This window comes from Enterobacteriaceae endosymbiont of Donacia cincticornis, assembly GCF_012568845.1.
Lineage (GTDB): Bacteria > Pseudomonadota > Gammaproteobacteria > Enterobacterales > Enterobacteriaceae.
This window is the reverse complement of record NZ_CP046194.1, coordinates 1-57,671: the sequence shown is the minus strand read 5'-3', so window position 1 is coordinate 57,671 and position 57,671 is coordinate 1. Positions and strand designations below refer to the sequence as shown.

The 57,671-nt window shown below is 21.6% G+C and carries 50 protein-coding genes, 6 tRNA genes, 3 rRNA genes and 1 other RNA gene (1 of these 60 running past the window's edge); 29 read left to right on the top strand and 31 right to left on the bottom strand.

Annotation, left to right across the window (positions count from 1 at the left end):
- The 3 genes in view from ileS to dapB are tightly spaced (at most 10 nt apart) and all read left to right on the top strand, a layout consistent with a single transcriptional unit that may run on beyond the window.
- Positions 1–1,235: the 3' portion of an isoleucine--tRNA ligase gene (ileS, locus tag GJT99_RS00300; protein ID WP_168893743.1), read on the top strand. 1,558 nt of this gene lie to the left of the window's left edge; only the last 1,235 of its 2,793 coding nucleotides appear in the window; its start codon lies beyond the left edge, outside the window; its stop codon occupies positions 1,233–1,235.
- Positions 1,210–1,701, top strand: a complete 492-nt coding sequence (gene lspA / locus GJT99_RS00295; RefSeq protein ID WP_168893742.1) for a signal peptidase II — start codon at positions 1,210–1,212, stop codon at positions 1,699–1,701. The genes ileS and lspA overlap by 26 nt, the downstream gene beginning before the upstream one ends.
- A gap of 10 nt (positions 1,702–1,711) precedes the next feature.
- Positions 1,712–2,488: a 4-hydroxy-tetrahydrodipicolinate reductase gene (gene dapB / locus GJT99_RS00290; RefSeq protein ID WP_168893741.1), complete on the top strand. Its 777-nt coding sequence runs from the start codon at positions 1,712–1,714 to the stop codon at positions 2,486–2,488.
- An 88-nt stretch (positions 2,489–2,576) separates the two neighbouring features.
- On the opposite strand, the gene rplY is transcribed toward dapB, so the two are convergent.
- Genes rplY through GJT99_RS00275 form a run of 3 tightly spaced genes read right to left on the bottom strand, consistent with a single transcriptional unit; the run spans position 2,577 to position 4,830 of the window.
- Entirely contained in the window at positions 2,577–2,870 is a 294-nt protein-coding gene (gene rplY / locus GJT99_RS00285) for a 50S ribosomal protein L25 (protein ID WP_168893740.1), read from the bottom strand.
- Positions 2,871–2,890: 20 nt separating this feature from the next.
- Positions 2,891–3,853, bottom strand: coding sequence for a 6-phosphofructokinase (gene pfkA / locus GJT99_RS00280; RefSeq protein ID WP_168893739.1), 963 nt, complete (start codon positions 3,851–3,853; stop codon positions 2,891–2,893).
- 32 nt (positions 3,854–3,885) lie between these two features.
- Entirely contained in the window at positions 3,886–4,830 is a 945-nt protein-coding gene (locus GJT99_RS00275) for a cation diffusion facilitator family transporter (protein WP_281352068.1), read from the bottom strand.
- A 181-nt stretch (positions 4,831–5,011) separates the two neighbouring features.
- Here GJT99_RS00275 and glyQ point away from each other — a divergent pair, with 181 nt between their 5' ends.
- Both glyQ and glyS read left to right on the top strand, forming a co-directional pair.
- Entirely contained in the window at positions 5,012–5,890 is an 879-nt protein-coding gene (gene glyQ / locus GJT99_RS00270; protein WP_168893738.1) for a glycine--tRNA ligase subunit alpha, read from the top strand.
- 29 nt (positions 5,891–5,919) lie between these two features.
- Entirely contained in the window at positions 5,920–7,995 is a 2,076-nt protein-coding gene (gene glyS, locus GJT99_RS00265; RefSeq protein WP_168893737.1) for a glycine--tRNA ligase subunit beta, read from the top strand.
- Here glyS and dapA read toward each other — a convergent pair.
- The 6 genes from dapA to leuA all read right to left on the bottom strand — a co-directional run bounded on the left by dapA (position 7,987) and on the right by leuA (position 14,335).
- Positions 7,987–8,865 (bottom strand): 4-hydroxy-tetrahydrodipicolinate synthase, encoded by an 879-nt coding sequence (gene dapA / locus GJT99_RS00260; protein WP_168894080.1) that lies wholly within the window; start codon positions 8,863–8,865, stop codon positions 7,987–7,989. The genes glyS and dapA overlap by 9 nt on opposite strands.
- Positions 8,866–8,966: 101 nt before the next feature.
- Positions 8,967–9,647, bottom strand: coding sequence for an adenylate kinase family protein (locus GJT99_RS00255; RefSeq protein WP_168893736.1), 681 nt, complete (start codon positions 9,645–9,647; stop codon positions 8,967–8,969).
- 17 nt (positions 9,648–9,664) lie between these two features.
- Positions 9,665–10,264, bottom strand: coding sequence for a 3-isopropylmalate dehydratase small subunit (gene leuD, locus GJT99_RS00250; RefSeq protein ID WP_168893735.1), 600 nt, complete (start codon positions 10,262–10,264; stop codon positions 9,665–9,667).
- Positions 10,265–10,273: 9 nt separating this feature from the next.
- On the bottom strand, positions 10,274–11,671 hold the full coding sequence (gene leuC / locus GJT99_RS00245; protein WP_168893734.1) for a 3-isopropylmalate dehydratase large subunit: 1,398 nt from the start codon (positions 11,669–11,671) through the stop codon (positions 10,274–10,276).
- A gap of 16 nt (positions 11,672–11,687) precedes the next feature.
- Positions 11,688–12,776: a 3-isopropylmalate dehydrogenase gene (leuB, locus tag GJT99_RS00240; protein ID WP_168893733.1), complete on the bottom strand. Its 1,089-nt coding sequence runs from the start codon at positions 12,774–12,776 to the stop codon at positions 11,688–11,690.
- A gap of 2 nt (positions 12,777–12,778) precedes the next feature.
- Positions 12,779–14,335, bottom strand: coding sequence for a 2-isopropylmalate synthase (gene leuA, locus GJT99_RS00235; protein WP_168893732.1), 1,557 nt, complete (start codon positions 14,333–14,335; stop codon positions 12,779–12,781).
- Between the two features lie 244 nt (positions 14,336–14,579).
- Here leuA and ribD point away from each other — a divergent pair, with 244 nt between their 5' ends.
- Genes ribD through nusB form a run of 3 tightly spaced genes read left to right on the top strand, consistent with a single transcriptional unit; the run spans position 14,580 to position 16,634 of the window.
- The gene (ribD, locus tag GJT99_RS00230; RefSeq protein WP_168893731.1) at positions 14,580–15,692 is read left to right on the top strand and encodes a bifunctional diaminohydroxyphosphoribosylaminopyrimidine deaminase/5-amino-6-(5-phosphoribosylamino)uracil reductase RibD; all 1,113 of its coding nucleotides are present in this window, start codon (positions 14,580–14,582) and stop codon (positions 15,690–15,692) included.
- Positions 15,693–15,716: 24 nt separating this feature from the next.
- The gene (gene ribH / locus GJT99_RS00225; protein WP_168893730.1) at positions 15,717–16,214 is read left to right on the top strand and encodes a 6,7-dimethyl-8-ribityllumazine synthase; all 498 of its coding nucleotides are present in this window, start codon (positions 15,717–15,719) and stop codon (positions 16,212–16,214) included.
- Positions 16,215–16,634 (top strand): transcription antitermination factor NusB, encoded by a 420-nt coding sequence (gene nusB / locus GJT99_RS00220; protein WP_168893729.1) that lies wholly within the window; start codon positions 16,215–16,217, stop codon positions 16,632–16,634. It begins immediately after the preceding gene.
- 77 nt (positions 16,635–16,711) lie between these two features.
- Here the strand turns inward: nusB and GJT99_RS00215 are convergent, their stop codons facing one another.
- The 3 genes from GJT99_RS00215 to tadA are packed head-to-tail and all read right to left on the bottom strand — an operon-like array spanning position 16,712 to position 19,036.
- Entirely contained in the window at positions 16,712–17,278 is a 567-nt protein-coding gene (locus tag GJT99_RS00215; protein ID WP_168893728.1) for a DJ-1/PfpI family protein, read from the bottom strand.
- 29 nt (positions 17,279–17,307) lie between these two features.
- Complete coding sequence (glyA, locus tag GJT99_RS00210; RefSeq protein ID WP_246208906.1) at positions 17,308–18,558, bottom strand: serine hydroxymethyltransferase; 1,251 nt, start codon at positions 18,556–18,558, stop codon at positions 17,308–17,310.
- Between the two features lies 1 nt (position 18,559).
- Positions 18,560–19,036, bottom strand: coding sequence for a tRNA adenosine(34) deaminase TadA (tadA, locus tag GJT99_RS00205; protein WP_168893727.1), 477 nt, complete (start codon positions 19,034–19,036; stop codon positions 18,560–18,562).
- Between the two features lie 231 nt (positions 19,037–19,267).
- Between tadA and hisS the strand changes: the two genes are divergently transcribed.
- The 7 genes from hisS to dapD all read left to right on the top strand — a co-directional run bounded on the left by hisS (position 19,268) and on the right by dapD (position 29,110).
- On the top strand, positions 19,268–20,560 hold the full coding sequence (hisS, locus tag GJT99_RS00200) for a histidine--tRNA ligase (protein ID WP_168893726.1): 1,293 nt from the start codon (positions 19,268–19,270) through the stop codon (positions 20,558–20,560).
- A 272-nt stretch (positions 20,561–20,832) separates the two neighbouring features.
- Positions 20,833–22,182, top strand: coding sequence for a ribosome biogenesis GTPase Der (gene der, locus GJT99_RS00195; protein WP_168893725.1), 1,350 nt, complete (start codon positions 20,833–20,835; stop codon positions 22,180–22,182).
- Between the two features lie 52 nt (positions 22,183–22,234).
- The gene (gene dusA / locus GJT99_RS00190; RefSeq protein WP_168893724.1) at positions 22,235–23,215 is read left to right on the top strand and encodes a tRNA dihydrouridine(20/20a) synthase DusA; all 981 of its coding nucleotides are present in this window, start codon (positions 22,235–22,237) and stop codon (positions 23,213–23,215) included.
- A gap of 57 nt (positions 23,216–23,272) precedes the next feature.
- Complete coding sequence (gene dnaB / locus GJT99_RS00185; RefSeq protein ID WP_168893723.1) at positions 23,273–24,658, top strand: replicative DNA helicase; 1,386 nt, start codon at positions 23,273–23,275, stop codon at positions 24,656–24,658.
- Between the two features lie 75 nt (positions 24,659–24,733).
- A complete protein-coding gene (gene cysS, locus GJT99_RS00180) occupies positions 24,734–26,143 on the top strand; it encodes a cysteine--tRNA ligase (RefSeq protein WP_168893722.1) in 1,410 nt (469 codons plus the stop codon).
- The gene (gene ligA, locus GJT99_RS00175) at positions 26,125–28,197 is read left to right on the top strand and encodes an NAD-dependent DNA ligase LigA (RefSeq protein WP_168893721.1); all 2,073 of its coding nucleotides are present in this window, start codon (positions 26,125–26,127) and stop codon (positions 28,195–28,197) included. The genes cysS and ligA overlap by 19 nt, the downstream gene beginning before the upstream one ends.
- A gap of 85 nt (positions 28,198–28,282) precedes the next feature.
- A complete protein-coding gene (gene dapD / locus GJT99_RS00170) occupies positions 28,283–29,110 on the top strand; it encodes a 2,3,4,5-tetrahydropyridine-2,6-dicarboxylate N-succinyltransferase (protein WP_168893720.1) in 828 nt (275 codons plus the stop codon).
- Positions 29,111–29,209: 99 nt separating this feature from the next.
- Here the strand turns inward: dapD and GJT99_RS00165 are convergent.
- The 5 genes from GJT99_RS00165 to recA all read right to left on the bottom strand — a co-directional run bounded on the left by GJT99_RS00165 (position 29,210) and on the right by recA (position 33,396).
- Positions 29,210–29,282: transfer RNA gene (locus GJT99_RS00165), tRNA-Arg, on the bottom strand.
- Positions 29,283–29,288: 6 nt separating this feature from the next.
- Positions 29,289–29,375 (bottom strand) — tRNA-Ser (locus tag GJT99_RS00160).
- 72 nt (positions 29,376–29,447) lie between these two features.
- Positions 29,448–29,639 carry a carbon storage regulator CsrA gene (gene csrA, locus GJT99_RS00155; RefSeq protein ID WP_168893719.1) on the bottom strand — a complete coding sequence of 64 codons (192 nt, stop codon included), beginning with the start codon at positions 29,637–29,639 and terminating at the stop codon, positions 29,448–29,450.
- A 58-nt stretch (positions 29,640–29,697) separates the two neighbouring features.
- Positions 29,698–32,337, bottom strand: a complete 2,640-nt coding sequence (gene alaS, locus GJT99_RS00150) for an alanine--tRNA ligase (protein WP_168893718.1) — start codon at positions 32,335–32,337, stop codon at positions 29,698–29,700.
- 60 nt (positions 32,338–32,397) lie between these two features.
- Positions 32,398–33,396 (bottom strand): recombinase RecA, encoded by a 999-nt coding sequence (recA, locus tag GJT99_RS00145; protein WP_168893717.1) that lies wholly within the window; start codon positions 33,394–33,396, stop codon positions 32,398–32,400.
- 106 nt (positions 33,397–33,502) lie between these two features.
- On the opposite strand from recA, the gene GJT99_RS00140 reads away from it, so the two are divergent.
- A complete protein-coding gene (locus GJT99_RS00140) occupies positions 33,503–33,754 on the top strand; it encodes a sulfurtransferase TusA family protein (RefSeq protein WP_168893716.1) in 252 nt (83 codons plus the stop codon).
- A gap of 11 nt (positions 33,755–33,765) precedes the next feature.
- On the opposite strand, the gene rsmD is transcribed toward GJT99_RS00140, so the two are convergent.
- On the bottom strand, positions 33,766–34,347 hold the full coding sequence (rsmD, locus tag GJT99_RS00135) for a 16S rRNA (guanine(966)-N(2))-methyltransferase RsmD (protein WP_168893715.1): 582 nt from the start codon (positions 34,345–34,347) through the stop codon (positions 33,766–33,768).
- A gap of 123 nt (positions 34,348–34,470) precedes the next feature.
- Here rsmD and ftsY point away from each other — a divergent pair, with 123 nt between their 5' ends.
- The 6 genes from ftsY to metG all read left to right on the top strand — a co-directional run bounded on the left by ftsY (position 34,471) and on the right by metG (position 41,161).
- Complete coding sequence (ftsY, locus tag GJT99_RS00130; protein WP_168893714.1) at positions 34,471–35,430, top strand: signal recognition particle-docking protein FtsY; 960 nt, start codon at positions 34,471–34,473, stop codon at positions 35,428–35,430.
- A gap of 54 nt (positions 35,431–35,484) precedes the next feature.
- Complete coding sequence (rpoH, locus tag GJT99_RS00125; protein WP_168893713.1) at positions 35,485–36,366, top strand: RNA polymerase sigma factor RpoH; 882 nt, start codon at positions 35,485–35,487, stop codon at positions 36,364–36,366.
- Positions 36,367–36,442: 76 nt separating this feature from the next.
- The gene (gene ssb, locus GJT99_RS00120; RefSeq protein ID WP_168893712.1) at positions 36,443–36,961 is read left to right on the top strand and encodes a single-stranded DNA-binding protein; all 519 of its coding nucleotides are present in this window, start codon (positions 36,443–36,445) and stop codon (positions 36,959–36,961) included.
- A gap of 41 nt (positions 36,962–37,002) precedes the next feature.
- Positions 37,003–38,943 carry an exoribonuclease II gene (locus tag GJT99_RS00115; RefSeq protein ID WP_168893711.1) on the top strand — a complete coding sequence of 647 codons (1,941 nt, stop codon included), beginning with the start codon at positions 37,003–37,005 and terminating at the stop codon, positions 38,941–38,943.
- Positions 38,944–38,974: 31 nt separating this feature from the next.
- Positions 38,975–39,496 (top strand): metal-dependent hydrolase, encoded by a 522-nt coding sequence (locus GJT99_RS00110; RefSeq protein WP_168893710.1) that lies wholly within the window; start codon positions 38,975–38,977, stop codon positions 39,494–39,496.
- 42 nt (positions 39,497–39,538) lie between these two features.
- Positions 39,539–41,161, top strand: a complete 1,623-nt coding sequence (gene metG, locus GJT99_RS00105) for a methionine--tRNA ligase (protein WP_168893709.1) — start codon at positions 39,539–39,541, stop codon at positions 41,159–41,161.
- 36 nt (positions 41,162–41,197) lie between these two features.
- On the opposite strand, the gene alr is transcribed toward metG, so the two are convergent.
- Positions 41,198–42,277 (bottom strand): alanine racemase, encoded by a 1,080-nt coding sequence (gene alr / locus GJT99_RS00100; protein ID WP_168893708.1) that lies wholly within the window; start codon positions 42,275–42,277, stop codon positions 41,198–41,200.
- Between the two features lie 220 nt (positions 42,278–42,497).
- Between alr and hspQ the strand changes: the two genes are divergently transcribed.
- Complete coding sequence (hspQ, locus tag GJT99_RS00095; RefSeq protein ID WP_168893707.1) at positions 42,498–42,818, top strand: heat shock protein HspQ; 321 nt, start codon at positions 42,498–42,500, stop codon at positions 42,816–42,818.
- A 69-nt stretch (positions 42,819–42,887) separates the two neighbouring features.
- On the opposite strand, the gene gltX is transcribed toward hspQ, so the two are convergent.
- The gene (gene gltX, locus GJT99_RS00090; RefSeq protein ID WP_168893706.1) at positions 42,888–44,297 is read right to left on the bottom strand and encodes a glutamate--tRNA ligase; all 1,410 of its coding nucleotides are present in this window, start codon (positions 44,295–44,297) and stop codon (positions 42,888–42,890) included.
- Positions 44,298–44,432: 135 nt separating this feature from the next.
- On the opposite strand from gltX, the gene GJT99_RS00085 reads away from it, so the two are divergent.
- Positions 44,433–44,505, top strand: a tRNA-Val gene (locus tag GJT99_RS00085).
- A 40-nt stretch (positions 44,506–44,545) separates the two neighbouring features.
- A tRNA-Lys gene (locus tag GJT99_RS00080) sits at positions 44,546–44,618 on the top strand.
- Between the two features lie 621 nt (positions 44,619–45,239).
- On the opposite strand, the gene GJT99_RS00075 is transcribed toward GJT99_RS00080, so the two are convergent.
- Positions 45,240–45,313: transfer RNA gene (locus GJT99_RS00075), tRNA-Arg, on the bottom strand.
- Between the two features lie 93 nt (positions 45,314–45,406).
- On the opposite strand from GJT99_RS00075, the gene folD reads away from it, so the two are divergent.
- Positions 45,407–46,255: a bifunctional methylenetetrahydrofolate dehydrogenase/methenyltetrahydrofolate cyclohydrolase FolD gene (folD, locus tag GJT99_RS00070; RefSeq protein WP_168893705.1), complete on the top strand. Its 849-nt coding sequence runs from the start codon at positions 45,407–45,409 to the stop codon at positions 46,253–46,255.
- 23 nt (positions 46,256–46,278) lie between these two features.
- On the opposite strand, the gene rnpB is transcribed toward folD, so the two are convergent.
- Positions 46,279–46,630: RNase P RNA component class A (rnpB, locus tag GJT99_RS00065), an RNA gene on the bottom strand.
- A gap of 33 nt (positions 46,631–46,663) precedes the next feature.
- On the bottom strand, positions 46,664–47,530 hold the full coding sequence (gene rsmI / locus GJT99_RS00060) for a 16S rRNA (cytidine(1402)-2'-O)-methyltransferase (protein WP_168893704.1): 867 nt from the start codon (positions 47,528–47,530) through the stop codon (positions 46,664–46,666).
- A gap of 89 nt (positions 47,531–47,619) precedes the next feature.
- Between rsmI and GJT99_RS00055 the strand changes: the two genes are divergently transcribed.
- Both GJT99_RS00055 and GJT99_RS00050 read left to right on the top strand, forming a co-directional pair.
- Positions 47,620–47,704 (top strand) — tRNA-Ser (locus GJT99_RS00055).
- 17 nt (positions 47,705–47,721) lie between these two features.
- Positions 47,722–48,024, top strand: coding sequence for a TusE/DsrC/DsvC family sulfur relay protein (locus GJT99_RS00050; RefSeq protein WP_343033253.1), 303 nt, complete (start codon positions 47,722–47,724; stop codon positions 48,022–48,024).
- A gap of 89 nt (positions 48,025–48,113) precedes the next feature.
- Here the strand turns inward: GJT99_RS00050 and mreD are convergent, their stop codons facing one another.
- The 3 genes from mreD to GJT99_RS00035 are packed head-to-tail and all read right to left on the bottom strand — an operon-like array spanning position 48,114 to position 50,484.
- Entirely contained in the window at positions 48,114–48,587 is a 474-nt protein-coding gene (gene mreD, locus GJT99_RS00045) for a rod shape-determining protein MreD (RefSeq protein WP_168893702.1), read from the bottom strand.
- Positions 48,588–48,593: 6 nt separating this feature from the next.
- Positions 48,594–49,412 carry a rod shape-determining protein MreC gene (gene mreC / locus GJT99_RS00040; protein ID WP_168893701.1) on the bottom strand — a complete coding sequence of 273 codons (819 nt, stop codon included), beginning with the start codon at positions 49,410–49,412 and terminating at the stop codon, positions 48,594–48,596.
- A gap of 25 nt (positions 49,413–49,437) precedes the next feature.
- On the bottom strand, positions 49,438–50,484 hold the full coding sequence (locus GJT99_RS00035; protein ID WP_168893700.1) for a rod shape-determining protein: 1,047 nt from the start codon (positions 50,482–50,484) through the stop codon (positions 49,438–49,440).
- Positions 50,485–50,679: 195 nt separating this feature from the next.
- On the opposite strand from GJT99_RS00035, the gene aroQ reads away from it, so the two are divergent.
- Entirely contained in the window at positions 50,680–51,135 is a 456-nt protein-coding gene (gene aroQ, locus GJT99_RS00030) for a type II 3-dehydroquinate dehydratase (protein WP_168893699.1), read from the top strand.
- Positions 51,136–51,142: 7 nt separating this feature from the next.
- Here the strand turns inward: aroQ and murB are convergent, their stop codons facing one another.
- The 5 genes from murB to greA all read right to left on the bottom strand — a co-directional run bounded on the left by murB (position 51,143) and on the right by greA (position 57,671).
- Positions 51,143–52,183, bottom strand: coding sequence for a UDP-N-acetylmuramate dehydrogenase (gene murB, locus GJT99_RS00025; protein WP_168893698.1), 1,041 nt, complete (start codon positions 52,181–52,183; stop codon positions 51,143–51,145).
- A 31-nt stretch (positions 52,184–52,214) separates the two neighbouring features.
- Positions 52,215–52,330, bottom strand: a 5S ribosomal RNA gene (gene rrf / locus GJT99_RS00020).
- 50 nt (positions 52,331–52,380) lie between these two features.
- Positions 52,381–55,315 (bottom strand): 23S ribosomal RNA (locus tag GJT99_RS00015).
- A 147-nt stretch (positions 55,316–55,462) separates the two neighbouring features.
- Positions 55,463–57,041, bottom strand: a 16S ribosomal RNA gene (locus tag GJT99_RS00010).
- The 16S, 23S and 5S rRNA genes sit together here, the layout of an rRNA operon.
- 150 nt (positions 57,042–57,191) lie before the next feature.
- Positions 57,192–57,671, bottom strand: coding sequence for a transcription elongation factor GreA (gene greA, locus GJT99_RS00005; RefSeq protein WP_168893697.1), 480 nt, complete (start codon positions 57,669–57,671; stop codon positions 57,192–57,194).

The window sequence follows — 57,671 nt, the reverse complement described above, 5'->3', positions numbered from 1 at the left end:
TAGGCAATGATTATATTTATTATGAAAAAGTTACAGATACATTAGATGTATGGTTTGATTCAGGCTCAACTTATAATTCGATTATAAATCAAATTAAAGAATTTAAAAATAATATTATTGATATGTACTTAGAAGGAACAGATCAATATAGAGGATGGTTTATATCATCATTAATTATTTCTTTAATTATACATCATCGTCCTCCTTATAAAACAGTTATTAGTCATGGATTTACCGTAGATAGTAAAGGTAAAAAAATGTCTAAATCATTAGGTAATATTATAAAACCTCAAGATATAATAACTAATTTAGGTAGTGATATTCTGAGATTATGGGTCGCATCTACAGATTATTCTGATGAAATTAATATATCTAATGATATTTTAAAAAGAATTACAGAAATTTATAGACGTATTCGTAATACAGTTAGATTTTTATTATCTAATTTATATGATTTTAATCCTGATAAAAATATGATTAAACCTATTAAAATGATAATTTTAGATAAATGGATTATTAATAAAACAAAAATTGTGCAAAATAAAATTATTAAATATTATAAAATATATAACATACAAAATGTTGTTAAAGAAGTAATACAATTTTGTTCTATAGATTTAGGTTCTTTATATTTTGATATTATTAAAGATAGACAATATACATTTAAAAAATGTAGTATCGAAAGATTAAGCTGTCAAACAGCTTTATATATGATTCTTGAATCTTTAGTAAGATGGATAACTCCAATATTATCTTTTACAGCTCATGAAATTTGGAATTATATTCCAGGATTAAGAAATAAATATATTTTTATAGAAGAATGGTATTCTAATTTATTTTATTTTTCATCAAAAGATATTATGAATGATCAATATTGGAATAATATTTTCATTTTTAAAAATGAAATTAATAAAATTATAGAATATGCAAGAAATAAAAAAATTATTAAAACTTCTCTAGAAGTAGATATAATTGTATTTGTAACAAAAAATATTTATAATAAATTATTACTATTAGGTTCAGAATTGCGTTTTTTATTATTAGTTTCTAATATTACTATTTTTTTAGAAAAAACAAAAATTAAAAATAGATTAGTACAAAAATTTAAAATTACAAAATCAAAATATATAAAATGTCAACGTTGTTGGTATTATTCAAAATATATAACAAATGATATTTGTGAGCGTTGTCAATTAAACATAAAAGGAAATGGAGAAAAACGTTTATTTATTTAAAATTTTGATTAAAAAAATAAAATATTTATTAAATTTTTATATTATATTACTTATAATAATAGATTTTTTAAGTAAAACTTTAATTATTAAAAATATAAAATTATATGAATGTTTTTATATAAATAATTATATAAATTTTATTTATATACGTAATTATGGTATCATTTTAGAATTTTTAAAAAATAAGAAAATTATTATTTATTTTTTTACAGTTATAATTATTTTAATTTTATTTTATATAAAACATTTATTAAAAAATAAAAATATTTATTTATCATATAATTTAATAATTAGTGGAATATTAGGTAATTTAATTGATAGAATTTATCACGGTTTTGTAATAGATTTTATAAATCTACATATTTTTAATTATCAATTTCCAATTTTTAACTTTGCAGATATTTTAATTTTTATTGGTTTTATTTTTATATTAAAAAATAATATTTTTTTTATATATAATTTATAGGTTAATTATTATGAATAAAGATCAGATTCGTTTAGCGATAGCTGGGATTAATGGCCGTATGGGGAAAAGTATTTTACAACTATTAAATATTAAAGTAAAAAAAAATATTTTATTAACTGGAGCTATAGAAACAAAATTATCTTTGATAAAAAGAAAAAAAATTTTTTATAAATCTAAATTTTTAAACATAAAATCTAATTTGATAGATATCATAAATTATTTTGATATTTTAATAGATTTTACAAATCCTAAATCTACTATAAAACATCTTAATATATGTAAATTATACAATAAAAAAATCGTAATTGGTACTACAGGTTTTAATACGGAACAAAAATTAACAATAAAAAAAATTTCAAAAAATATAGCTATTATTTTAGCTTCTAATTTTAGTTTAGGTATTAATATTTTACTAAAAATTTTAGAAAACATTACAAAAATTATTTGTAAAAATAAATTACAAAATAAAACAGATATTGATATAATAGAAAAACATCATAAAAATAAAATAGATTCTCCTTCTGGTACAGCTTTATCATTAAAAGAAACTATAATGAAAATTTATAAAAAATATAATTTTATGAAAGATATTAAATGTCATTCTATTAGAGCTGCCGATTTATATGGAGAACATAACGTTTTATTTTCTTTTATTGGAGAACAAATTGAATTAATTCATAAAGCTTCTAATAGAAGATCATTTGCAGAAGGAGCAATTAAAGCTGCTATTTGGCTATATACAAAAAAAACAGGGATGTATACCATGAATGATGTATTAGAAATATAAAAAATAAAATTTTTTATAAAAAAATAAATAATTATTTGTTTCCAATATAAGAATATTTTTATATATAAAACTTTTAAAATTAAATAAACTATATAATAAAAAAATCTATATGATATAATTTATTCATTTTAAAGGGATGATATTGAATTTCTATAATTTTTACTTTAAATAAAATATTTTTTTTGTTTATAAGAGTTAATAAAATTTTTTTTTTATAAAAATTTTGTAAATTAATATGAATTAAATCATCATTATTTATAATGATAGGTAACGTTTGTATTTTTTTACCATAAATAATCGCTGGAATTTTATTATTTATTCTTAAACGTCTACTAAAATTTTTTCCTGTGTTTATTCTTTTCATAAATTGTATTTTATACATATAATATATCTCAAATTCAATTAATATAATTTTTTAGCAGTATCAAATAAATCTTTTTTAAAAATTTTTTTCATATTTAAAATAGCATTTGTTATATCATGATGTACCATCTTATCATTTTGAATACCTATACATTTACCACTATATCCTTTATATAATAATTCAACTGAATAAGCACCCATTCTAGATCCTAAAATACGATCGTATGCTACGGGAGATCCTCCTCTTTGAAGATAACCTAAAACTGTAGTTCTAGTTTCACGTTTAATTTTTTTTTGAATAAAAATTGCTAATTTATTAATATCACAAATAAATTCTGTAATCAATACTATTGCATGTTTTTTACCTTTATCTATACCTAATTTTATTTCTTTAACTAGATCTTCTTGATTATATTTTATTTCAGGTAAAACAATAAATTCACATCCTCCTGCTATAGCTGCAGCTAAAGTTAAATCTCCACAATATCTTCCCATAATTTCTATAATAGAAATTCTTTGATGAGAAGTAGAAGTATCCCTTAATTTGTCTATTGCTTCTACTATGGTTTCTAAAGCTGTAAAATAACCAATACTATAATCAGTACCAACAACATCATTATCTATTGTTCCTGGTATTCCTATACAAGGAAAACCCATTTCTGTTAATAATTTTGCTCCAATATATGTACCATCTCCACCTATTACAATTAATGCATTAATACCATGTTTTTTCATATTATTTATAGAAATAGAACGTATTTTTTTATTTTTAAATTGAGGGAAACGTGCTGATCCTAAAAAAGTTCCTCCTTTATTAATAATATCAGATACACTATACCTATTTAGTTTAATAATATTATTATTATATAATCCTACATAACCATTATAAATACCAAATACTTCAATATTATAACTAATAGCAGTTCTAACAACACCTCTGATAGCTGCATTCATTCCTGGTGAATCTCCACCACTTGTAAGAACACCAATTTTTTGAATCATAAAATACCTCAAAATATATATTTTTTTAATAATTAATTTTTAAAAAAACCCTTATATTTTTCAGATACAATAGAATATGGATCTTGATGTATAATTATATCTGAATAAGGAAATTTTTTATTTAAAGCTTTCTCTATTTTTTTTGCAATTGAATGTGATTCTAATAAAGGTAAATCATCTTCTAATACTAAATGAAGTTGTATAAAACGAGTAGGACCTGATTGTCTTGTTTTTAATTGATGCGCTCCTTTAACTTTAGGCCAAGATGTTATTAAGTCTATTATAATTTTTTTTTCTTTATCTGGTAAAGATCTATCTAATAAAGATTGTATTGCTTTATATCCTACTTTAAAAGAATTATAAAAAATAAATATACTTATAATTAATGCTATAAAAGAATCTGCTTGTTTTATATTAAAAATATTTAATATTAAAGCTAATAAAATTGCAGTATTAATTAAAATATCTGATTCATAATGTATCATATCAGCATGTGTTGCTTGACTATTTGTTTCTGCTATAACTTTTTTTTGAAAAAAAACTAATATTAAAGTTAAAAAAAATGAAATAATAATAACTAATATTCCTATTATTGGATAATATATTTTTGTAGGATGAGATATATAATATAAACTATTTAAAAATAACAATGTTGCTGTTCCGCAAATAAAAATACTTTGAGCTAAAGCAGATAATGATTCAGCTTTCCCATGTCCAAAAGTATGTTCTGAATCTGCTGGTTGTAAAGAATAATATATAATTAATAAATTAATTGTTGAAGATGTAATATCAATTAATGAATCTATAGATGCTGCTAACATACTTATAGATTTAGTTTTCCACCAAGCTAATAATTTTATTATTAATAATATAAGAGATAATAAAATAGCTAAATTTGTAGCTTTAGTAATTAATTTACTATATTCATTTTTTTCTTTTTTTAAAAAAATTTTTTTATATATATTATTTATATTCACAATTAGTTCCTATTATTCTCTTTTATAAAATAAAATAATTTTATTTTATATTGTATTAATAATAAATTATTTTAACATTATTTTTTTATAGAAAAAAATATGTTAAATTTTAATTTGTATTTTTTTATATAAAATAATATATAATAATTATGTTAAAATAAAAATTTAATAAATTTTAAATATGAAAATATTTAGTGAAAAAACTTTTCAAGGAATGATTTTAATTTTACAGAATTATTGGGCAAAACAAGGTTGTAGTATTATTCAACCAATTGATATTGAAGTAGGAGCTGCGACATGTCATCCAATGACATGTTTATATGCGATTGGTAATAAACCAGTAAAAATAGCTTATGTACAATTATCCAGAAGACCTTCTGATGGAAGGTATGCTAATAATTCTAATAGATTACAACAATATTATCAATTTCAAGTAATAATGAAACCTCCACCTCATAATTTTCAATTTTTATATTTCCAATCTTTGGAAGAATTAAAATTAGATTTAAAAAATAATGATATTCGTTTTATAGATGATAATTGGGAAAATCCTACTTTAGGAGCTTATGGTATTGGTTGGGAAATATGGTTAAATGGAATAGAAATTACTCAATTTACATATTTTCAGCAAATGGGAGGGATAGATTGTGATCCAATTACAGGAGAGATTACTTATGGTTTAGAAAGGTTAGCTATGCATATACAAAATATAGATAATATATTTCATATAATATGGAATAAAAATAAAAATAAACATATTACTTATGGTGATTATTTTTATAAAAATGAACTTGAACAATCCATTTATAATTTTGAACATACGGATATTAATTTTATTAATTTATGTTTTCAACAATATGAAAAAGAAATTAATATTTTATTAAAATTAAAAGAACCATTGATTTTTCCTGCATATGAAAAGCTTTTAAAAGCTTTACATTGTTTTAATTTATTAGAAGCACGTAAATTTTTATCTCATACAGAAAGACAAAGATATGTGTTAAAATTACGGAGTATAACTAAATTAATTGTGATGAAATATCATAATTTTATAAATTAAAATTCTTAATAATTAGGTAATATAGTTATATGGATAGTAATATTTTATTATTAGAAATAGGTATAGAAGAAATACCTGCTAATTGTTTATTAAAATTGTCTAAAATAATTTTAATAAATTTTAAAAATGAATTAAAAAAAAATTATTTTACATATAAAATAATAAAATGTTTTTTTACTTTTAGACGTATTGCAATACAAATACATTTACTAAATGTAATACAAAATAATTTTCAATGTATGATTAAAGGGCCTTTCGTAAAAAAAACAAAAGAAATTTTTATTAATCAACAAGTTAAATCTTGGATGAAAAAATATAATATTAAAGAAAATGATCATTTAATATATAAAAATAATTATATTTTTTTTAAAAAAAAAATTAAAAGATTACATATTAAAAATTTATTATCTGATATGTTAATTAATTCTTTAAAAAGAATAGTTTCTTTTTCTAATTTTATGTATTGGGAAAAAAATATATTTAAATTCATTAGACCTATAAGAAATATAGTATTTGTTCTTGGAAAAAAAAATATTAAAAAAAAATTATTAAATATTCACTCTAATAATATTATTCAAGGACATAGATTTATGTGTGAAAAAAAAATTATCTTAAAAAATGCAAAAGAATATGAAAATTTATTATTTAAAGAAGGTAAAATTATTGTCGATTTTATAAAACGTAAAAATATTATTATTAATAATATAAAAAATATTACTGATAATTTAAATGCTTTTGTAAAAATAAATAACTTTTTTTTAGAAGAATTAACTTCTATGGTTGAGTGGCCTGTACTTTTGATTGGAAAATTTCATAAAAAATTTTTAGTATTACCATCTAAAATATTAGAGTATGTAATGATAAAATATCAGAAATATATTCCTTTATATGATAAAAAAAATAATTTATTACCTTCTTTTATTATCTTAACAAATATAAAAACAAAAAATAGTAAAATTATTATTCATAGTAATGAAAAAGTACTTACTTCAAAATTTGAAGATATTCAATTCTTTTTAAAAAATGATTTAAAAATAAAATTTGAAAATTTTTTAGAAAAATTAAAAAATATTATTTTTCAAAAAAAATTAGGTAATTTATTTGAAAAAACTATACGTATTGAAATGATATCAAAATATATAACTAAAAAAATTAAAAATGTTAATTATTTAAATTGTGTTAGGGCAAGTAGATTATCTAAATGTGATTTAGCAACACAAATGGTTTATGAATTTCCAGAATTACAAGGTCTTGTTGGTATGTATTATGCAAAATATAATAAAGAACAAAAAGATGTTATTACAGCTTTGAAAGAACAATATCAATATAAAAAAAATAATTTAATACCTAAAAATATTATTTCTTGTATTTTATTTATTTCAGATAAAATAGATACTTTAGTAGGAATATTTAGTATTTTTTTAATTCCTAAAGGTGATAAAGATCCTTATGCTTTAAAAAATATTACTTTATGTATGATACGTATTATTATAAAAAATAAATTACACATTAATTTAACTAAATTAATTATTTTTAGTTTATCTTTATATAAATTAGAAAATAATTCTTATAAAGAAGAAATTATAACCAATATAATTTCTTTTATATATGGTAGATGTAAAAATTGGTATATTTCTTTAGGTTATAAAAAAAATATTATTATTTCTATTTTAGATAAAAATATTAATAATTTAATAAAATTAGATCTTAAAATAAAAGCATTAGATATGTTTTTAAAAATTGAAAAAAAACAAAGTAAACTTTTAATTTTAACTGATAAAAGAATTAATAAAATCTTATTAAAAAATAATTTATATATAAATACTAATGATGATATTAATTTTTCTTTATTAAAATATAAAGAAGAATTTATCTTATTTAATCATATACGTAAATTATCTAAAATTATTAATTATCAAATAAAAAATAATGAATTTTATAAAATATTATTAATATTATCAGAATTATTCTACCCTATAAATATGTTTTTTAACAAAATAACAATTAATCATAAAAATAATAATATTAAAAAAAATAGAATTTTAATTTTAAGTAAAATAAAAAAATTTTTATCTAAAATAACTAATTTAAATAAATTATATTAATTTCAATTTTTTTAATGTTATTTCTAAAATTTTCTGATTATGTTTTTTAAGTGGTGTCATAGGAAGACGCATCTTATCACTGCTAATTAACCCTATTTTTTTTGCTACCCATTTTACTGGTATAGGGTTAGATTCAATGAATAATTGATTATGTAATTTATTTAAGTGTTGATTTATTTTTTTTGCTTTAATAATTTTATTATTCTTCATATAATGACAAAATTTTTTCATTTCTACAGCAGCAATATTAGCTGTAACAGATATAACTCCATCTCCACCTAATAACATAAACTCAAAAGAAGTTTTATCATCTCCACTAATTAAAAAAAAATTTTTATGAATCAAATTTCTGATTTTATTTACACGAGATAAGTCACCAGTAGCTTCTTTAATACCTACTATATTATTAATTTTAGATAACCTATATATAGTTTCTGGCAATAAATCACATCCAGTACGTGATGGAACATTATATAATATTTGAGGTAATTCTGTACTATTTGCAATTTCTTTAAAATGTTGATATAAACCTTCTTGATTAGGACGATTATAATATGGAGTAACATTTAAACATCCGATAATTCCTGAATTCTCAAGAGTAGATATTATTGATATACTTTTTGATGTTGAATTAAATCCAGTACCTGCTATAATAGGTATTCTTTTTTTCGCAAAATCTAATGCATACATTATTGTATTAATACGTTCATTATAAGTACATGTAGAAGATTCACCAGTGGTTCCCATAATAACAATAGCTTTTGTACCACTATTAATATGGTAATTAATAAGTTTTTTTAAATTTTTTTTACAAATATTACCTTTAATATCCATTGGAGTTATAAGTGCTACAATACTTCCAGTAAACATTAGATTATAATCCATACTATTTATGATCCAATCATAATATCAAATTTAAAATAAATAAACAAATCATTATAAATATAACTATTTAAATAAATAAATAATATTTATTTAAAATTAAAATTTTTTATTTGAAAAGATTGTAAAATATTATTTATTTGTTTTTGTACATCTATAATAGATAATGTATTATCGATTTTTTTATATAAAATTTTTTTTTTAAAAAATTCTTTTTTATAATATTTAATTAATGGTTTAGTTTGTTCAGAGTATTCTTTTAATCGATTATTAATTGTTATTATATTATCGTCTGTTCTAGTTATTAATTTTTCTCCAGTAATATCATCTCTATCCTTTATTTTTGGAGGATTGAAAGTAGTATGATAAGTTCTTCCAGAAGGTAAATGTATTTTTCTTCCTATAATTCTTTGAATTATTTTAGTATTAGGAATATATAATTCTAAAACTATATTTATATTTATTTTTTCTTTTTTTAAAATATGAGCTTGTAAAATATTTCTAGGGAATCCATCTAGTAAAAACCCTTTATTACAATTTAAATTAGATATTTTTTTTTTAAAAATTTTAAAAGTTATATCATCAGGAATCATAATTCCTTTATGAATAAATTTATTTAATTTATTAGTTAATAATAAATTTTTATTATTTAATAAAAAATTTCTTATTATATTACCCATAGAAATATTAACTAAATTATATTTTTCAGATATAAATCTTGCACAAGTACCTTTACCTCCTCCTGGAGGTCCTAATAAAATTATACGCATTAAATAAATTTCTCATTTTAAAAAAACTTAAAATATTTTTTTTCAAACATATAAATTTTTTTAGAATATTTCATAGTTAAATCTATTTGATCTAAATTATTTGTAATGAAATTAATTATATCTTTTTTTATTTTAAAAGTAAAAGATTGATTATTTATAGTGATTTTTTTATAAATTAAATTTATATAACAAATAATTCCAGGAAATTTTTGAATTATAGAAAATAATTTTTCAACAATATTTTTTTTTAATGTAATTAATAATAATTTATTATTAATTGCATTATTATAAAATATATCTGCATAGCTAGAAGAAATAATAGTATGAAAACCAAAATCTAATAATGCCCATAATGCATGTTCACGTGAAGAGCCACAACCAAAATTTTCTCTAGTTAATAAAATTTGAGAATTTTTAAATTCTTTTTTATTTAAAATAAAATTGGGATTAATAATTTCATTTTCTTCATCTAAATATCTCCAGTTATGAAATAAATTTTTACCAAACCCTTTTTTACTATTTTTTTGTAAAAATTGTTTTGGTATAATAGCATCTGTATCAATATTTGCAATATCTAAAGGTGCTATAATACCACTATATTGAAATTTTTTTTTCATAATTATTCTTTATAAAGTATTAATGTTAATAAAATAACCATAAATAGCTGTTATTGCTGCCATAATAGGACTTACTAAATGAGTTCTACTATTACGTCCTTGTCTTCCTTCAAAATTTCTATTACTAGTAGAAGCACACCTTTCATAAGGTTCTAATTTATCAGGATTCATAGCTAAACACATAGAACAACCCGGATATCTCCATTCAAAACCAGCATTTTTAAAAATTTTATCCAACCCTTCTTTTTCTGCTTGTTCTTTTACCATATTAGAACCAGGTACAACTATTGCTATAACATGAGGAGCAATTTTTTTACCTATAATAATATTTGCAGCAGATCTTAAATCTTCAATTCTAGAATTTGTACAAGAACCAATAAAAACTTTATCAATTTTTATATTAATTAATTTTTTACCTTCATGTAAATTCATGTATTTTAATGATTTTATAGCTAGTTTTTTCTTATTTATATCTTTATAAGAATTAATTAAAGGGATACATTCATTTATACCTATAATTTGTTCTGGATTAGTTCCCCAAGAAATTTGTGGTGTTAATTTTGAAATATTGATATTAATAATTTTATCAAATTTAGCATTATAATCACTATATAATGTTTTCCAATATTTTTTTGCTTGTTGCCATAATTTTTTTTTAGGAGTAAATTTTTTATTTTTTAAATATTGGAAAGTAATATTATCTGGTGCAATTAATCCTGCTCTAGCTCCCATTTCAATAGACATATTACAAATTGTCATTCTAGATTCCATACTTAATTTTTTTATAACATCTCCATTATATTCGATAATATATCCGTTACCTCCACTAATTCCAACTTTTTTTATAATTAATAATATTATATCTTTTGCTGTAATATTTTTAGATATATGACCAGTAATATTTATTAACATATTTTTAGTACGATCTTGTTTTAAAGTTTGAGTAGCTAATACATGCTCTACTTCAGAAGTACCTATTCCAAAAGCTAATGATCCAAAAGCTCCGTGTGTAGAAGTATGTGAATCACCACATACAATAGTCATTCCTGGTAAGGTCAAACCTTGTTCTGGACCTATAACATGTACTATTCCTTGTAAAGGGTGATAAAGATCATATAATTTTATATTAAAATCATTACAATTTTTAATAAGAGTTTCCATTTGTTTTTTAGCTATATATCCACATGCATTAATATTTTTAATTTTTGTAGATACATTATGATCCATTGTCGCAAATGTTTTATCTGATCTATAAACTTTTCTATTTTTGTTTCTTAAACTTTCAAATGCTTGAGGAGAAGTTACTTCATGAATAAAATGTCTATCAATATATAATAAATTAGTATTATTTTTTATATTACAAATAATATGTTTATTATATATTTTTTCATATAATGTTTTTCCCATATAAATTCCTATTAATTTATACAATAGATTCCATAATTAATGTTCCCATATCATTAGTTGTAATTATTTTTTCTTTTGAACTATTCACAGATATATCTTTTGTTCTATAACCTAAATTTAAAACTTTTTGAATAGCATTTTTAATTTTTAAAGATATATTTTCTTCTTTTAAAGAATATTCAATTAACATTGCTAATGATAAAATTTGTGCTATTGGATTAGCTATATTTTTACCTGCAATATCTGGAGCAGATCCTCCAGCAGGTTCATACAAACCAAAATAATTTTGATTAAAACTAGCTGAAGGTAAATTACCTATGGATCCAGTAATAATTGCACATTGATCAGATATTATATCTCCAAATAAATTAGGACATAATATAACATCAAATTGTGAAGGATTTTTAATTAATTGCATTACAGCATTATCAATATACATATGTTTTAATTTAACTGATTTATATTTTTTAGATATTTTTATTAAAATTTCTCTCCATAAGATGGAAGTTTGTAAAACATTTGCTTTATCAATAGAACATATTTTTTTATTTCTTTTTAGTGCTATATTAAAAGCAATGTGTGCAATTCTTTCTATTTCAAATCTTGAATAAATTTCAGTATCAAATGCATATTCGTTTATTCCTTTCCCTTTTCTACCATTTAACCCAAAATATATACCCCCGATTAATTCTCTAACACAAATAATATCAAATCCCTTATTTAAAATCCTATCTTTTAAGGGACTTAAAATATTTAAATTTTTATAAAAAAAAGAAGGACGTAAATTAACAAATAAATTAAAATATTTTCTTAATTTTAATAAAGAACCTTTTTCAGGTCTTTTATTTAAAGGTAAATGATCCCATTCAGGTCCTCCAACCGATCCTAATAATATAGCATTAGATTTTTCACAACCATCCAATGTTTTTTTTGGTAAAGGATCATTATATTTATTAATTGCGATTCCTCCTATATCATAGGTATCGATAATTATTTTTTTCTTTATATATTTTTGAATACATTCTAATATTTTTATTGCTTGTATCATTATTTCAGGTCCAATGCCATCCCCTGGTAATACAGAAATTTTAAATATATTTGACATAACTACCTCTCTTTTTTATATTTATTATTTTGTAAAATATTTTTTTGTACTTGATTAGATCTCCATATGTTATTAAGACAATTAATAATTGCTATGACTGAAGCTTTAATAATATCTTTAGAAAAACCTACCCCATTAAATATTTTTTTTTTATATTTTATTTTAATATTAACTTTTCCTGTTGATTTTTTAGTATGACTATTAGCTATTAACATATAGTTTATTAATTTTATATTATAATTTGTTATTTTAATCATAGTTTTATATATTGCATTAACAGCTCCTAATCCTGTTGCTGATTCTAACTTATCTAAATTACCACATTTTAATTTTATTGTAGCAATAGATAAATTAGAATTTGATTCTATATTAAAATATTTTAATAAAAAATATTCTGTATTATTATCTTGTTCATTATTAAATGCTAATGATTCTAAATCATAATTAAATATTTGACCTTTTTTATCAGCTAATTTAATAAAATTATTATATAATAAATTAATATCATAAGTATTTTCTTTATATCCCATTAAATTCATATGATATTTTATTGCAGCTCTTCCTGATTTAGAAGTAAGATTAAATTCTGTTTGATTTAAACCGATGTTTTTAGGATTTAATATTTCATAAGTATTTCTATTTTTTATCATTCCATCTTGGTGGATACCAGAAGAATGAGAAAATGCATTACTTCCTACAATCGCTTTATTTATTGATATAGGAATATTACATATTTTACTTACTAATTTACTTGTATAATAAATATTATTAATATTTATATCAGTATAAAAATTTATACTTTTTTTTCTTGTATATAATGCCATAATAACTTCTTCTAAAGCACAATTACCGGCTCTTTCTCCTATACCGTTAATTGTTCCTTCTATTTGTCTTGCTCCCGCATTTATTGCTGTAATAGCATTACCTACTGCCATACCTAAATCATTATGTGTATGTACTGAAAGAATACATTTATCTATATTATCTATTTTTTTTTTTAAATTAGAAATTATATCATAATATTCTTGAGGAAATATATAACCTACTGTATCTGGAATATTAATTGTTGTAGCTCCTGCATTTATTGCAGTTTGTACAACATAACATAAGTCATTAATAGGTGTACGACTACTATCTTCACAAGAAAATTCAATATCATCAGTATATTTACGTGCATATTTAATCATAAATGATATTTTTTCTACTACCTTATTTAAAGTAGTTTTTAATTTTGTAGTTATATGTATGGGTGAAGTTGCTAAAAAAATATGGATTCTAAAATTCCCTGTTTTTTTAAGTGAATTATATACCATATCTATATCTTTTTTTTTACATCTTGCTAAACCACATAATTTACTATTTTTTATAATTTTTGATAGTTCTTTAGAAGTTTTATAATCCATAGGAGATGAAATAGGAAATCCTACTTCAATAATATCAATACCCATTTTTTCTAATGCTAATGCTATTTCTATCTTTTTTTTAGTATTTAAATTAAATTGTAAAGATTGTTCACCATCACGTAATGTAGTATCTAAAAGAATAATTTTTTTTTTCATATAAATATCATCTCTTTCAATAAAGATTTTTAATATAAAAATATATTTTATATAAATAAAATAATATATTCTAAGTATAGAAAAAATATTTATTTTATTATATTTATTTTAAATAAATAATTAATTTTTATAATTATTTATTTAATTTTATATTTTTAATATTTATAATATTAATTCAATATAGTGAATATTATATAAATTAAAATGATTAAAATACTTTATTAGATAATAAATTAAGGTTATTATGTATTTAATAGATAAATTTTATATGATGCATGCAATTAAATTAGCTAAATTAGGTATTTATACTACAACTCCTAATCCTAATGTAGGATGTATTATTGTTAATAATAAGAAAATTATTGGTCAGGGATATCATTTAAAAACAGGTGAACCTCATGCAGAAATTACTGCATTAAAAATGGCAGGGAAAAATGCTGAAGGATCGACAATGTATGTCACATTAGAACCTTGTAATTATAAAAATTTAACACCATCATGTTGTGATGCATTAGTTAATGCTAAAATTAAACGCCTTGTAGTTGCAACAAAAGATCCTAATCCAAAAGTAAATGGTAAAGGATTAAAATTTTTAAATAGTAAAGGTATTAAAATTACAAAAAATATTTTATCAAAAGAAGCTAAGTTTATAAATTCAGGTTTTTTTAAAAGAATGTATACAGGTATACCTTGGATACAATTAAAATTAGCGATATCATTAGATGGTAAAATTGCATTATTAAATGGAGATAGTAAATGGATATCATCTAAAATTTCTAGAAAAGATGTTAATATTTTAAGAGCTAAAAGTACGGCAATTTTAAGTACAAGTAAAACTGTAATTAAAGATGATTCTACTTTATTAGTAAAATGGAACAAATTAAGTTATAATATAAAAAAAATTTATCCTAAAAAATTATTAAGACAACCTATCAGAATTATTTTAGATAGATTAAATAAAATTAAACCTACTGATAAAATAATTTTATTTCCAGGAAAAATATTATTAATTAAATTAAAATATACTTTTGATAATTGGCCAAATTATGTAGAACAAATTATAGTACCAGAAATTAATGGATATTTTGATTTAGAATATTTATTTAAAATATTGGGTAGTAGAAAAATAAATTCTCTTCTTATAGAAGCAGGGAGTACATTATCAGGATTTTTAATTACTTATAATTTAATAGATGAATTAATTATTTATCTTACTCCTAAATTATTAGGTAACGTAGCATTAAATTTATGTAATATTAATTCATTTATGAATATTATTAATGTTCCTCATTTTTATTTTAAATATATAAAAAAAATAGGACCAGATTTAAAATTAATATTAAAACCTATTAAATAGTTTTTAAAGGATATAAATTATATTATGCAAATTATTGATGAAAATGTGATAGCACCTAATGCATTTATTGCTATTGTTATATCAAGATTTAATACATTTATAAATAAACATTTGTTATATGCAACTATTGATACTTTACAAAGAATAGGTATGGTACAAGAAAAAAATATAACTATTTGTTGGGTACCAGGAAGCTACGAAATAGCATCAGTAATACAATTATTAATAAAAAAAAATGTGTATGATGGTATAATAGCTATTGGCAGTATTATAAAAGGAGAAACATCTCATTTTAAATATTTATCTCAAGAAGTTTGTTCACAAATATCTAATTTATCAGTAAAAAATAATATTCCTATTTCTTTTAGTATTTTAACAACTGATAATATTGAACAAGCTATTGAAAGGTCTGGTGTTAAAGTTATGAATAAAGGTACAGAAGCAGCCATAACTTTATTAGAAATGATTAATATATTTAAATCAATAAAATTATTACATACAAAAAATAAAAAGGGAAGTTAAGTGAAATTTACTTATAGATATCAATCTAGAAAATATGCTTTACAAGCTATTTATTCTTGGCAATTATCTAATAATAATTTTAATGATATTCAATATTATTTTTTAAATGAATCAATAAAAAATATAAAATATATAGATATTGATTATTTTAATGATTTAATAAATGGAGTAATAATTAATAGTAAATATTTAGATAATACAATGGAACCATTTTTATCTCGAAAATTGTTTGAATTAGGACAAATCGAAAAAGCAATATTACGTATTTCAATATATGAATTAATAAATCGTTTAGACGTACCATATAAAGTTGTAATAAATGAAAGTATTCATTTAGCCAAAAGTTTTGGGGGAGTAGAAAATAGTTATAAATTTATAAATGGTGTTTTAGATAAAATGGCAAACAAAATAAGAATTTAATTGAAAAATCTTAAATAAGAAATTATTTATAGATATATTTTTATATAAAAACTATTTTACAGTAATTCAACAGTCCATTATAATTCTTGTTCAATTTTCAAAGATATTTTTTCACCTAAAAGAATTTTAATTAATTTTAAATTAAATTTGATTGCATATTTAACACTTTGTGCTGTTAACAATTTATATTTATTATCCCAAAAAACTGGATATTTTTTCCATTGCTGATATGGAATTAAATATTTTAATCCTAAATATCCAGTCATTTTTGCATTTGGAAAAATATTATTTGAACATATAACCATTGATGGAGATGCACATATTGCTCCTATTATTTTATTATTTTTTTTAAAAATTTTTAAATATTTTAATAAAATTTTATTTTTTTGAAAATGTTCCGATGCTTTTAATCCCCCAGGAAGAATAACTGCAGATTGATTATTAATATTAATATTTTTTAAATTATTTATAAAAATATTACTAATTATTTTAGAACCATGTGCACATTTAATTTCACGTCTATTATTTGTACTTACTAATGTAGTATTTATATTACTTCTATTTAAAATATCTACAGATGATATAGTTTCTATATCTTCAACTCCATCTGTAATAAATATTAATACAGAAATAATCTTTGTCATTATATTTACCTTCTATTCAAAAAATAATTTTATTTATTAATATATATAGGAAAATTATTACATAATCTTATTATATCATTTTTTATATTTTTTATATATGTATTCTTATTATTTAATATATTTACAATATATTTTGTTAATATTTTTATTTCACTTTCTTTAAAACCCCTTTTTGTAATAGCTGGGGTACCTATTCTTATACCAGATGTAATTGAAGGAGGATTTTTATCATAAGGAATACTATTTTTATTAACGATAATATTATAATTTTCTAATAAAATTTGAGCTTCTAAACCTGTTATATTTTTATTAGTTAAATTAAGAATAAACATATGATTATCAGTATTATCAGAAACAATTTGATAATTATATTTTTTAAATATTTTTACCATTAATTTTGAATTTATTAAAATTTGTTTTTGATATATATTAAAATCCTTATTTAATGCTTCTTTAAAAGCTAGAGCTTTAGCAGCAATAATATGCATTAATGGACCTCCTTGACTACCAGGAAATACTGCTTTATCAATTTTATGAAATAAATTTTTGTTTTCTTTCGTTGCTAATATAATACCTCCTCTAGGTCCAGATAAAGTTTTATGTGTAGTACTAGTTATTATATGTGCATAAGGTAATGGATTAGGATATAATCCAGCAATAATTAAACCTGCAATATGTGAAATATCTACAAAAAAATATGCATTTACTACATCAGCAATATATCTCATTTTAGCCCAATTACATATTCTAGAATAAGAAGAAAATCCTCCAATAATCATTTTTGGTTTATATTTTATTGCTAATTTTAGTAAATTATTATAATCAATTATTCCATTATTCTTTATTTTATAAGATATATTTTGATAAAATTTTCCTGAAAAATTGATTTTAGATCCATGAGTTAAATGTCCTCCATGTGAATTTTCTAAACCCATAATTATATCTCCAGGTTTTAATAAAGCCATATATACAGCAAAATTAGCTTGTGAACCTGAATGTGGCTGTACATTTACATAATCTGCATTAAATAATTTTTTAGCTCTTTTAATAGCAAGATTTTCAATTTGATCTATATATTTACAACCACCATAATATCTATTAGAAGGATATCCTTCTGCATATTTGTTTGTTAATACTGATCCTTGAATTTTCATAACATCACGTGATGTATAATTTTCAGAAGCTATTAAATTAATATTATTTTCTTGTCTTTTATATTCTTTTTTAATAATATTAAATAATTTTGTATCAAAATTTGATATTTTGTCTAATTTTTTCAAATTAATAAACCTTTTTAAGAAAATTATTTTTTTTTCTTTTTAAGAAAAAAAAATTTTTTATTATATTTCTACATTTTTCTTCTAAAATACCAGAATTAATTTTTAATGAATAATTAATATTATATGTGTTTAATAAATCTATAAATAATTTTGTATTAAACTTTTTATTATAAGTACTAAAAACTAATCGAGAAATTCTACTAGTAATTATAGCACCAAAACACATCAAACATGGTTCTAATGTTACATACATAGTTGTATCTAATAGTCTATAATTTTTTAAATATTTTGCAGCTTTTCTTAAAGCTATAATTTCTGCATGTCCTGTAGGATCATTATTTTTTATTGAACTATTAATTCCATAAGAAATAATCCTATTTTTTTTTATAATAATAGCTCCTACTGGTACTTCTTTAAAAGATTCTGCTAATTTAGCAAAATTTAAAGCACATTTCATCCAATAAATATGATTTTTCATCTTAATATACATTATTTTGTTTAATTATATTAAATATAATCTTAATTATTATTAATTTTAATAAATATCATCATACTTATACTTTATAAGTTATATTAAATATTTTATAATTAAATATAAAATTATGAATTTTTTAAATTTTATTAATATTTAGAATAATTAATTTTTTTTATTATTATAATAAAATTTAAATTTTACTGAAGCTAATATTTATAATAAGAGATATTTATAGTGATAAAATTAATAACTGCTGTTCATGGTATGCATGATTATTTATTTCCAAATACCATATTATGGAAGAATATTGAAAAAATAATTCAAGATATTTTAAATAATTATGGTTATCAAGAAATAAAATTACCAATTTTAGAAAAAAGTGAATTATTTAAAAAAACTATTGGAGAACATACAGATGTTATAGAAAAAGAAATGTATACTTTATCTGATAAAAATAATAATTCTTTAACTTTACGTCCAGAAGGAACTGCAGGATTTATTAGAGCTATAGTAGAACATAATATATATTATAACAATAGAAGATTTTGGTATAATGGTCCTATGTTCCGTTATGAAAGACCTCAAAAAGGTAGATATAGACAATTTCATCAAATTGGTATTGAAATTGTTGGATTAACATCTCCTTATATTGATGCTGAAGTTGTTATCATTACAAATAATATATGGAAAAAATTAAATATTACAAATAATATTTTTTTAGAAATTAATTCTATTGGATCATTAATAGATAGAAAAAAATATATAAAACAATTAATATTATTTTGGGAAAAAAATTATTTTTCTTTAGATCTAAATGATAGAAAAAAAATATATACAAATCCTTTAAGAATATTAGACAATTATAAATACAAAAATATTAAATTATTAAATTATGCACCTAAATTACAGAATTTCTTAAATAAAGAAAGTATGAATAAATTTAATAAATTTTGTGATATTTTAAATTTTATGAATATTAAATTTACTATTAATAATTATTTAGTAAGAGGATTAGATTATTATAATGATATCGTTTTTGAATGGAAAAGTTATGATATAGGTAGTAAAAATATTTCTAAAACTATTTGCGGTGGAGGAAGATATGACAAATTAATTAATTACATGAGTAATGGTAAAAATAAAAGTGGTTTTGGTTGTGCTATAGGAATAGAACGTTTATTATTATTAGTACAGATTAATAAATCATTAAAATTAAATATGGATTATTTAATTGATATTTTTTTAATACCTATGGATTCTAATAATAGTTTAAAAAAAATTTTAATAATTGGAGAATTAATTAGAAAACAATTTCCTAAACTTAGAATAATTATTAGTTATCTTTTTCAAAAAATTAAAAAACAAATTATTCAAGCAAATAAATATAAATCACGTTTTATATTAATAATAGGTCCAAAAGAAATAAAAAATAATTTAATTATTTTAAAAGATTTGTGTTTTAGAAAACAAATAATTATGTCAGAAAATCAATTAATATGTAATTTAAAAAAATATTTTATAATGTAATTAAATTATTTTAAATAAGTAAAATTTTATAAATATTCTTGTTATTTTTTATTTTAGAAAAAATTAATTTTATTAAAAATAAAACTATAATTTTTTAAAATTACTTAAATCTATATTAAAATATATATTTTATATAAAAAATATGTTATAAAATTTAATAAAATAATGTTGAAATTTTATAGTTTATTAATCTAAATAAATATATCTATTATATAATAATATATATATTTATATAAAATTAAAATTACATATATATAATCCATATAAAAAATATGATAACATATCAATATCCTATTATCACTATACTAGGTGATAATAATGTAGGTAAATCTTCTTTATATAATATCTTAATAAAAAAATATGATTCTTTAGTAAATAAAATACCAAATTTTACAATAGATAAAAAATATGGTAAAGCTAATATTAAAAATATTCAATATATTTGTGTAGATACAATTAGTTATAATAAAATTCAAGAAAATAATTTTTTATTAAAAAAAGAAATTGTATCATTAATTAAAGAGTCAAATTTAATCTTATTATTAATAAGAGGAAATAAATTAAATATTTTAGATTATCTAATAATAGATTATATTAGAAAATATAATAAAAAAGTAATTATTATATTAAACACAACTAAAAAAATATTTTTAGATAACGAATTTTATTCTTTAGGTTTCGAATTTTATCAAATAAATATTAAAAACTATAATAATATAATAAAATTAAAAAAAATATTATATAAACACATAAAAAAAATATCTGATAATGATCAAAATAACACTAATTTTTTATATAAAAAAATTTATGTAAAAAATAAAAATAATATAAAAATAGCTATTATAGGTATGCCTAATGTAGGTAAATCAACTTTAGTTAATAAATTTATTAATGAAAAAAGAATGATTGTTAATGATACACCTGGAACTACTAGAGAAAGTATTTATATACCGTTAAATATTTTTAATTCTTTAAAAAAGAATATAGTTTTAATTGATACTGCTGGTATAAAAAAAAAAACTAAAATTAAAAATAAAGTAGAAAAATTTTCAATTTTAGAATCTTATAAAACTATTTATAAATCAGATATTGTTTTATATATAATAAATGGAGAAAAAAAGTTTTTTTGTAAAAAAGATATACAATTAATAAGATATATCATATCAAAAAAAAAAAACATGATTTTTATTATTAATAAAGCAGATCTTTTAACAAAAAAGAATATTTCTTTTTTAAAAAAAGAGATAAAAATAAAATTTAACTTTTTTCCTGTAATTGCTATTTCAGCTAAATTTATCTTAAATTTAAATAGTATTTTAAAGTTAGTTTGTAAAATTTATAATATGTCTATAAAAAAATATCGTACTTCTCAACTTATGAAAATATTAAATTTAGCAACTAATTTAGTTTTACCTCCATTATATAATGGGAAAAGAATAAAATTAAAATATATACACCAAGTACAAAACAATCCTTTATTATTTAAAATATATGGTAATCAATTAAAAAAATTAAATCTTAATTATAAACGTTATTTATTAAAATTTATTTATAATAAACTTCAATGTTTTGGTAATATTATAAATATAAAATTTCAAGAAAATAAAAATCCATATAATTAAATAATTTTAAAATTTTTAATTATTAAAAATATAAATTATTATTTATTTACAAATGAAAAAAAAAATTCCATATTTCACATTTGAAATAGCTCCTATGTTAGGTAAAACTAATAAATTTTGTAGATATTTTTATCGTAAATTAACTAAAAAGTCACTTTTATATACTGAAATGATTCATTCTAATTTAATTAAAAATAATAAAAATATTTTATTAGAAAATAAAAATGTTGATAATATTACATTACAATTAGCAGGAAATAAACCAAAATTATTATCTTTATGTGCTAAAAAAGCAGAAAAAATAGGATATAAGGAAATTAATCTAAATTTAGGATGTCCTTCTTTAAGGTCACAAAAAGGGAATTTTGGAGCATATTTAATGAATCATCCTTTAATAGTATCAGATTGTATTAAATCTATGAGTGATAGTGTTTCTATACCTGTAACCGTAAAAATGCGTATAGGTCTTAATAATAATGATAATTATTTTTTTTTACATAAATTTATTAATTTACTTATAGAAAGTGGTTGTAAAAGATTTATTATCCATGCTAGAAAAGCATTATTAAATAAGAATTTTAATGTTAAAAAAAATTTAATAATTCCTAAATTAAATTATAAAATTATTTATCAAATAAAAAAAAATTTTCCAAATACAAAAATATCAATTAATGGAGGTATTAAAACTATATTAGATATAAAACAACATTTAAAATACGTTGATGGAGTTATGATAGGAAGAGAAGTTTTTAAAAATCCTAAAATATTAATAGATATAGATTCATATATTTATAATTGCAAATCTATTCTACCAAATCCTGTAATAATATTAAAATCTATGTTTTCATATATAGAAAAGGAATTAAAAAAGGGTTATTCGTTAATAACTATTATTACTCCTTTACTAAATATTTTTTATGGTATTAATGGATCAAATAAATTTAAAAAATTTATTCTTGATAAAAAAAATTATATAAATATTAATAATATAGAAATATTAAATAAAGCTTTATCTTACATAAAAATAGAATAATATATTTATTATTTAAGTCAATTAAAAATTATATTTATATATGGTAAAAATAATTGAATGAAACAATTTAAAAAAGATTCTCAAATTGAAAAAATAAAAATTCCTCCTCATTCTTTAGAAGCAGAACAATCAATATTAGGAGGATTAATGTTAGATAATAATCGATGGGATAATATTACAGAAAAAATAATAGTAGATGACTTTTTTATTTTATCACATAAAATAATTTTTAATGAAATGAATTATTTAATAGAATTAGGAAAACCTATTGATTTAATAACACTTTCAGAATCTTTAGAAGATAAAAATAAATTAAGTCAAGTAGGAGGATTTGCATATCTTGCTGAATTATCAAAAAATATTCCTAGTGTATCTAATATATCTGCATATGCAGAGATTGTCCATGAACGTGCTATTATTAGAGAAATGATATCTGTTGCTAACGAAATAGCAGAAGCAGGATATTATCCTAATGGGAGAAATAGTGAATATTTATTAAATTTAGCAGAATCACGTGTATTTCAAATAGCAGAAAAACGTTTAAATAAAAATACTAAACCAAAAAATTTAGAAGAAATATTAGAAGTTACCATTTCAAAAATTGAATCATTTTATAAAATGCCTAAAGATGGTATTACAGGTATAGATACTGGATATCATGAATTAAATAAAAAAACTGCTGGATTACAAAAATCTGACCTTATAATAATCGCAGCTCGTCCTGCAATGGGTAAAACTACATTAGCAATGAATATTTGTGAATATACAGCTATATCACAAGATAAACCTGTGTTAATATTTAGTTTGGAAATGCCTTGTGAACAAATTATGATTCGTATGTTAGCATCTCTTTCTCGTGTTTATCAGAGTAAAATTAGGACAGGACAGTTAAATGATAATGATTGGAAAAAAATATCAGTTACTATGGAAATTTTATTAAAAAGAAAAAATATATATATTGATGATTCTTCAGAATTAACTCCTACAGAAATTAGATCACGTGCTAGAAAAATATTTAGAGAACATAATGGATTATGTTTAATTATGATAGATTATTTACAATTAATTAGAGTACCATCTTTATCTTTTAATAGAACTTTAGAAATTTCTGAAATTTCTCGTTCTTTAAAAGCTTTAGCTAAAGAATTACATGTACCTGTACTTGCTTTATCTCAATTGAATAGATCTTTAGAACAAAGATCTGATAAACGTCCAATGAATTCTGATTTAAGAGAATCAGGTTCAATAGAGCAAGATGCTGATCTTATTATGTTTATCTATAGAGATGAAGTTTATAATGAAAATACTAATTTACATGGTGTTGCTGAAATTATTATAGGTAAACAAAGAAATGGTCCTATTGGAACTATAAAACTTATTTTTAATAATCAAATTACACGTTTTGATAATTATTCTAATTATTATAGTAATGAAAATATTTAAATTTTTAAAAAATTTTTATTAATTTTTATCTAAAATATATTTATTATGAATAATTATTTATTATGAGAATAATCAATGTTAAAAATTTTTAATACATTAAGTAAAAAAAAAGAATTTTTTTTTCCAATTAATAAAAAACAAGTAAAAATTTATGTATGTGGTATAACAACATATGATTTATGTCATATTGGACATGGAAGAACTTTTATTATATTTGATGTTATTATCAGATATTTAAAGTTTTTGGGTTATAAAATAAAATATATAAGAAATATTACTGATATTGATGATAAAATTATTAATATAGCAAGAAAAAAAAAACAAAATATAAAACATTTTACACAAAATATAATTGATAATATTACTAAAGATTTTAATAATTTAAATATTTTACCTCCTAATTTTGAACCTAAAGTTACTGATCATATAAAAGATATTATTAAAATAATAGAAAAATTATTAATCAATAATACTGCTTATATTGCTAAAAGTGGTGATATTATGTTTTCTATAAAAAAATATTTTAATTATGGAATATTATCTAAACAAAAAATAAACTTATTAAAATCTACTTTAAGAATTAAAAATATTAATTTTAAAAAAAATTATAAAGATTTTATTTTATGGAAATTAACTTCTATATCGGAAATAGGTTGGATCTCTCCTTGGGGATATGGTCGTCCTGGATGGCATATAGAATGTTCTACTTTAAGTCGTAAATATTTAGGAAAATGTTTTGATATACATGGTGGAGGTAACGATTTAATCTTTCCTCATCATGAAAATGAATTAGCACAATCTTCATGTATAGATAAAAATTTTTATGTTAATTATTGGATACATATAGGAATGATTATTATCGATAATAAAAAAATGTCAAAATCTCTAAAAAATACTTTAAAAATAAAAGATATTTTATTAAAATATAATAAGGAGGTTGTAAGATATTTTTTAACAGCTACTCATTATCGTAGTCCTATTATATATAATGAAAGTAAATTGCAAAAAGCACAACTAATTTTAAAAAAATTATATATTTCTTTATTTTATCAAAATTATTCTTTTAGTATAGTAAAAAATTTAAAAAATAATTTTTTTTTATTAGAACAGCAATTTTATAATGCTATGAATGATGATTTTAATACTCCTAAAGCATACAGTATTTTATTTCAAATTTCACGAAAAATAAATATTGCTTATCAACAAAAAAAATATTTAATTACTAATTACTTAATTTTAAAATTAAAAAAATTAGGTAATATTTTAGGAATTCTATTTTATAATCCTAAAAAATATTTACAAAACAATAAAAATTTACATGATTTTTATAATAAAAATGAAATTAAACAATTAATAAAAATGCGTAATATTGCACGCCATAACAAATTATGGGAAAAAGCAGATTTAATTAGAAAAAAATTAGAAAATAAAAATATTCTTTTAGAAGATACTATTAATGGGACAATATGGAAGAAAAAAATTTAAAATTTTATATTAATAAAATAATAGATATTTTATATAAAATTTCTAAAATTTTTTTTTATAAAAAAAAAATAATAAATTTACGTAAAATAATTAATAATTATAATTATAAATATTATATTTTAAATAATTCTAATATTTTAGATTATCAATATGATAAATTAATTAATAAATTAAAAAAATTAGAAAATTTATATCCTTATTTAAGAGATAAATATTCACCTACTCAAATAGTAGGTGCTAAACCATTGTTAGTATATAAAAAAATAAAACATAAAATGTTAATGCTATCATTAAATAATGTTTTTAATGAAAATGATTTATTGAAAAAATTTTATTATCCTATAAAAAAAATTATTAATAAATTTGAATTTTGTTGTGAATTAAAATTTGATGGAATAGCAGTTAATTTATTATATAAAAATGGAATATTATTTAGTGCTTCAACTAGAGGAGATGGTTCAATAGGAGAAAATATTACTAAAAATATATTACAAATTAAAGATATTCCTCATATTTTAAAAGGAGATATATTTCCTAAATATTTAGAAATTAGAGGAGAAATTTTTATTTCAAAAAAAAATTTTCAGATTTTAAATCAAAAAAAAATTATTAAATCTAAAATATTTAGTAATACAAGAAGTGCTACTTATGGGATTATAAAATTAAATAAAAATTATAATAAAAAATGTTTAAATTTACTAAATTTTTTTAGTTATGGTATTGGTTTTACAAATAAAAAAATTTTTTTTAATCAAAAAGAAATATTAAATAGTTTAAAATCTTATGGTATTCCTATATCAAAACATACTAAAGTATTTTCTTCTTATCATAAAATAATTAATTATTATAAATATTTTAAAAAAAATAGAAATTTATTACCTTATGATATTGATGGTATTGTTATAAAAGTAAATAATATTCAACAACAGAATATTATTGGGTATAATAATCATGCTCCTAAATGGTCTATTGCATATAAATTTCCTTCACAAGAAAAAGTAACATTACTAAAAAAAATAATTTTTCAAATAGGACGTACAGGAATTTTTGTTCCAATAGCTAAATTTAGTACTGTTAATATTACCGGAGTTAATATTAATTTTGCAACATTATATAATATTAATGAAATTAAAAAATTAGATTTAAGAATAGGAGATACAATTGTTGTTCAAAGATGTGGAGATGTTATTCCTAAAGTTATTCATGTAATTAAAAAAAAAAGATTTTTAAAAAAAGTAAAAAAGATTTTGATACCTAAAATTTGTCCTAGTTGTCATTCTATACTTAAAATGAAAGAAAATTATTTATATTGTCCAGCAGGTTTATTTTGTAAATCTCAATTAAGAGCATATTTAAAACATTTTATTTCCAGAGATGCTATAAATATTAACTTTATAGGAAATAAATTAATTGATAAGCTTGTAGAAAAAAATTTAATAAAAAATGTTATAGATTTATTAAATCTTAATATGAATATTTTATCTAAAATAGATTATTTAGGTATTAAATCTATTCAAAAAATTCTTAAATTTTTTAAAAAAAAACAAAATGTAATGTTTAATAAATTTTTATTTTCTTTAGGTATCCCAGGAGTTGGAAAAATAACATCGTATAATATATCATTATCTTTTAAAACATTACATAAATTTTTAAATACTAATATAATTAAATTATATAATATAAAAGGAATAGGAAAAAAAAATTCAATAAATATTTTAAATTTTATTAAAAATAAAAATAATATTTATATAATTACTAAATTAGTAGAAAAAATAAATATTATTTATCCTACAAATATTGTAGAAAAAAATTTTTTTTATAAAAAAAAGATTTCTATTACTGGGACATTTTTTTTAATTAAAAGATCATATCTTTTAGATAAATTAATTTTTTTAGGTGCTAAAATCATTAAAAATATTAATAAAAAAACCAATTTTTTGATTTTAGGGAAACATCCTGGTTCTAAATTATCAAAAGCAAATAGATTAAATATAAAAATTATTGATGAAAAAAAAATAATTTTTTTATTAGAAAAAAATAAGAATAATTTTTAAAAATAATTTAAATTTGTTAATTATAAAAATAAATGATATTATTGTTAATAATATTTTAAATAAAATTTTGTAATAATTAAATTATATGAAAAATTTAAAAAATATTATAGAAGATTATTTTATTAAATATAAAAAAAATGATAATTTTTTATATGAAAAAGAAGTTATTAATAATATTAACACAGTAATTAAATTTTTAGATAAAGGTATAATTAGAGTAGCTGAAAATATTAAGGGAAAATGGATAATTAATGAATGGATAAAAAAAGCAATATTATTATATTTTAAAGTTAGTAAAAATTTTTTATTTAAGGGATCATATAATAATTTTTATGATAAAATACCTCTAAAATTTAATTATAGTAGTCAAAAAAATATTTTTGAAAACATAAAATGTAGAGTTATACCACCTACTGTTGTGAGATATGGTTCTTTCATTTCTAAAAATACAATTCTAATGCCATCTTTTATTAATATAGGTGCTTTTATTGGTGAAAAAACTATGATAGATACTTGGTCTACAGTAGGATCTTGTGCACAAATAGGAAATAATGTTCATATTTCTGGAGGTGTAGGTATAGGTGGTGTTTTAGAACCTATACAATCTAAACCTACCATAATAGAAGATAATTGTTTTATAGGTGCTCGTTCTGAAATAGTAGAAGGAGTTCTTATAAAAGAAGGATCAGTAATTTCAATGGGAGTATATATCGGACAAAGTACTAAAATCTATGATAGAGAAAATGGATTAATTCACTATGGTATAGTTCCTAGTTATTCAGTTGTTGTACCAGGTACCTTACCATCTGAAAACGGTAAATATAATTTGTATTGTGCAATAATAGTCAAAAAAGTAGATAAAAAAACTTTAAGTAAAGTTGAAATAAATAATATTTTACGTAATTCTATATAAAGAATAAATATTTAAATTTTAAATATATTTAGGTTATTATGTAACTTATTTTAAAAAAAAAGATAGAACAACTACAATTCTAATTATACAAAATTTAACTGCATCCGGGAGGATTTGAACCCCCGACAACTCGGTTCGTAGCCGAGTACTCTATCCACTGAGCTACGGATGCTTTTCCCGGTGAGAGAGAGATTCGAACCCTCGATGTAGCATACTACATACACCCTTAGCAGGGGTGCGCCTTCAACCACTCGGCCATCTCACCATTATATTTAAATGTAATTATATCTACTAAAAAAAAATTGTCAAATTATTTTTTATAAAAAAAATAATAAAATTATTTTATTAAATTTGTTTGCTGATTTTTTTCTGCTTGTATACGTTGATATATTTCTTCACGATGAACAGCAATTTCTCTAGGAGCATTAACACCTATTCGAACTTGATTTCCTTTTATTCCTAATACTGTTACCATAACTTCATCACCAATCATAAGTGTTTCGCCTATTCGGCGAGTAAGAATTAACATTCTTTTCTCCTTAAAAGAAATACAATATAAAATATATATTATAATTTTATTTAAATTATTAATTTAATTTATTTACTTTATCTAAAATAAATGTTCTTATCTTAGATAAGATAAAATAATATTGATCTATAGTAAGATCGATACTACCTTTGACTATATTAGCACATCCATTTATATTACAAACATTTTTATCTAAATTTCTTTTCATAACATCTAAAATATTTATTTTATTATTAATATTTTTTGTAGTTTTAATTATAAAAAATATTTTTTTTCCCCATTTAGTAGATAAAATTATTATAACTTTATTTAATTTTTTTAATATTTTTTTTAAAATAACATTAAAAAATATTGGATTAATATCATATATTTTACTAATAATTATATTAATATCTTTTAATAAAATTTTATTTTTAAATAAAATACTTTCTTCTTTTAAAAGAAAATATTGTTGTAATTCTTTAAAATTTTGTTTTAATAAAGAAAACTTTTTTTTATATAATAAAATATTTTGTATTAAATAATCTTCATTTGTATTAAATAAACTAGAAATATATTTAATATTTTTATTTTGTTTTTGTATATATTTTAATGCTATATTATGTGTAATTGCATGTATACGTTTTATACCATTAGCAATATTTAAAAACTTAGTAATAATAAATAAACTAATTTTACCAGTATTTTCTACATGTGTACCACCACATAATTCTTGTGAAATTTTTTTAATATTTACAATTCTTACAAAAGAAGAATATTTATTTTCAAATAATGCTATTATATTTTTTTTATTTTTTATTTCTTTTTTTTCTTCTGTATCTATTTTAATAGGTATATTTTCAAATATATAACCATTAATTTTTTTTTCAATATATGAAATATCATCTAATTTTAGAGAATTATTTAATATAAAATCAAATCTTAAATATTTATCAGTTATTAATGATCCTTTTTGTTTTACATATGTACCAAATTTTTTACGTAAAACAGCATGTAATAAATGTGTTGCAGAATGATTTTTACTAATCATCATACGATGTAATATATCAATGTTAGCATGTAAATAATCATTTTTTTGTAATGAACCTAAAATCATTTTTCCTATATGAATAATTATATTTCCTTGTTTTTTTGTATCATATACTTGAAAAATATTTTTTTTATCTTTTTCTAAGTATCCAATATCTCCTTTTTGGCCACCTGATTCTCCATAAAAAGTTGTAATATCTAGTATTATTTCTCCTTGTTCTTCTAAATTAATTTTATTTTTAGAAGTTTTATCTATGTAAATATCTAAAACTTTACTATAAGTTGTAAAATTTTTATATCCATTAAATTTAGAAATATTATTTTTATAATAAAAATTATTTTTATTATTAAAAAGATTTTTTTTTTTTGATTTTTGACGTTGAATTTCCATATAATTAACAAATTCTTCTTTATTTATACTAATTTTTTTGTTTATGCATATATTTTGAATTAAATCTAGAGATAATCCAAAAGTATCATATAAATAAAATATTTGTTTTCCTGTTAAATAATTATTACCTGATTTTTTAAGTTCTTTATTTAATAATATAATTCCTGAATATATAATTTGATTAAATTTTTCTTCTTCATTTTTAATGATATTAGTAATTAGATTAATTTTTTTATTTAAGAAATTTTTTTCATTATTATTTATATATTTAATATAAACTTTTACTAATTGATAAAAAAAAGGTTTTTTTTCTCCTAAAATTCTTCCATGGTTTACAGCTCTTCTAATGATTTTTCTTAAAATATATCCCCTTTTTTCATTACTAGGAATAATACCTTCTGCAATTAAGTAAATAGTTGATCTAATATGATCTGCTATAACTTTTAAAGAATTATGTTCTAGATTTTTTATTTTAATTAAATTAGCTATCTCTTGAATAATATTTTTAAAAAAATATATTTTATAATTTGAATCGACTCCTTCTAAAATACTAGTAATACGTTCTAATCCCATACCAGTATCTACTGATTTCATTATTAAAGGAATTAATTCTCCATTTAATGTTTTATTAAATTGTATAAAAACAATATTCCATATTTCAATAAAACGATTTCCTAAATTATTTTTAATATCTCCTTTTAAATGATCACCTAAATCATAAAAAATTTCAGTAGATGGTCCACAAGGACCAGTTTCAGACATTTGCCAAAAATTATCAGAATTATATTTTTGATTTTTTTTATCTTCTATTAAAATTAAATTTTTTTTAGGTATACCAATAATTTTATTCCAAATATTATATGTTTCAATATCTTTATAATATACAGTGATAAATATTTTTTTTTTTTTTAAATTAAACCATTTAGAATCAGTTAATAACTCCCATGCATAAAAAATAGCTTTTTTTTTAAAATAATCTCCAAAACTAAAATTACCTAACATTTCAAAAAATGTATGATGTCTATTTGTAAAACCTACATTTTGAAAATCATTATGTTTGCCTCCAATACGTATACATTTTTGTATTGTAACAATTTTTGAATAAGGAGATTTTTTATATCCTAAAAAATATTCTTTAAATTGATTCATACCTGCATTTGTAAATAATAATGATGAATCATTGTAAGGTATTAATGAACTTTCTTTAATTATTTTATGTTTTTTTTTATTAAAAAATTCTAAAAATATTTTACGAATTTCTTCAATTTTATTTTCCATATTATAAATTAACCTTAAATATTTTTAAAACATTATTTAAATAACTTATATATACTTATATTATTTTTTTCTAAAAAAAATTTTTCTTAATTTTTCTTCTATTTCTTTTGATTTTTTTTTATTATTTTTAAGAAAATTTATAGCATTCATTTTTCCTTGACCAATTTTTTCATTATGGTAACTATACCATGAACCACATTTTTCAATTATTTTTTCTTTTACACCTAAATCTAATAATTCACCATAAATATTAATTCCTTCACCGTAAATAATCTGAAATTCAGCTTTTTTAAAAGGTACAGCAACTTTATTTTTAACAACTTTAACTCTAGTTTCACTACCAATTATATCATCTCCAATTTTAACATTACCAATTTTACGGATATCTAACCTAACAGAAGCATAAAATTTTAAAGCATTTCCTCCAGTTGTCACTTCGGGATTACCAAATAAAACACCAATTTTCATTCTTATTTGATTAATAAAAATTAATAATGTATTTGTTTGTTTTAAATTACTTGCTAATTTTCTCATAGCTTGACTCATCATTCTTGCTGCTAAACCTATATGTGAATCTCCTATTTCTCCTTCTATTTCAGCTTTTGGGGTTAAAGCAGCAACTGAATCTACTATAATAACATCTATAACACCTGACTTAGCTAATGAATCACATAATTCTAATGCTTGTTCTCCTGTATCTGGTTGAGAACATAATAATTTATCGATATCAACATTTAATTTTTTAGCATAAAAAGGATCTAATGCATGTTCTGCATCAATAAAAGCACAAATTTTTTGTAATTTTTGAGCTTCTGCAATAATTTGTAATGTTAAAGTAGTTTTACCAGAAGATTCAGGTCCATATATTTCTACTATTCTACCAATTGGTAAACCTCCAATACCTAAAGCTATATCTAAAGATAGAGATCCTGTAGATATAGATTCTATATCCATAGTTCTATTATCTCCTAATCTCATAATAGAACCTTTACCAAATTGGTTTTCTATTTGTGTAATAGCATTTTCAAGAGCTATTTGTTTTTTTTTTTCTAAATTCATAATATATACCTTATTTAATAATAAATGTAATTATGAATTTTATAAAAGAATTTTTTTATTATAATAAAAAAATTCATAATAATTTATTATTAATAATATATTCCAAATGTTTAAAAAAGAAAATTTTTATAAAAATGTAAATTATGTTTTAGATATAAGAGGATTACAATGTCCACATACAATTATAATGATAAAAAAAAAATTAATTAAAATAAAAAAAAAAGAAACTTTAATTATAATTACTAATGATAAAATTGTTAATATAGATATCAAAAATTTTTGTTATTTTATGAAATTTAATATTATTAAAAAAAAAATAAATAAAATACCATACTTTTTTTTAATAAAAAAAATGTAATAATTTTTCTTTTAAAAAAAATTTATTTTACATAATAGATATGTTACAATGCCAAATTTATTTTGTCGATATTTAATCCATTTTTTAGGTAAAGAAAATTTATTACTTTTAGTTTTATATTGAATAAAAATTTTTGTATTATTTTTCAACCAATTATTTTTTTCTAATAAAATACATGTTTTTTTTAGTAAAATATTTTTTTGACAAAATGGAGGATCAATAAAAATTAAATCATATTGTATATTAGATTTTTTTGATAATACTTTTAAAGTATTATCAAAAATTAAAGAAATATTATTTTTTGTTAAAAAATAAACATTTTTTTTTAATTGTTGAAATATTTTTTTATTGTTTTCTATTAAAGTAGCTGAATAAACATTTTTTCTAGAAATAGCTTCAAAACTTAAAATACCAGTTCCTGCATAACAATCTAAACAGTTAAAATAATTATCATGCATAATCCAATTAAATAAATTTTCACGTATAAAATTCATTGTAGGTTTTAATATTTTATTATTGATTACTTTTATTTTTTTATTTTTCCATTTTCCTGCAATAATATTAATTTTATTAAGATTCTTTTTGTTTTTCATATTTTTTATAAAAAATTTACAAAATTAATTACTTTAAATTTTCATTTAATTATATTATTATTATATTAATAATATAATTAAATTTATTATTTAATAATAAATATTCTATATATTTCATAAAAAATGATAAATCAACAAGATCATAATATGAAAAAGAAACATGGTTTTTTAAATTATTTAAAAAAAAATTTAATTAAAACTACTAAAAATCTTAGTCAAAAAATTATTAATCTTTTTAGAAAAAAAAATGTTATTAATGAAAAATTATTTAACAAATTAAAAGAAACATTAATTATTTCTGATATAGATATATATACTACAAATAAAATTTGTCATTTAATAAAAAATTATGCACAAAAAAATAAAATTAAAGATTCATTAGAATTGTATGATTATTTAAAAATAGAAATGTTAAAAATATTACTTCCAGTAGAAGTTCCTTTAATAATTAAAAAAAATAAAAAAAAACCTTTTATAATATTGGTTATAGGTGTTAATGGAGTAGGAAAAACAACAACAATAGGGAAAATTGCACATTATTTTTATAAACAAAAAAAATCTGTACTTTTAGCTTCTGGTGATACTTTTAGAGCAGGTGCTTATGAACAATTATTTACTTGGAGTAAAAGAAGCCATAGTATTTTATTTAAAAGTAATAAAAAAAAAGATAGTTCAGCAATTATTTTCGATGCGATTTCTTATTCTAAAAAGAAACAAATTGATATTTTAATCGCAGACACATCTGGAAGATTACATAATAATATAATGTTAATGGAAGAATTAAAAAAAATTGCACGTGTAATTAAAAAAAATAATTATATGCTTATTGATGAAGTTATGTTTATTTTAGATGCTAATATTGGACAAAATTCTATTAATCAATTTAAAATGTTTCATGAAAATATAGGAATTACAGGAATCACAATAACTAAAATTGATGGTACAGCAAAAGGTGGTGTGATTTTTTCTTTAGCAAATAAATTTAATATTCCAATAAGGTTTTTAGGTTCTGGTGAAAAAATTACTGATTTAAATTTATTTAATGCAAAAGATTTTATAAATGCTATCTTTATAAAAGATTAATTATTTTTAAATTAGTTAAAATAATACTAATAATATTTATTTTTGGAGGATTTAATGTATAAAAATATATTTACCTCTAATTTAAGAACATCTAATATTCTTATAGGAACATTAGATTCTTATATTTATAATACTAATAATTATCCAATATTAACTTCTCAGGAAGAAAAAAAATTATCTAAAAAATTGTATTATAAAGGTGATTTAGAAGCTGCTAAAAAATTAATTTTATCGCATTTAAGATTTGTTGTACATGTAGCTAAATATTATTCTGGATATGGATTACAACAAGCTGATCTTATACAAGAAGGTAATATAGGCTTAATGAAAGCTGTACGTAAATTTAATCCAGAAATTGGAGTTCGCTTAGTATCTTTTGCTATTCATTGGATTAAGGCAGAAATTCATGAGTATGTTTTACGTAATTGGCGTATAGTTAAAGTAGCAACTACAAAAGCACAAAGAAAATTATTTTTTAATTTACGTAAAGCAAAACAAAGATTAGGTTGGTTTAATCAAGATGAAATTAAAATAGTTGCTAAAAAATTAGGTGTTTCAATTAAAGATGTTTGTGAAATGGAAACACGTATGTCAGCACAAGATATGAATGATAATCTTAATATTAAAGATAATTTTAAAAATAAAAATATAAACACAAATATTTTTTTAAAAGATCATAATTCTAATTTTGCTAATATAATTGAAAAAGATAATTGGAATAAATTTATCTCAAATAAATTATATAAAGCACTTTTAAAATTAGATTATCGTAGTCGTAATATTATTAATCTTAGATGGTTAAATAAAAATAAAAAAAAAATTACATTACAAGAATTAGCTATATATTATGGTATATCAGCAGAACGTATAAGACAATTAGAAAAAAATGCAATGAAAAAATTACGTTGTATTATCGAAAATTTATTTCCAATATAATTGATATTTTTCTTATTAAATTTATGTAATAATAAATTACAGTGAAAAATAATTTTTTTTTATAAAAAGGTAAAAAATGGCTGGTAAAAGAGGTATAAATAAAGTTATTATAGTAGGTTTTTTAGGTAAAAATCCTGAGATTCGTTATATGCCTAATGGAAACCCTGTTGTTAATATTGTAGTTGCAACTTCAGATAATTGGAAAGATAAAAATACAGGAGAAAATAAAGAAAAAACTGAATGGCATAGAATAGTAATATTTGGAAAATTAGCAGAAATTTCTAATGAATATTTAAAAAAAGGATCTCAAGTATATATTGAAGGATCTTTACAAACAAGAAAATGGCAAAATCAAAATGGACAAGATAATTATATAACTGAAATTATTGTAAGTATAGGAGGTACTATGCAGATATTAAATAATTTACGTAATCATGATAATATCACTTTAGATAAAGAAAAAAAATTAACAAAAGATAAAAATCTTTGGAATAAAAAATCAAACAAATCTAATTTGATAGAAAATAACGATAATGAATTATCTATTAATAAAAATGAAAATATTCTTGATTTTGAAGATGATATTCCATTTTAATTTGAAATATTTTTAATTTTATTAAAAAAAAAATTTTATTTATGTTTTATAATAACACAGTACTTTTACAATTAAAAAAAAAATTTACAAATAATTTACCCCTTATTAAGGGTTATGTTAAAATTTTAAATAAAAAATTAGTAATTTTAGAAACAAATAAAAATTATATATATCATATTTCTGAATCTTATCTAAAATATGTAATGGAAGGAGACTATATTTTAGCTAAAAATGATATTTATAATTTAATTAAAGTTATACCTATAAAATTAATAAAATCTAGTATTAATATTTTTAAAGGAAAAATAAAAAGAAAAAATGATATTTTTTATATAATTCCAAAAAAAAAAATTTTTTGTAAAAATATTATTCAATGTTTTGTAAAACAAAGTTTTATAAAAAATTTACAAAATAATGATAAAGTAGTTGCTAAAATTATTAGACATCCTTTAAATGGGGAAAAGGATATTTTTGTAGCTGAAGTAACAAATTTTTTAAATATAGATAATAAATATTTATTACCATGGTGGAATATTTTATTAAAATATAATTTATCCATAGATTCTCCTAGTAATTCTTTATGTGAAAAAATAAAATTTTTAGAAGAAAATATATATAGAAAAGATTTAACTAAATTATGTTTTATTACGATAGATAATAAAGACACTCAAGATATAGATGATGCATTATATATAGAAGAAATATCTGAAAAAAAATTATTAATTTATGTAGCTATAGCAGATCCAACCTCTTATATTAAACCAAATAGTTTAATTTATCAAATAGCTTCACAAAGAATATTTACTAATTATTTACCTGGATTAACCATTTCTTTATTACCAAAAATTCTATCAGAAAATTTTTGTTCTTTAAATTTTAAAAAAAAAAGACCAGCATTAATTTGTAAAATGATTATTAATCATAATGGTTTATTATCTAAAAAAATAATTTTTTTTACTGGATGGATAAAATCAAATGCAAAATTAAATTATAATGATGTTTCAAATTGGATAGAAAAAATAGGAAACTGGAAACCTAATAATCTAAAAATAGAAAAACAAATACTTTTTTTATATAAATTTTATTTATATCGTAAAAAATGGAATAATAAAAATATTACAAATTTTAATAATATAGATTATAAATTTATTTTTGGAGAAAAAGGTAATTTATTAAATATAATAATTGAAAAAAAAAGAATAGCTCATAAAATGATTGAAGCCGTTATGATTACAGCTAATATATGTGCATCTAATTTTTTATACAAAAATTCAAATTTTGGAATATATAATATTTATTATGGATTTAATACAAATAAACTTAATAAAATAATAAAATTATTAAAAGAACATAATATTAAATGTAATGCATCATATTTAACAACATTAGAAGGATATAAAAATATTTTTCGTAAATTAAAAGATTTAAAATTATCTATTATTTTAAATAGAATAAAAAAATATCAATTAATATCTTTATTTAATATAAAACCTGGTCCTCATTTTGCTTTAGGAGTAAAACGATATGCAACATGGACATCTCCTATGCGTAAATTTGGGGATTTAATTAATCATAGATTAATTAAATCAATTATTTATAAAAAAAAAATTTCCTTAGAAAAATCTTTAAATAATATTCATATCCAAATGAATCAAAAACGTTATTTAAATAAACAAGCAAAAAAAGATATATCAAATTTTTTATATTTTCAATATTTTAAAAATATATTAGTATATAAAAAAATTTTTATTTCCGAAATTATTGATATATCTTTTTTTGGTATAAAAGTAAGATTAATCCAAAATGGAGCATATGCATTTGTACCTAAAAAATTTTTATGTAATAATATAGATAATATTAATATTAATAAAGAAAAAGGTATTATTTTTAATAAAAAAAAATTTTTGTATAAAGTTACTGATAAAATTAAAGTAATGATAAAAGAAATCAATATTAATAGTATTATAGTTAAAATAATTTAATTTTTATAATTTATTTATAAATAAGGTTTATATGACAGTTAAAGGACATATAATATTTACTATATCTAGTAGTATTTTAATACAGCATTTTCTTTTTTCTAATATAATGTATCATGATGATTGGTGGCGTATTATTCCTGCTTCTATTATTACATGTTTATTACCTGATATTGATAATCCTAAATCTATTTTAGGACGTAAAGTAAAAATTATATCATATCTAATAAATAGATTATTTGGACATAGAGGATTTACACATAGTTTATTATCTATATTAATATTCGGATTTATAATTTTTTTTATCAATATAAAAATAATACATATTTTTGATATGAAATTAGGTTTTTTTATAGGTTATTGTAGTCATATTTTAGCAGATATATTAACTCCATTAGGAGTACCATTATTTTGGCCATATAAAAAAAAATTTAAGTTACCTCTTATTACAAATAAATTTATTAATGAAGATGTTTTTTGTTATTTATACTTAATATTTTCTATATATTTATTGTATCCTATTTGTAATAATATTATAATTAAATTTTTTAATTAAGATAATATATACTTTAAATTAAAAGTATATATAAAAAATATTATGTTTTCAAAAAAAAAAAAAATGTTAGTTACATGTGCATTACCATACGCTAATGGTAGTATCCATTTAGGTCATTTATTAGAACAAATACAAGCAGATATTTGGGTTAAATATAATCGCATGTGTGGACATGAAGTATATTTTATTTGTGCTGATGATGCTCATGGAACACCTATTATGTTAAAAGCTAAAGAATTAAATATTAAACCAGAAGAAGTAATTAATAAAATATATACTGAACATATTTCTGATTTAAAAAAATTTAACGTTAATCATGATAATTATCATACTACAAATAGTATTGAAAATTTTTTTTTTGTTAAATTAATTTTTAATCGTTTGAAGAAAAGAAAATTTATAAAAAAAAAAATTATTAAACAATTTTATGATGATAAATATAATATTTTTTTACCAGATAGATTTATAAAAGGTACTTGTTTGAATTGTAAATCTATTAATCAATATGGTGATCATTGTGAAAATTGTGGTACAACTTATTCTCCTATTAGCTTAATTAATCCATTTTCTGTTTTATCTAAAAAAAAACCTATATTATGTAATTCTGAACATTATTTTTTTGATTTACCTCAATTTAATAATTTTTTAAAACATTGGATTAATTCTAATGTTTTAGATAATAATATTAAAAATAAAATTCAAGAATGGTTTTTTCTAGGATTAAAACCATGGGATATTACTAGAGATGGTCCATATTTTGGTTTTAAGATACCTAAAACTATTAATAAATATTTTTATGTTTGGTTAGATGCACCTATAGGATATATAAGTACTTTTAAAAATTTATGTGATAAAAATATAAAACTAAATTTTTATCAATGGTGGAATAAAAAATCTGATACAGAACTATACCATTTTATTGGAAAAGATATAATTTATTTTCATTGTTTATTTTGGCCTGCAATATTAGAAGGTATAGATTTTAGAAAACCTACTAAATTATTTGTTCATGGACATGTAACATTAAATGGATATAAAATGTCTAAATCTAGAGGAAATTTTATTACTGCAAAAAAATGGTTAAAATTTTTAGATTCTGATAGCTTACGTTATTATTATGCTTCTAAATTATCATCTGATATTAATGATATTGATTTAAATATTAATGATTTTGTATTTAAAATTAACAGCGATATTGTAAATAAAATTGTTAATTTAGCTTCAAGAAATGCATATTTTATTAATAATTATTTTCATGATAATTTATCTAAAAATATTAATACAAAATTATATTTTAAATTTATTAAAAAATCTGAAATTATTCATATTTATTTTTATAAACGTAAATATAGTCATGTTATTAAACAAATTATAATTTTATCAAATATAGCTAACTCTTATATCGATCAATATAAACCTTGGTTATTAATAAAAGATAATACAAAAAAAAAAAAAGTTCAAAGTATTTGTTCAATGGGAATTAATATGTTTCGTGTAATTATGATTTATTTAAAACCAATTATGCCTATTTTATCTCGAAATACTGAATTATTTTTAAATCATAAATTATGTTTTAATAACATCAAATATCCTTTAATAAATAAAAAAATTAATAAATTTAAACCATTATTCAATAGAATTAATATAAAAAATATTATAATATGAATATATTTTTTATATTTTTATATTAAAAATTAAAATTTATTTTAAAATTCTAGGGACTCTTTTTGATAAGGAACACATTAATTCATATCCGATAGTATTTGCTGATTTTGCTACATCATCTATTTTAATATTATCTCCCCATAATTCTACTGAACTTCCTATTTTTGCTTTGGGAATATTTAATAAATCTATAGTTATCATATCCATAGATATATCACCTAATATTCTAGCTTTAACACCATGTACTAAAACAAAAGTTTTATTCTTTATACTTTTAGGATAACCATCTGCATAACCACATGCTACAATCCCTATTTTACGTTTTTTATTTGAAGAATATCTACAGTTATAACCAACAATTTGTCCTGGATATATTTTTTGTATAGATATAATTTTACTTTTTAATGTCATCACTGGTTTAATTTTTTTTTTATCAATATCTTTCCATATACCAGTTGGTGATGCTCCATATAAAATAATTCCGGTTCTTACCCAATCATAATGGGCATATTTATGCCATAATATAGCGCCAGAATTAGCAAATGAACATGAAAAATAATAATAATTATTAATATATTTTTTTATGTTATTTATCTGTTTTTTTATAAAATTTGAATTTATTGTTGTTTCTGCAAAATGAGTCATTAAACTAATTTTAAAAACATTAAGATTATTTTTAATAATATTAATTATTTTAAAAATTTTGTTTGTAGGAAATCCTAATCTATTCATACCACTATTAATTTTGATATATATATTAATAGGATATCGTGATTTATATTTTATTAATGCGTTTAATTGCCATTTACTATGTAAAGTAATAGTTAAATAATATTTATAAATTAAATATAATTCTTTTTTATTAAAAAAACCTTCTAATAAAAGAATAGGTTTATTACAACCACTATTCCTTAAAAGAATAGCTTCATCTAATGTTAAAACAGCAAAACCATCACTATTATCATTAATAAATGGATATATATTCTTAATACCATGTCCATAAGCATCTGACTTTAAAACAGACCAAATTTTTGATTTAAATGCAATATTTTTAATAATTTTTAAATTGTTTTTTAATGCATTAGTATTAATAATTGCTGAAATTGGCCTAACCATACAAATTTTATTTTTTAAAATTAAAAATCTAATATTGAATAACTTTTACGTAAAATTTACTCTAATATTATTTATTATATGTGTATGTTATATTTTTTTTTAAAAAAATTCAAGAAAAATAAAATTTTACATATTTAACTTTAAATTAATATTTTTTTTATAAAAAATTTGTTATATAATTATTGTCAAGACTGTAATATATCTTAGGAAGAATCTTATAATGATTACCAGTAAATTTGGTATTGGTCAACAAGTAAGACATAAGTTGTTAGGTTTTTTAGGAGTTATAGTTGATGTCGATCCTGAATATTCTTTACGTGATCCTAAAATTGATGAAGTTGCAGAAAGTATCACATTACGTAATAAACCATGGTATCATGTAGTAATGGAAGATGATACAGGACAACCTATACATACCTATTTAGCAGAAGCACAATTATCAGGAGAACCTTTAGAAAATGAACACCCAGAAAATTCATCATTAGATGAACTATCTGCTTCAATTAAAAAACAATTAATAAAATCTAAGCTAAGAAATTAATATGGGTGAAAGTACAATAAAATTATTTTATTTGTATTATTATTAATAATTAAAAATAAGTTTTATGATTCATACATTGTTGAATTTAATAAAACTTATTGCATTTTTAATGTGATATATAGTTTTTTCCTTACCCATTAAATATACAATCTTATTAATTGGAGGAGTATTTTCCAATCCAGTAATAGCTAAACGTGTAGTCATTGCTATTTCTTTGAATTTTATATTTGATTTAGATAATATATCTTTAAATATAAAATCTATATCTTTTATAGACCATATTTTTATATTATTAAGATTTTTTAAAAATAAAGATAAAATTATTTTTGTATTATTATTTAAATATTTTTGAATTACTAAATTTTTATTATAATTTGGATCAGTATAAAAAATTATACATAAATTACTTATTTCATTTAATGTATTACATCTCTTATAAAATATTTTATATAAATCTTTTAATTTAGGTCCATTATTAATATTTATATTTTTTTTATTTAAAAAATTTTTTAAATAATTAATCATATCTTTTTCTGAAAATTTATTTAAATAATATTTATTAAACCAATTTAATTTTTTTATAGTAAAAATACTAGAAGATTTATTTAAATTTTTTAAATTAAAAAATTTTTGCATTTCTTCTAATGAAAAAATTTCTTTATTACCATAAGACCAACCTAAACGTAAAATATAATTTAATACTGCATGAGGTAAATAACCATTCTTTTTATATTTTAAAATATTAAAATTATTATCTCTTTTAGAAATTTTTTTACCTGATGTATCTGTGATTACAGATACATGAGTATAGGAGGGAATTAATGCTTTAATTGCATTAATAATATGTATTTGTTTTGGAGTATTATTTATATGTTCTTCACCTCTAATAATATGAGTAACTTTCATATCCCAATCATCTATTACTACGCAAAAATTATATGTAGGAATACCATTTGAACGTTTAATTATAAAATCTTCTAGTATATCATTCTTAAATGTAATTTTTCCTCTAATAGTATCTATAAATGTAGTATATTTTTCTTTTTCAATATGTAATTTTACTGTATAAGTTTTATGATTATCAATTATATTTTTAATATTTCGACATTGACAATTATATGTAATTTTATTTTTAATAAATTTTTTTTGTGATTTATTTTGTTCTATTTTTTTTTTAGAACAATAACATTTATATGCACTACCATTATTTAACATCATATTAATAATATTATTGTATCTATCTAATCTTTTACTTTGAAAGTATGGACCTTTATCCCAATTAATTTTTAACCATTTTAATGTTTCAATAATATTTTTGACGAAAATATCTTGTGATCTTTTAAAATCAGTATCTTCAATACGTAATATAAACTTACCATTATTTTTTTTAGCAAATAACCATGAATATAAAGCAGTTCGAATGTTACCTATATGTAAATAACCAGTAGGACTAGGTGCAAATCTAGTGATAATTTTCATAATTTATAAAATTATTAATTTTAATCGTATATTGTAATATATATATTATAATATAATAATTTTATTTTAAAATATTTTAATAAAAATATTGACATTTAAGTAATAAAAATAATAGCATATAAGTGTTATCATTTTGGGTGATTAGCTCAGTTGGTAGAGTATCTCCCTTACAAGGAGGAGGTCGGCGGTTCAAATCCGTCATCACCCATAAACAAGATAGATGTATTATAAATTTATAAAAAATATTTGGGTCGTTAGCTCAGTTGGTAGAGCAGTTGACTTTTAATCAATTGGTCACAGGTTCAAATCCTGTACGGCCCAAAATAAGGTGTATTTAAAAAAATAAATTTAAAAATTTTGTTATAAAATTATTTAAAATATATTCTATATATACTTATTTATTATTTTTGTAAATTATAAATGATTAATATCATTGTTATAATTTTTTTTATTTAATTATTATGTTTTTTATAAAATCTGATGTAGAATATTCTCATTATTTAGATAAATAATTAGAAGAGTAATATAATTGTAAATTTTTTAAAAATTTTATTAAAAAAATTTATGAAGTAAAATTTGTATATTGTATGTAATACTAATTTTAAAATATTTTAAAAAGTAACTAAAGTTTTTTTAATTTAAAAATTATTAACATTGTATATTATTCAACGAAATTAAAAATTTAAATATAGTTAGTATTTTACTAATCATCACAAAGTAATAATACTATTAATTTTTTCTATAAAATAATTTAAAATTATATTAATTTTAATAATTTATTTCTAAATTATTAAAAGAAAAATAATACAAGTTTTAAATCTAATTTTATATTTATTAATTAATGTTAAAAATTTTTTAAATATAATTAATAAAAAAAGTTAAATTTATTTTTTAAATCACTTAACAAAATATTTTAAAAAATTTATAATTTTATTAAAATTTTGCGCTCTACAGGATTTGAACCTGTGACAAATAGCTTAGAAGGCTATTGCTCTATCCAACTGAGCTAAGAGCGCAAAAATATTATACATAATATATCATATATTATAATATATATTCAAATTAATTAAATTATTTTATTTATTATTTTTTATAATGAGTTATATTAAATGAATGCTAAAATTATTAATGGACATGTTATTGCCGAAAAAATATATATTAATATATATAAAAAAATGAAAAATATTCTTTTATCTAGAAAAAGAAAACCTGGATTAGGAATAATATTAGTAGGAAATAATGCAGCATCTAAAATTTATGTAAAAAATAAATTAAAAATTTGTAAAAAATTAGGATTTTTTTACGATAGTTATAATTTAACAGATAAAATTAATGAATATACAATAATAAAAATAATTAATTTTTTAAATAAAAATAAATACATTGATGGTATTTTAGTACAATTACCCTTACCAAAACAAATTAATTTTATAAAAATAATAGAAATAATAAATCCTAAAAAAGATGTAGATGGTTTTCATCCTTATAATATTGGTCGTTTATGTCAAAGAGCTCCATTATTACGTCCCTGTACATCTTTAGGTATATTACAATTATTAAAATATTATAAAATTAATACTTATGGATTGAATACTGTAATTGTAGGTGCTTCTAATATAGTAGGTCGTCCCATGGCTATGGAATTATTATTAGCTGGATGTACTATTACTATTACACATCGTTTTACAAAAAATTTACGATATTATATAGAATATGCAGATTTACTAATAGTAGCTGTTGGGAAACCTAATTTTATACCAGGTAAATGGATAAAATTAGGTGCTATTGTAATTGATATTGGAATTAATAGAATTAATAAAAATAAAATTATAGGTGATGTTAATTTTGAACAAGCTAAAAAAAGAGCTTCTTATATTACACCTGTTCCTGGTGGGATAGGACCAATTACTGTAGCTACTTTAATGAAAAATATTTTGTATGCTTATGAAAAAGCATAATTTCATGTATAAAATTATGCTAATTATAAAGTTATCTTTTAAGCCGGATTCTGTCTCGAACAGTCATTTATCTAGAATAATAATTACTTATTATTTCAAGCAGCTTACCCAAGTTTATAGTACGGGTTATACAAACTTATATTTAGCCTTGCTCCTGGTGGAGTTTACATTGACATATATTATTACTAATATATCGGTATGCTTTTACCATACCTTTTCACCCTTACCACATTATATTTTTTATATTATGGCGGTATTTTTTCTGTTGCACTATTCGTAAGTTCACACTTCCCAGCAATTAACTGGCACCATACCCTATGGAGTCCGGACTTTCCTCTTTTATATTTTAATAAAAGCGACTGTTTTATTAACTTTAACGAATTATATTATAATATATAATAATATAAATTAGTATTTATTTTTTATATAAAATTTATATAAAAAATTTCTTTTAATAGAATATATATCTGCAGTGATATTTATTGCTTTTTTTATTGGTAATTCTTTTTTTAAATTTAACAATGTTTTAATTATTTTCGGGGATAATTGCATATTTGTCTTAGACAAGATTTTATATCCACTAATAATCAAAATGATTTCTCCTTTTATTTTATTTAAATCTAATTTAATCCATTTAATTAAATTAGATATATTATCTCCATGTATATTTTCCCATTTTTTTGTTAATTCCTTAGCTAAAACAATATATCTATTTTCTCCAAAAATATTTTTTATATCATCTAAACATTTCAATACTCTATGAGTGGCTTCATAAATAATTATGGTTCTACATTCAAATTTTAATTCTTGTAATCTTTTAATTCTTTTGGTTTTTTTAGAAGATAAAAATCCTTCATAACAAAACCTATTTGTTGGTAAACCTGAAACAGATAAAGCTGATATAGCTGAACAAGGACCTGGAATTGGTATAATTTTAATTTTAATATATTTTTTACGACATAATTTAATTATTCTATATCCAGGATCATTAATTAATGGAGTTCCTGAATCAGATACTAATGCTGTATTATATCCTTGTTTTATTTTTTCTAAAAATTTTTTTGCACTTTGTTTTTCATTATATGAATGATAAGAGTATAATTTTTTTTTAATATTAAAATATTTTAATAATAACCCTGTTTTTCTAGTATCTTCTGCTAAAAGAAAGTCTACTTTACTTAAAGTAAGTAATGCTCGTTTACTGATATCATCATAATTACCTATTGGTGTAGCAACTACATATAGATTACCTGGTTTAATATTATTATTTTTCATATATTACTAATTAATTAGAATATTAACTTTAATTTTTTTATTAAATATATTATTATACATGTAATATGTATGTTTTATAAACAAAAAATGGAGGAATGGCCGAGTGGTTGAAGGCACCGGTCTTGAAAACCGGAAATAGGAAACTATTCGAGAGTTCGAATCTCTCTTCCTCCTAATAATATTAATAATAAATATGTACAAACATTTATTTATATAAAAAAATAATGGTATGGGATATTAACATAGCTATTAATGTAGCTAATTTAGAAAAAATTAAATTAAATGATAATCATTGGAAAGTAATATATATGTTACGTTATTTATATTTTAAATATAAAATACATCCAAATATGAGAATATTAATCAATCAACTTAAAAAAAAACATAAAAATATAAAATGGAGTAGTATTATTTTATTTAATTTATTCCCTAATGGAGTTATAAAACAAGCTTCTAAAATAGCTGGAATTCCACAAAACAATATTTGTTTATAATAAGAAAAATAAAAAATATTATTTCAAATAAAATAAAAACTACATTAAATTTATCTATTAATGGATAATTCTAGATTATTTAAAAAAAATTAAAAATTTCTATATTTAAAACGTATTCTTTTAAAATAAAAACAAATAATTATCCATATAAAACTATTTAAAATACTTTGTAATAATAATTTTATATAATCATAATTAATACTATTAATATTATAAATAATTATATTCATTAGTAATAAAATACAAGTTATAAACAATAATTTATATATTAAATTTAAATTTATAATTAATTTACGATTATATAATAAAAAATATGTTATTATACATAATAATAAACTATGTGTTCCTAAAATATAGTTTGTAAAAAAATCTATTACTAATCCAATGAAAAAACTAGTAGTAATATTAATTTTATACGGATGAAATAATATCCAATAAATTAAAATCAATGTTAACCATTGTATATGTAAAATAATATTGTTACTTTTATTAAAAATAATTTGTAGAAATAATGATATTACAAATGTTGTATAAATAAATAATTTAAAAAAATAATTTTTCATGTTGTATTAAGAATTTATTAATAGTAATACATATTTTATTTGTTCTATTTGTAAAAATGGTTTAACATAAACTATATTAAAATTTTTTTCTTTATCAAACATTACATTATCAACTGTACCTACAGGATATCCTTGAGGATATTGTTCATCTAAACCAGATGTAACTAATACATCTCCTTTTTTAATTATTATATCAGTAGATAAATATTCAGATTTTAAAGATTTAATACATCCATTCCCATTTATTATAAATGTAATATTACTGTTTTTTATTTGTACAGGTAAAGAAAAATTTTTATTACAAATTAATAAAACTTGGCTACTCTTTTTTTTACTAGATATTATTTGACCTACTATACCTTGTTCATTAAGTACTATTGTACCTGGAGAAACATGATCTTTTAATCCTTTATCAATAAAAATTTCATTTTTACATCTAGGAAATATAATTGGTATTATTTTTGCTAAAATATTGGTTTTATCTTTTAAAAAAGGTAATTTTAAAATTTTTTTTAATTTATTATTTTCTTGTTTAATTTCCTCTAAATTACATAATTGTACATTTTGTTGTAAAATTTTATTAAATAAATATTTATTATTTTTTTGTACAATATTATTTTTTAAAAAAAAAATTGAGATATTTTCGTATATAGAAAATGGCTTATTTAAAAAAAAATATATAGGACTCATAATGTTATTAATATTATATCTTATTTTTATAAAAAAATTAGAATACATATCAATAATTATAATAATAGTTGATATAATAATAAAAATTATTGTTTTTGATTTTAAAATAGGTTTTTTATTAAAAATTAATTTCATAATTATGTTATCGTAAAATTACAGTTTATTCTTCACTAAATAAATCACCTTCATGTGTATCAATCATTTCTAGTGCTTTTCCTCCACCTCTTGCTACACAAGTTAATGGATCTTCGGCAATAGAAACTGAAATACCTGTTTCTTCTATTAATAATTTATCAAAATTTTTTAATAATGCTCCTCCACCTGTTAATACCATCCCCCTTTCAGCAATATCAGCTGCTAATTCAGGAGGACATTTTTCTAAAGCAATCATTATAGCACTTACTATTCCTGTTAATGGTTCTTGAAGAGCTTCTAAAATTTCATTAGAATTTAATGTAAAACTTCTTGGTACTCCTTCAGCTAGATTTCTTCCTCTTACTTCTATTTCTAATATCTCTTCATTATTATTATAAGCAGATCCTATTCTATGTTTAATTTTTTCTGCAGTTACTTCTCCAATTAAAGAACCATAATTACGTCTTACATGATTAATAATAGATTCATCAAATCTATCTCCTCCTATTCTAACAGAGGAAGAATATACTATTCCATTAAGAGATATAACTGCTACTTCAGTAGTCCCCCCCCCTATATCTATAACCATAGATCCTGTAGCTTCTGAAACTGGCAGACCAGAACCAATTGCAGCAGCCATTGGCTCCTCTATTAAAAAAACTTCTCTTGCTCCTGCGCCTTCGGCGGATTCACGAATAGCTCTCCTTTCAACTTGGGTTGCTCCTACAGGAACGCATACTAATACTCTAGGACTAGGTTTCATAAAACTATTACTATGAACTTGTTTTATAAAATGTTGTAACATTTTTTCGGTAATAAAAAAATCTGCTATAACACCATCTTTCATTGGCCTAATAGCTGTAATATTACCTGGAGTTCTTCCTAACATTTGTTTTGCATTATATCCTACAGCAGCGACACTTTTAGGAAATCCTGCTTTATCCTGTCTTATAGCTACAACAGAAGGTTCATTTAAAACAATACCTTTACCTTTTACGTAAATTAAAGTATTTGCTGTTCCTAAATCTATAGATAAATCATTAGAAAACATTCCCCGAAATTTTTTTAACATAATAAAAAAACCCGATTTTGTATTTATAGTTATTTTAATTAAATTAATTTTACTTTGTACATTATGATAACATTTTATTTATAATAAATATATTATTTTATAAACAAAAAATTAAAAATTAATTTACATTATGTGTATATATAGATTAAAATTATAAATTAAATAAAATTTTTTAAAAAATAAAATATAAAAAATATGAAAAAAAATAAATATCATATTTTAATTTTAAATGGTCCTAATTTAAATCTTTTAGGTTTAAGAGAACCAGATAAATATGGTAATAAATCTTTAAAAGATATTATTAATATGTTATTAACAAAAATTAATAAAAAATATTGTAAACTAAGTCATTTTCAATCTAACGCAGAATATAAATTAATAGATTATTTAATAAAATATAAAAACCAAATTGATTATATTATTTTTAATCCTGCTGCATTTACACATACTAGTATTGCTTTACGTGATACTTTATTAGCGATTAATATCCCTTTTATAGAAGTACATATTACTAATATATATAGACGAGAAATTTTTCGAAAAAAATCTTTCTTTTCAGATATTTCTAATGGTGTGATATCTGGATTAGGTTCAGATTGTTATGTTTTAGCATTAAAAACTATTGTAAAAAAATTAAAAATACGTATTTAAATAAAATTTAATTATTATTATTTTTAAAATAAATTAAAGGATTTATTTCTCCATAATTATCTATAATTCTTACTTCTGGTTCTAACCAAATATCAAATTTATTTCCAACAGTATTGTATATTTTAATTGCAAAATTTAGTATATCCATACCTGATGAATTATTAAATTTATTTACAATTATTAATGACTGTTTAGAATAAACAGTTACTCCTTTATAAAGAAATTTACTAAAATTACATTGGTTAATTAACCATCCTGCTGATAATTTCATATAATTATTTTTTAACACATAAGGCATATTAGGAAATATTTGTAATAATTTAAATCCTTTTTGTAGAGATATATAAGGATTTTTAAAAAAACTACCTGCATTACCATAAATTTTAGGATGAGGAATTTTTTTTTTTCTTATATTACAAATATAATTAAAAATTTTTTGAGGAGTAATATTATGATTTTTTAAATGTTTTAAACAATGATATTTTAAATTTGGAATCCATTTTTTAGGTAAAAATAAACCAATAGAAATAATAATATATTTTTTATAGTTTTTATGTTTAAAAACACTATTTCTATATTTAAACTGACAATCTTTGTTATTTAATCTTTTGATTTTTTTACTTACAGGATCAATAATGTCAACATATTGACAAAAATCTTTTATACTAGAACCATAAGCTCCAATATTTTGGATTGGAGCAGAACCTACGCATCCAGGTATTAATGCTAAATTTTCTAAACCATAAATTTTCTTTTTTATTGTAAATTTAACTAATTTATGCCAATTTTCTCCAGAATTTACATGTAAATTCCAATATTTTTTAGATTCTCTAATATATATACCTTTTATCCTATTAATAATAACTAATCCATAGAAATCATTTAAAAATAAAACATTACTTCCTTCTCCTAAAATTAAACAAGGATAATATTTTTTTTTATATTTTTCCCATAATTGACAGAGTTTTTTTAAATCTTTAATTAAAAAAATTTTGTATACATTAACTTTTAAATTAAAAGTATTTAATATTTTTAATGAATTATTCATATATAAAATTGTTATATAAATTTTTACTTTATCCTGGTATTTACCTACTCTCACATGAGGAAACCTCACACTACCATTGGCACTACAATGTTTCACTTCTGAGTTCGGAATGGATTCAGGTGGTACCATTGCGTTATTTATACCAGGATTTTACTAAATATTACTTAATAATTTAATCTAAACGATTCTGGTGTTGTAAGGTTAAGACTCACGGGTGTTTATTAGTACTAGTTAGCTTAACATATTACTATGCTTACACATCTAGCCTATCAACGTTATAGTCTCTAACGTCCCTTAAGAGATTTTTGTAAATAATTAACAAAAATCATGGGAAGATTAATCTTAAGGTAAGTTTCGCACTTATATGCTTTCAGCGCTTATCTTTTCCATATTTAGCTACCGGGCAATGCCATTGGCATGACAACCCGAACACCATAGATATGTTCACTCCGGTCCTCTCGTACTAGGAGCAAATCCTTTCAATCTTCCAACGCCCACGGCAGATAGGGACCGAACTGTCTCACGACGTTCTAAACCCAGCTCGCGTACCACTTTAAATGGCGAACAGCCATACCCTTGGGACCTACTTCAGCCCCAGGATGTGATGAGCCGACATCGAGGTGCCAAACACCGCCGTCGATATGAACTCTTGGGCGGTATTAGCCTGTTATCCCCGGAGTACCTTTTATTCGTTGAGCGATGGCCTTATCATACAGAACCACCGGATCACTAAGACCTGCTTTCGCATCTGTTCGAATTGTCATTCTTACAGTTAAGCCAGCTTATGCCTTTGCACTAACCTCACGATTTCCGACCGTGATTAGCTGACCTTAGTACTCCTCCGTTACTCTTTAGGAGGAGACCGCCCCAGTCAAACTACCTACCAGACATTGTCTCTAATCCGGATTACGGATTTAGGTTAGAATAATAAGTATTAAAGGGTGGTATTTCAAGGTTGATTCCATATTAACTAGCGCTAATACTTCATTATCTCCCACCTATCCTACACATCAATATTTATTAGTCAATATCAAGCTATAGTAAAGGTTCACGGGGTCTTTCCGTCTTGCCGCGGGTACACTGCATCTTCACAGCAATTTCAATTTCACTGAGTCTCAGGTGGAGACAGTCTGACCATCATTACGCCATTCGTGCAGGTCGGAACTTACCCGACAAGGAATTTCGCTACCTTAGGACCGTTATAGTTACGGCCGCCGTTTACCGGGGCTTCGATCAAGAGCTTCTTATAAAATAATAACCCCATCAATTAACCTTCCGGCACCGGGCAGGCGTCACACCGTATACGTCCACTTACGTGTTTGCACAGTGCTGTGTTTTTAATAAACAGTTGCAGTCAGCTGTTATCTTAGACTGATTTCAGCTTAAAAAGTAAATTTTTTTACTTACAATCAGTGTGCCTTCTCCCGAAGTTACGGCACTATTTTGCCTAGTTCCTTCACCTGAGTTCTCTCAAGCGCCTTAGTATTCTCTACCTGACTACCTGTGTCGGTTTAGAGTACGATTCAATATTATTTAAGTTTAGAGGATTTTCTTGTAAGTATGGTATCAATTACTTCAATACAGTAAAGTATTTCGTCATCACGCCTTAATGTTAATAATTATCCGGATTTTCCTAGATAATCCATCTACACGCTTAAACCAAGATAACCATCGCTTGGATAATCTAACCTTCTTCGTCCCCCCTTCACAACAATAATGAGTACAGGAATATTAACCTGTTATCCATCGATTACGCTTTTCAGCCTCATCTTAGGGATCGACTTACCCTACCCCGATTACCGTTGGATAGGAACCCTTAGTCTTTCGGCGAATAGGTTTTTCACCTATTTTATCGTTACTCATGTCAGCATTCGCACTTCTGATATCTTCAATAAATTTTACAATTTACCTTCAACAATTTACAGAACGCTCCCCTACCCAATAAAATAATACTTCTTTTATTGTCGCAGCTTCGGTGTATAATTTAGCCCCGTTATATCTTCCGCGCAGAACGACTAGACCAGTGAGCTATTACGCTTTCTTTAAATGATGGCTGCTTCTAAGCCAACATCCTGGCTGTTTATGCCTTTCCACTTCGTTTCCCACTTAATTATAACTTAGGGACCTTAGCTAGCGATCTGGGTTGTTTCCCTCTCCACAACGGACGTTAGCACCCGCTGTGTGTCTCCCGTGATAACATAAATTTGGTATTCGTAGTTTGCATCGGATTGGTAAATCTGGTAGATTCCCTAACCGAAACAGAGCTCTACCCCCAAATATGAATCCACGAGGCGCTACCTAAATAGCTTTCGGGGAGAACCAGCTATCTCCCGGTTTGATTGGCCTTTCACCCCTAACCACAAGTCATCCGCTAATTTTTCAACATTAGTCGGTTCGGTCCTCCAGTAAGAATTACCCAACCTTCAACCTGCTCATGGTTAGATCACCGGGTTTCGGGTCTATATCCTGCAACTAAACGCCCTTTTAAGACTCGGTTTCCCTACGGCTTCCTTATACAGTTAACCTTGCTACAAAATATAACTCGCTGACCCATTATACAAAAGGTACGCAGTCACACTTTTTTAAAGTGCTCCTACTGCTTGTACGTATATGATTTCAGGTTCTATTTCACTCCCCTAACCGGGGTTCTTTTCACCTTTCCCTCACGGTACTAGTTCACTATCGGTCAGTCAGTAGTATTTAGCCTTAGAGGATGATCCCCCTATGTTCAAACAAGATTACTCGTGTCTCGTTCTACTCATTGAGATTATAACTATTATATTTTAATATACAGGACTATCACCTTGTGTCGTATAACTTTCCAGTTATTTCTACTAATATAATAATTAAAATATATCTCGGGCTGTTTCCTGTTCGCTCGCCACTACTAAGAAAATCTCTGTTGATTTCTTTTCCTCAAGATACTTAGATGTTTCAGTTCTCCTGGTTCACTTCGTAATTCTATGTATTTAAATTACGATAATATATAATTACATATATTAGGTTTCCCCATTCGGAAATCGCCGACTAATAACGTTTTATATCAACTTATCGACGCTTTTCGCAGATTTACACGTCCTTCATCGCCTCTGACTGCCAAGGCATCCGTCATATACGCTTATTTACTTAACCTTACAACCCACAATCGTCTAAATATTTTAAACAAATTTTATAACAAAATTTGTTATTTAATTAATATTTATTAAATTTTTATTTCCTAATTTTTAAAAAACTTAAAAAACTTTTGAGGGCACTCTTCTTTAAGAGAACTTTGAAAGTAAAGGAGGTGATCCAACCACAGGTTCCCCTACGGTTACCTTGTTACGACTTCACCCCAGTTATGAATCATAAAGTGGTAAGCGTCCTCCTTCTTTACAAAAGGTTAAACAACTTACTTCTTTTACAACCCACTCCCATGGTGTGACGGGCGGTGTGTACAAGGCCCGGGAACGTATTCACCGTAGCATTCTGATCTACGATTACTAGCGATTCCGACTTCATAGAGTCGAGTTGCAGACTCCAATCCGAACTAAGATATATTTTGTGAGATCCGCTTACTTTTACAAGGATGCTTCTCTTTGTATATACCATTGTAGCACGTGTGTAGCCCTGGTCGTAAGGGCCATGATGACTTGACGTCGTCCTCACCTTCCTCCGGTTTATCACCGGCAGTCTTCTTTGAGTTCCCAGCTTTAACTGATGGCAACAAAGAATAAGGGTTGCGCTCGTTGCGGGACTTAACCCAACATTTCACAACACGAGCTGACGACAGCCATGCAGCACCTGTCTCCGCGTTCCCGAAGGCACCCCTCTCTTTCAAGAGGATTCGCGGCATGTCAAGCCCTGGTAAGGTTCTTCGCGTTGCATCGAATTAAACCACATGCTCCACCGCTTGTGCGGGCCCCCGTCAATTCATTTGAGTTTTAACCTTGCGGTCGTACTTCCCAGGCGGTCGACTTAACGCGTTAGCTACGAAAGCTATAAGTCAAGCTTACAACCTTCAAGTCGACATCGTTTACAGCATGGACTACCAGGGTATCTAATCCTGTTTGCTCCCCATGCTTTCGCACCTGAGCGTCAGTATTCGTCCAGGGGGTCGCCTTCGCCACTGGTATTCCTCCAGATATCTACGCATTTCACCGCTACACCTAGAATTCTACCCCCCTCTACGAAACTCAAGTTAATCAGTTTCAAATGCAGTTCCTAAGTTAAGCTTAGGGATTTCACATCTGACTTAATTAACCGCCTACGTGCTCTTTACGCCCAGTAATTCCGATTAACGCTAGCACCCTCCGTATTACCGCGGCTGCTGGCACGGAGTTAGCCGGTGCTTCTTTTACAAGTAACGTCAATAATGAAATGTATTAGATTCCATTGCTTCTTTCTTGTTGAAAGTACTTTACAACCCTAAGGCCTTCTTCATACACGCGGCATAGCTGCATCAGGCTTTCGCCCATTGTGCAATATTCCCCACTGCTGCCTCCCGTAGGAGTCTGGACCGTGTCTCAGTTCCAGTGTGGCTGATTATCCTCTCAGACCAGCTAGAGATCGTCGCCTAGGTAGGCTTTTACTCTACCTACTAGCTAATCTCGTCTGGGTTCATCTAATGGTATAAGGTTTTATATAAAAAATATAAAATCCCCTACTTTGATCTTTTAAAAGATATTATGAGGTATTAGCTATCGTTTCCAATAGTTATCCCTCTCCATAAGGCAGATCCCCAGATATTACTCACCCGTCCGCCGCTTGCCGACAATAAAAAAAAAGAAAACTTTTTCTCATTTCGCTGCCGCTCGACTTGCATGTGTTAGGCTTGCCGCCAGCGTTCAATCTGAGCCATGATCAAACTCTTCAATTTTTGAAAAAATAATGCAAAATAAAAATCTTCTAAAAATTGAATGTCCACACATATTTTCTGATAAATTATTAAAAAACAAAAGAAAATTTTAAATATAAAATTTCTTTATCTTATTTAGTAATATATTCGAAACTTATAATAAAGTCAAATTTAAATATACTTAATATTTAATATTCTATATTTTATAATTCCTCCTGGTGTTTTTACTGTAACAATATTATTTTTTTTTTCACCTATTAATGCTCTAGCAAGAGGAGCATTAATTGAAATTAAATTATTTTTTAAATCTGATTCGTCATGTCCTACAATTTTATAAGAAATAACTTTATTATTTAATGTATTTATTATACAAACAGTAGAACCAAAAATAACTTTATTATTATGTACAGTTTTAGTTACATCTATGATATTTGCATTTGATAATTTATGTTCTATTTCTTGAATACGTCCTTCACAAAAACTCTGCAATTCACGAGCAGATTGATATTCTGCATTTTCCTTCAAATCACCATGTTTTCTAGCCTCTATAATAGAATTAATAATTTTAGGTCTTTCTATATCTTTTAATATTTTTAATTCTTTACGTAATTTTTTTATACCTTGTAAAGTCATAGGAATTTGATTAATCAT

Bases quoted from the DNA above. Each gene is read 5' to 3' on its own strand.
- lspA (WP_168893742.1), top strand. From the start codon at position 1,210: ATGGAGAAAAACGTTTATTTATTTAAAATTTTGATTAAAAAAATAAAA.
- dapB (WP_168893741.1), top strand. From the start codon at position 1,712: ATGAATAAAGATCAGATTCGTTTAGCGATAGCTGGGATTAATGGCCGT.
- rplY (WP_168893740.1), bottom strand. From the start codon at position 2,870: ATGTATAAAATACAATTTATGAAAAGAATAAACACAGGAAAAAATTTT.
- pfkA (WP_168893739.1), bottom strand. From the start codon at position 3,853: ATGATTCAAAAAATTGGTGTTCTTACAAGTGGTGGAGATTCACCAGGA.
- glyQ (WP_168893738.1), top strand. From the start codon at position 5,012: ATGAAAATATTTAGTGAAAAAACTTTTCAAGGAATGATTTTAATTTTA.
- glyS (WP_168893737.1), top strand. From the start codon at position 5,920: ATGGATAGTAATATTTTATTATTAGAAATAGGTATAGAAGAAATACCT.
- dapA (WP_168894080.1), bottom strand. From the start codon at position 8,865: ATGTTTACTGGAAGTATTGTAGCACTTATAACTCCAATGGATATTAAA.
- GJT99_RS00255 (WP_168893736.1), bottom strand. From the start codon at position 9,647: ATGCGTATAATTTTATTAGGACCTCCAGGAGGAGGTAAAGGTACTTGT.
- leuD (WP_168893735.1), bottom strand. From the start codon at position 10,264: ATGAAAAAAAAATTTCAATATAGTGGTATTATAGCACCTTTAGATATT.
- leuC (WP_168893734.1), bottom strand. From the start codon at position 11,671: ATGGGAAAAACATTATATGAAAAAATATATAATAAACATATTATTTGT.
- leuB (WP_168893733.1), bottom strand. From the start codon at position 12,776: ATGTCAAATATATTTAAAATTTCTGTATTACCAGGGGATGGCATTGGA.
- leuA (WP_168893732.1), bottom strand. From the start codon at position 14,335: ATGAAAAAAAAAATTATTCTTTTAGATACTACATTACGTGATGGTGAA.
- ribD (WP_168893731.1), top strand. From the start codon at position 14,580: ATGTATTTAATAGATAAATTTTATATGATGCATGCAATTAAATTAGCT.
- ribH (WP_168893730.1), top strand. From the start codon at position 15,717: ATGCAAATTATTGATGAAAATGTGATAGCACCTAATGCATTTATTGCT.
- GJT99_RS00215 (WP_168893728.1), bottom strand. From the start codon at position 17,278: ATGACAAAGATTATTTCTGTATTAATATTTATTACAGATGGAGTTGAA.
- tadA (WP_168893727.1), bottom strand. From the start codon at position 19,036: ATGAAAAATCATATTTATTGGATGAAATGTGCTTTAAATTTTGCTAAA.
- der (WP_168893725.1), top strand. From the start codon at position 20,833: ATGATAACATATCAATATCCTATTATCACTATACTAGGTGATAATAAT.
- dusA (WP_168893724.1), top strand. From the start codon at position 22,235: ATGAAAAAAAAAATTCCATATTTCACATTTGAAATAGCTCCTATGTTA.
- dnaB (WP_168893723.1), top strand. From the start codon at position 23,273: ATGAAACAATTTAAAAAAGATTCTCAAATTGAAAAAATAAAAATTCCT.
- cysS (WP_168893722.1), top strand. From the start codon at position 24,734: ATGTTAAAAATTTTTAATACATTAAGTAAAAAAAAAGAATTTTTTTTT.
- ligA (WP_168893721.1), top strand. From the start codon at position 26,125: ATGGAAGAAAAAAATTTAAAATTTTATATTAATAAAATAATAGATATT.
- dapD (WP_168893720.1), top strand. From the start codon at position 28,283: ATGAAAAATTTAAAAAATATTATAGAAGATTATTTTATTAAATATAAA.
- csrA (WP_168893719.1), bottom strand. From the start codon at position 29,639: ATGTTAATTCTTACTCGCCGAATAGGCGAAACACTTATGATTGGTGAT.
- alaS (WP_168893718.1), bottom strand. From the start codon at position 32,337: ATGGAAAATAAAATTGAAGAAATTCGTAAAATATTTTTAGAATTTTTT.
- recA (WP_168893717.1), bottom strand. From the start codon at position 33,396: ATGAATTTAGAAAAAAAAAAACAAATAGCTCTTGAAAATGCTATTACA.
- GJT99_RS00140 (WP_168893716.1), top strand. From the start codon at position 33,503: ATGTTTAAAAAAGAAAATTTTTATAAAAATGTAAATTATGTTTTAGAT.
- rsmD (WP_168893715.1), bottom strand. From the start codon at position 34,347: ATGAAAAACAAAAAGAATCTTAATAAAATTAATATTATTGCAGGAAAA.
- ftsY (WP_168893714.1), top strand. From the start codon at position 34,471: ATGATAAATCAACAAGATCATAATATGAAAAAGAAACATGGTTTTTTA.
- rpoH (WP_168893713.1), top strand. From the start codon at position 35,485: ATGTATAAAAATATATTTACCTCTAATTTAAGAACATCTAATATTCTT.
- ssb (WP_168893712.1), top strand. From the start codon at position 36,443: ATGGCTGGTAAAAGAGGTATAAATAAAGTTATTATAGTAGGTTTTTTA.
- GJT99_RS00115 (WP_168893711.1), top strand. From the start codon at position 37,003: ATGTTTTATAATAACACAGTACTTTTACAATTAAAAAAAAAATTTACA.
- GJT99_RS00110 (WP_168893710.1), top strand. From the start codon at position 38,975: ATGACAGTTAAAGGACATATAATATTTACTATATCTAGTAGTATTTTA.
- metG (WP_168893709.1), top strand. From the start codon at position 39,539: ATGTTTTCAAAAAAAAAAAAAATGTTAGTTACATGTGCATTACCATAC.
- alr (WP_168893708.1), bottom strand. From the start codon at position 42,277: ATGGTTAGGCCAATTTCAGCAATTATTAATACTAATGCATTAAAAAAC.
- hspQ (WP_168893707.1), top strand. From the start codon at position 42,498: ATGATTACCAGTAAATTTGGTATTGGTCAACAAGTAAGACATAAGTTG.
- gltX (WP_168893706.1), bottom strand. From the start codon at position 44,297: ATGAAAATTATCACTAGATTTGCACCTAGTCCTACTGGTTATTTACAT.
- folD (WP_168893705.1), top strand. From the start codon at position 45,407: ATGAATGCTAAAATTATTAATGGACATGTTATTGCCGAAAAAATATAT.
- rsmI (WP_168893704.1), bottom strand. From the start codon at position 47,530: ATGAAAAATAATAATATTAAACCAGGTAATCTATATGTAGTTGCTACA.
- mreD (WP_168893702.1), bottom strand. From the start codon at position 48,587: ATGAAAAATTATTTTTTTAAATTATTTATTTATACAACATTTGTAATA.
- mreC (WP_168893701.1), bottom strand. From the start codon at position 49,412: ATGAAATTAATTTTTAATAAAAAACCTATTTTAAAATCAAAAACAATA.
- GJT99_RS00035 (WP_168893700.1), bottom strand. From the start codon at position 50,484: ATGTTAAAAAAATTTCGGGGAATGTTTTCTAATGATTTATCTATAGAT.
- aroQ (WP_168893699.1), top strand. From the start codon at position 50,680: ATGAAAAAAAATAAATATCATATTTTAATTTTAAATGGTCCTAATTTA.
- murB (WP_168893698.1), bottom strand. From the start codon at position 52,183: ATGAATAATTCATTAAAAATATTAAATACTTTTAATTTAAAAGTTAAT.
- greA (WP_168893697.1), bottom strand. From the start codon at position 57,671: ATGATTAATCAAATTCCTATGACTTTACAAGGTATAAAAAAATTACGT.